The following is a 57671-nucleotide window of genomic DNA, read 5'->3' on the forward strand; positions in this document are numbered from 1 at the left end:
GGGCAGACCAGCAAAACACTCACGCCCCGACGCACCAGGCCACACCCAGAGCCGAATCAGACGCACCAGCACCTACCGCTCCACGGATCGAAGCTAAGAGGTCCGGAACTGCAGGGTCTGGCGGCCCGGAATTCGGCCTGTGAGGTAGACGCGCTGGCCGTCCGGGGTGAGGCTGCCGCCGAGGTAGGTGTAGCGCTCGCCCGGGTCCATGTTGACCCGGGTCGCGCCGTTGCCGGGGCCGAACTCGATGCGGTCGGAGCCGACCGTGTAGGAGCCGGTCCCGGAGACGAGTTGGTGGTTGCCCGCAGTCCCCAAGGACTCCACGCCGGCCAGCGTGCCGCCGTTCCGGAAACAGAGCTCGATCGCGTACGCCGTCTCGTCGCCGTCGAACTCGAACGACAGGTCCCAGCCGTTGCCGACCTCGACGATGGCGACCTCGGTCCGCAGCGTTCGGTACTGCTTCGGGCGGTGCGGGAAGTCCATCGACGCGTAGAACCGGCCGTCCAGCGTGAGCGCGTACAGCCCGTCCTCCCGGCGGTACCGCTTCGGCAGCGGCAGGTGGTACGGCACCTTCACCTCCTGCGCCAGCTTGTACGTTTGCGGTCCGGTACGGCGCATGCCGTCGCTGCGGAAGTGGCCGGTGCTGAAGAACTGTGGCGAGAGCCGGACTGAGTCCAGGATCGCGGCGCCGCTGCGCAGCTTGAAGAACGTCGGGTTGGTGGACAACCCGGACGCGATCACCGGGATGTCGTGGAAGTCGGTGCCACCGAAGACGCTCGCGGTCTTGGTCCCGCGCCGGATCCGGGCCGACGCCTGGGACGGGAAGTGCTGGGCGAAGTCCGTCGGCACCGGCTTCGGAGTGGGCAGCACCGCCGCGATCTCGGGGCGTTCCAGCACCTCGGCCAGGAAGTCGCCGAGTTCACCGGTCCCGCGCTGCTCGATGCTCTTGGCAACAGTCGAGAACCGGCCGTCGCCGGTGTGCAGGGCGAGCTCGCGGAACTGGGTCAGGTACCACCAGAGCTCGCGGATCCGGGTCTGGTCCTGCCGCCGGGACGCGATCGTGTCGACCTCGCCGTTCGGCTCGATGAAGTAGAGCGTCGCCTCCAGGTTGCGCCGCACGTACTCGAGCAGCTCGGGCTTGTTCCGCGTCCAGGCGATGCCGAGCAGGCAGTGGTTCGTGACCTCGGAGGCGTACGTCGAGCTGCGTTCGCTGTAGATGCCGTCCGGGGTGGCGTCGATCCCCTCGTCGAGCCAGTCGTCGATGCGGGCGGCGTACCGGCGGTCGGGGAACAGGTGGTGCGTGCGTGCCAGTGCGGCCGCGACCTCCCAGCGGTGGTTGGGCGTGTGCACCCCGCCGGCCGCGATCGCCGGCCCGGCCTTCCGCAGTACCTGCTCGAGAATCGCCCGGTGCGGCTTCGTCGCCGCCTGGTCGTCTTCGGCGAGCAGGCCGTAGACCATGCAGACGTCCTGAATCGCGAACGAGCTGTCCGGCGGCGAGTGCAGGTTGCCGACGTCGTACAGACCGTCCTCGTGCTGCCGCGCCGCCAGTTGCTCGCACAGCCAGAGCAGCGGGGCAAGCATCGAGTCGTCGTGGTGGTACGACGACTTGCCCCAGACGTACCCGGAGACGAGCCGGCGGGCCTTGCGGGCCACGGCGCGGACGCTGTCGGACGGGTTCTGGAGATTGCCGAGCACCAGTGGGATCTGGGCCTGGTTGGCGTTGGTCAGTACGGCGAGGAAGTCTTCGTCCACGGCTGCTACTCCAGCATCGGTCGCCCCGGCCGCGGTAGCCGGGTAGAGGGCACCGACCGCCAGCGTGGTCAGTGAGCCGGCGAGGAACGTACGACGCTGCATCGATGCCTCCAAAGGGGATACCGCCTTACCCAACGAGCTTGGTAAGCGGTTGCCAAATGTTCAGTACTGTGTCCCCGCGACTTTGTCCTGTCAATACTTCGCAGCTGTCCGCATCTGGTCACTGCATGTCGATCCCAGGTCTTGTGTGAACCGGTTTCCTGGGCTAACTTGACCGGCCAAGGCAAACGCTTTCCGCCCCGCCTAGAGGTTTCCGGAGGTAAGAAAGTATGAGTGCGCTGGGCGAGCTCGGCTCGCTCCGGCAGAAGAAACCCGCAGGGCAGAAGAAAGACAATCTCGCTGCGTACCTGTTTCTCGCGCCGTGGCTGCTCGGGCTGTTCCTCATCACCATCGGGCCGATGCTGGCCTCGCTCTACCTGTCGTTCACCGACTACAACCTGATCCAGGCGCCCCAGTGGATCGGGTTCGAGAACTTCACCCGGATGCTGTCCGACGAGCGGCTGCACAACTCGCTGCGCGTCACGTTCACCTACGTCTTCGTCTCGGTCCCGCTGCAGCTGGCCGTCGCGCTGCTGCTCGCCGTCGTCCTGGACCGCGGCGTCCGTGGAATGGCGTTCTACCGCTCGGTCTTCTACCTGCCGTCGCTGCTCGGCTCGAGTGTCGCGATCGCGATCCTGTGGCGCCAGGTGTTCGGCACCGAGGGCCTGCTGAACCAGGTGCTCGCCCTGATCGGCGTGGAGGGCAAAGGCTGGATCTCCGACCCGAGTACGGCGCTCGGCACGCTGGTGGTGCTGAACGTGTGGACGTTCGGGTCGCCGATGGTGATCTTCCTGGCCGGGCTGCGGCAGATCCCGTCGATGTACTACGAGGCCGCGTCCGTGGACGGCGCCGGCACGCTGCGCCGGTTCTTCAGCATCACGCTGCCGCTGCTCACCCCGATCATCTTCTTCAACCTGGTGCTGCAGATCATCCACGCGTTCCAGTCGTTCACCCAGGCGTTCGTCGTCTCCGGGGGCAGCGGCGGTCCGTCGGACTCGACGATGTTCTTCACGCTGTACCTCTACGACCGGGGCTTCGGCAATTTCGACATGGGCTACGCGTCCGCGATGGCGTGGTTCCTGCTCGTGATCATCGGGGTCTTCACCGCGGCGAACTTCTTCGCCTCGAAGTACTGGGTGTTCTATGACGACTGAGACGATGCGCGGCGCCGTCGCCGCCCGGCGGGCCGCCCCGATCAGCTGGGTCCGGATCCGGCCGGTGCTGATCCACCTCGGGCTGGCCGTCGCCGCCCTGGTGATGCTCTACCCGGTGATCTGGATGGTGGTCAGCTCGCTGCGGCCCGGCAACGAGATCTTCCGCGACCCGAGCATCCTGGCCAAGGACCTGCGGATCGAGAACTACCGGGTCGGCTGGAACGCGCTCACCGAGCCGTTCACCCGCTACCTGCTGAACTCCGCGGCGGTGGTGCTCGGCAGCGTGCTGGGCAACCTGGTGTCGTGCTCGATGGCGGCGTACGCGTTCGCCCGGCTGGAGTTCGTCGGCAAGAAGTTCTGGTTCGCGATCATGCTGCTCAGCATCATGCTGCCGATCCACGTGGTGATCGTGCCGCAGTACATCCTGTTCTCGCAGGCGGGCTGGATCAACACGTTCCTGCCGCTCGTCATCCCGAAGCTGCTGGCCACCGACGCCTTCTTCGTCTTCCTGATGGTGCAGTTCATCCGGGGCATCCCGCGCGAACTGGACGAGGCGGCCCGGATCGACGGCTGCGGCCGGGGCGGGATCTTCCTGCGGGTGATCCTGCCGCTGATGGTGCCGGCCCTGGCCACCACCGCGATCTTCACGTTCATCTGGACCTGGAACGACTTCTTCAGCCAGCTGATCTACCTGACCGACCCGAAGATGTACACCGTCCCGGTGGCACTGCGGTCGTTCGTCGACTCGACGGCGGAGTCGTCCTGGGGGTCGATGTTCGCGATGTCGGTCGTCTCGCTCATTCCGATCTTCCTCGCCTTCCTGCTCGGCCAGCGGTTCCTGATCAAGGGCATCGCGACCACCGGCATCAAGTAACTCCGAAAGGTGCACCTCATGAGGCAGCTCATCCCACCCACCAGGCACCTGCGCGCGCTGGCCGCTGTCGCGATCGCCACCACCCTGCTGGCGGCCAGTGCCTGCGGCGGTGACTCCGGTGGCAACAGCGGCGGATCCGCGGACGGCGGCAAGGTCACGCTCCGGTTCACCTGGTGGGGTGGCGACACCCGCACCAAGCTGACCCAGGCGGCGATCGACGCCTACCAGAAGGACCACCCGAACGTGACCATCAAGGGTGAGTTCGGCGAGTGGTCCGGCTACTGGGACAAGCTCGCCACCACGGTCGCCGCGAACGACGCCCCGGACATCATCCAGATGGACGAGAAGTACCTGCGCGAGTACGCCGACCGCGGCGCGCTGCAGGACCTGAAGAAGTCCGAGGGCCTGGACACCGGCAAGTTCGAGGAGGACACCCTCAAGGCCGGTGAGTTCGACGGCGGCCTGTACGGCCTGAACGCCGGCATCAACTCGTTCGCGATCGTGGCCAACCCGGCGATCTTCAAGGCCGCCGGCGTCGCGCTGCCGGACGACACCAAGTGGACCTGGGACGAGTACACGCAGCTCGCCGCCGAGCTCACCACCAAGTTGAAGGGCAAGGGTTGGGGGACCGGCGCGCCCGGCACCAACGAGGCCGCGCTGAACCTGTGGGCCCGCCAGCACGGCGAGTCGCTGTGGACCCAGGACGGCAAGCTCGGCGTCTCCGCCGGCCAGGTGACGGCCTTCTACCAGCAGGTGCTGAAGCTGAAGGACGCGAAGGCGATTCCGTCGGCCGAGTTCATCTCGCAGGACATGAACGCCGCGCTCGACCAGTCCGCGATGGCGACCGGCAAGGTCGCGATGAGCTGGATGTGGAGCAACCAGCTGAACGCGATGAGCAAGGCGGCCGGCACCGAGCTCAAGCTGCTCCGGGTGCCGAGTGTCGAGGGCAAGTCCAGCACGAACGGCTCCTACTACAAGGGCTCGATGTTCTGGTCGATCTCGTCGCGGTCCAAGCACCAGAAGGAAGCGGCCGAGTTCGTGAACTACCTGGCCAACAGCACCACCGCCGGCAACATCCTGCTGGCCGAGCGGGGCGTGCCGCCGAACACCGAGATCCGCTCCGCGGTGACGCCGAAGCTGCAGCCGGCCGACGCCGCGTCGGCGAAGTTCATCCAGGACATCGGCCAGGAGCTCGGCGACCCGTCGCCGGCGCCGCCGGTGGGTGGCGGCCAGGTGGAGAAGATCATCCAGCGCTACACCACCGAGGTGCTGTTCGGCCGGCAGACGCCGGAGAAGGCGGCCCAGGGGTTCATCGACGAGGTCAACGGGGAGCTCAAGTAAGTGTTGCTAATGGCAACTGATTGCCGATGACCGCGCCTCGGGTGGCCGTGGCAGGTGTCCACGGCCACGGGGCGTCGCACGTCCGGAACGTGGCGCGGCTGGCCGAGGCCGGCCGCGCCCGGCTGGTGGCCGTCGCCGACCCGCAACCGGCCTCCGACCTCCCCGCAGGCGTCCAGGTGTACGGCGGCCTGGACGAGCTGCTCGCGTCGATCGGGGTCGACGTGGTCATCATCAGCACGCCGATCCAGACCCACCTGCCGTTGGCGGAGCTGGCGATGCGGGCGGGTGCCGACGTACTGCTGGAGAAGCCGCCGACCGCGTCGCTGGCCGAGTTCGAGCAGCTGTCCGCGGTGGTCGCCGAGACCGGCCGGGCCTGCCAGGTCGGCTTTCAGGCACAGGCCTCGGCGGCGACGCTGACGCTCGCGGAGATGGTCGCCGAGGGTCGGCTCGGTGAGCTCCGGGGGATCAGTGCGGTCGGCAAGTGGGTGCGGAAGGCTCAGTACTTCCAACGGGCGCGCTGGGCTGGTCGCCGTACTCTCGATGGCGTCGCGGTGGTGGACGGCGCGGTGACGAACCCGCTCGCGCACTCGACCGCGGCCGCGTTGCTGCTCGACGGGTCGCCGGGCGCGGACGACGTACGGTCGGTGGAGACCGAGCTGTTCCGGGCCAACCCGATCGAGTCCGACGACACCTCCACGGTCCGGGTCGTCACCGGTCGCGGCACGAGGATCCTGATCGCGGTGACGTTGTGCGCTCCGGAACACCTCGAGCCCTCGGTGATCGTGCACGGCTCCGAGGGTCGCGCCGTACTGCGGTACGCGTCCGACACGCTCGAGCTGCCGGACGGGACCGTGACGAAGTACGCGCGGGAAGACCTGTTGGAGAACCTGCTCGCCCATCGCGCCGATCCCGCCGTACCGCTGTACTGCCCGTTGTCCGCGACCGGTGGTTTCACCAAGGTCGTCGAGGCGGTCCGGGTGGCCGAGGCGCCGGCCGAGATCCCGGATGCGTTGGTGCGGTGGGAAGGCGAAGGACTCGAACGCCGGCCGATCGTTCTCGACGTGGAGAAGTGGGTCGACCGGGCCTCGGACGAGCTTGCCCTGTTCAGTGAGCTCGGGGCGCCATGGAGTATCGGACAATCACGGGAGAGTTGATGTCTCAGAACCTCGGCTGCAACCACGCCGTCGGCCGGTCGATCCAGGTCACGGCGGGAGACAGCGAGCTGTTCACCTATGTCTACCAGGCGACCGATCGGCAGCTGGAGTCGCCGCGGCCCTACCTGCACCCGATCCGGACGCTGGGCGGCGACCTAGTCAGCGTGTTCCGGCCGCACGACCACGTCTGGCACAAGGGGCTGACCTGGTCGCTGCCGCACTTCGGACACGAGAACTTCTGGGGCGGGCCGACGTACTCCAAGGAAGCCGGCTACCAGCAGCTGGACAACAACGGCTCGATGGACCACGACCGGATCGACGCGCTCGACGTGTCCGACGACCTGGTCCGGTTCGCCCACCACCTGTCCTGGCGCACCCAGGCCGGCGACCACGTCGTCGACGAGTCGCGGTTGCTGACCACCCGGTTCTCCGACGACGGCTGGGTGCTGGTCTACGAGACCGCGATGACGAACGTCTCCGGCGAGACGATCCAGATCGGCAGCCCGACCACGGCCGGCCGCGAGAACGCCGGGTACGGCGGCCTGTTCTGGCGCGGACCGCGGTCGTTCACCAACGGCACGGTGCTCGCCCAGCAGGGCAAGGGCGGCGACGAGCTGCGCGGCCAGAAGGCGGCCTGGATGGGCTTCAGCGGTAAGCACGACAACAACGACCGCGCCTCCACGATCATCATCGCCGACGCCACCGACAACGTCCGCCACCCACCCCAGTGGTTCGTCCGCTCCCAGGACTTCGCCGCCGTCTGCCCCGCCCCCTTCTTCTCCGAAGAACTCCCCTTCGACCCCGACACCACCCTCAACCTCCGCTACGCCGTCCTCGTCGCCGACGGCCCCTCCGACAACGACCGCGCCACAGCCCTAGCCGCCCAGGCCCAAAAGGCCCTCGCCGCCGGGTAGCCATGGACGTCTGGGCGATCGTGGTCTATGACCGATCACAACCGCCCAGACTTCTCTACGAGATCGTCAGATTGGCGCCGTCGACGGTGCAGCGACCCTCGGTCTCGGGCTGGTCTACGTTGCAACTAGCTCGTCGTGATCAAGCCCAACGGCCTTGCACATACCGACGAAGTGATCCGAGTCGCATGTGTGCATGAAGCGCAGCACATGCCCGAGCTCATCCGGTACAGAAGCTGAGTCGAAGCTCGCCGACGGGTTGGGGTCGCCGCGATGCGAGGAGGCATGGACGAACCGGACGATCCGCTGTACGAGGGAACTAGGAACGTCGCCTGATCTCCCGGCTGCTTCGATAGCACCGGCAAAGTCGCTTTGGTTCGGTGCCTTGAAGGAGATGAAGCCTTCAAGGAGCCGCCGCGCTGCATTGCCGAGCAATGGAAGGTCATCTTCGTCCTCGGAGATCAATGCGTCACCGATGCGATAGAAGAGGAAGTGATACTCGGTCGGGTGATCAAGCAGCCGTGGGGAGAGCGGCCTCAAGGAGATCGACCTCTCCCCGGACGGTTTACTGCGGGCAACGGTTTCGAGGAACTGCACAGCGGGGTAGGCCTTCTCCTGTGAATCGCCGTTCTTGATGATGCCGATCGACTTGCGGCGGATCTTCGAGTACTTCATCAGATTGAGCTTGAAGTAATCGAAGTCATGGGTCAGCTGAACGACTTGACCGAAGTCTTCCGTGCGCTCTAGCACGAGGCCGAAGGTGGCGAACAGGGCATCCTTGTCGAGACTCGTGACCGGATCGTCGATCACGACCAGATCGTCAGCCGGCGTGATGCCGTCTGCCTCGAGACTGCGTAGAAAGTACAGGATTGCAATGGCGTTGCGCTCTCCTTCACTGAGGTTTGTGGCTGCTTCGCCGTTGCGCAGTACCCGGTAGCCGCGTCCCTCGTCAGTGACAGCGAGGCGAAGGTGCACATGGCCGAAATAATCGACGAGGTCCTGATTGATCAGCTGAGCCATAGGACCGACGTCCTGCTGCCCATCGCGGTAACCCTGCGCGGCTTCAGAGAGACGCCGAAGCTGCGCGTCTAGGCGAACCAAAGCACGGTTCGCCCTCGGCTGTAGCTTCCTGATCTGACGGCGGTCGGGGCGTACGGGTGCCGCCGCGTGGTCCATGAGAGCCTGCAAGGCACGATTACGGGCAACAGCCTGCTCCGCTGCCGCTCGATCATTCAGTTCCGCCAGGACCACGAGTTCCTCGAAGGCCAGCTCTGGCGGTTGCTCGATCGCAACGCCAGTCAGCGGACTGTGGATATCGGCTTCACGAGCCTTGAGGAGCGCGGCCAACGAGTCCAGGTATGCGATCACGGCTCGGATGGCCGAGTCCGCCTTCCCTGACGCTGCTTGCCAACTTGCGGTGAACGCCGGCAGCACCATCCCCGCAGACGGCAGGTTCGATAGCCAGAGCTCCAGGCTGGCTGTAGCGGCAGTGAGCTCTTGCTGCAATCGCGAGAGGTCCTCGCGAAGCCGACTCTGCGAGTCATCGAAGTGCGCGGCATACGAGTCGCGTAGTTCCTGGCTCAAGACACCGGCGTGGCAGAACCTGCATTCCGCATCAGCATCGTGCAGGGACAACCCAGCTTCGATCCAGCGTGCCAGCACCGGCTCGGCTTGTAACTCCGCCAGTACGACGCTGGCCAGACTGCGACCTACGGCCTCCAAGACCGCGTCGCGCAGAGCCGGTGCGTCGACATCAGGCGGTGAGACGCTGCCCAACGGCGGCAGGTCGTCGCTCCTGAGAATGTCACGGCACAACTGGACTTCTTCGGCCGGTAGCAGACCGTCCGAGTCGAGGCTGGCGGCTGGAGTCGACTCCAACAAGTGCCGCGCTTCACGGACCGTGTACGAGCGCGGGTTGAACCTGGCAGGATCTACAGGACGCAGCTCACCGATGACCAGGTCCTTGACATCCTTCTCCTGTTTCTCCTCGCTGCGTCTGAGTTCCTTCTGCCGGGCTTCCACCGCCTGCACCCTCGACTTGCAGATCTCGATCCTCTGCTCGGTCTCGCGCAGCAACTTCTCCGCCTCGACGTTCTCGCGTCCCAGTTTCAGGATGCCGACAGACTCTCCCCGCCCGTCGAGGAAGAACTGCAACGCCTCACCCACGTAGAAGCGGTTGTAGACGTGGATGCGCTCGACAACGGATGCCGGCAGCGCGCCGCTGGCCCACTTCCCGCTGTCCCAGTAAGTCGCCTGAACGGCTGTACGCGCGAGCTGCCCGGTACCGAGCTGCCGCAGTACCTCCGAGAAGGTCGATTTTCCCGTCCCGTTTCGCCCGTAGACGAACGTTCGTTTCCCGAGAGAGCACGTCGTCGACGTTCGCCCATCGCCGAAGAAGTTTGTTGTCATCCCCCGAAATGGCCGCTTCGGCGCGAACTTCCGCAACATTCCTGTCATATTCTCGCGACTCACATCCCCCTGCGCCCCCAACGGGCGCACCGACCTGATCGAGCCGAAACTTCCGGCCACTAGCCGCGACGCGGCCACGACCAGCCCGCAGCATCCCCCCGCGAGATCAAGATTCGGGCATTCAGGATTTGTGATACCTGCTTTTCCGCCGACAACTATGCCCGCGTATCAGCACCGTGCCAAGGGGCGATCGCAGATCGTGACCAGGAGCAGCACGCTGCGCCGAAGGCGAACGACGGCTACCTGGGGAGCGCCAAGGTGAAGCAGGTGTTGCCTGGGTGGGAGGTTACGGCGATCGCGCCGCCGTGGGCTTCGGTGATGGACTGGGCCAGGGAGAGGCCGAGGCCGGAGCCGCCGGAGTCTCGGGTGCGGGAGGTGTCGGCCCGGGTGAATCGCTTGAAGACGTTGGGTTGCAGGTCGGCCGGGATGCCGGGACCGTTGTCGTGGATGGTGAGTACGGCGGACTGCCGTTCGTCGTCCGTCCGCAGGCCGACGGTCACGGTCGTCCCGGCCGGCGTGTGCCGGCGGGCGTTGCTGAGCAGGTTGGTGACGACCTGGTGCAGCCGCTGCTCGTCGGCCGTGACGACGATGGGTTCGGCCGGCAGGTTCAGCGACCAGTGGTGGTCGGGGCTGACGATGCGCGCGTCGGTGACCGAGTCCAACGCGAGGCGGCTGAGGTCGACCGGCCTGAGGCCGAGTGGCCGGCCCGCGTCGAGTCGGGCCAGCAAGAGCAGGTCCTCGACGAGCGCTGCCATCCGCGTGGCTTCCACCATCACCTTGCCCATGGCGAGCGGGAGTTGCTCCGGGCTGCGGAGGCTGAGCTGGGCATAGCCGTGGATCGTGGTCAGCGGCGTCCGCAACTCATGCGACGCATCGGCGACGAATTGGCGGACTTGTTGCTCGCTCCGATGCCGGGCGTCCAACGCGCCCTCCATGTGACCAAGCAAGGTGTTCAGCGCGACCGCGACCTGACCGACCTCGGTCCGCTCGTCGGTGAGCGCGTCCGGCACGCGAGCTGTCACGCCGATCTCGCCCGTCGCCAGTGGCAGACCCGCCACCTCACGCGCGGTCTGTGCGACCCGGCGCAGTGGCCGGAGTTGACGCCGTACGACGATGATCGCGACACCTCCCGCGGTGAGCACGCCGAGGCCGCCGAACAGCGCCTCCCACCCGATCAGGCTGTTCACCGTGTTGTCGATGTCCTGGGTGGACAAGCCGGTGATGACCGTTGTGCCGTCGATGAGCGAGGCGTGCACGCGGTAGTGCCCGAGCCCGGGTACGTCGACGGTCTCGTTCGCGGCGTTGACCGGTACGGACGTGAGTGCGTCGACTGCCTGCGTGGACAGTCCGGCGGAGTCGCCGTTCGCGGTGATGACGGTGCCAGTCGAGGCCGAGCCGGTCCGGTAGAGGGTGATCGTGCCCGCGTCCTGGTGCGGGCCGCCGCTGTCCAGGGGCGGCTTGGGCCCACCGTTGTTGTTCAGCACCCCGATCGCGCGGCCGTGCGACGCGGCCACCTTGTCGTCGAGCTGCCGGGTCAGGTACGAGCTGATTGCGGCGGTCGTCAGCACGCTGATCACCACACTGACCGTTGCCATCAACAACACGACCGCAGCAGTAACCCGCGCAGTCAGCGACTTCGGCCTCATCCCCCCAGCGTGACCCCCCAACCCTCGCACTCCCTGGACAAACCCTGTGGACTCCCTGGCAACCTCCCTGACGCGTCAGAGAAATCGCTCAGCCGCCTGTTCCAACGCAGTCAGTTCACGATCGGCCCATCCCTCACCACGGGACTCGGCGCCCCGGATCAGCGGCTTGTCGACGAGGTGGAAGTGCAGGTTGGAGATCCGCTCGACGACATCGAGGTAGGGAATGGCCGCCTCGTCGTCGCCGCTGATCGGGCGGCGTGTGCTGTAGCCGGCCCTGAAAGCAGGCCAGTACGGCGTGGACGCGACGCCGGTGAAATCGGCGGCGCGGTAGTCGACGGCGGCGAGGTCGAAGTCGTACAGGATGAGGTCGTTGCCCACGACCATCAGGTTGTCCAGCGTCACGTCGCCGTGGCGGATGGCGGTGGTGAGACTGTACTGCGCGACGTTGTTCCGTACAGTCGCGGTGAGGTCCCGGAGCAGGTTTTCCTGCGCGGGTGCAAGGTGTGGCCCGAGTTCGTCGAGCTGATGTGACAGGTCGGGCGGCCGCCGGGGAAATGGGGACACATAGGAATCGGCGATTTCGTGGAACCGAGCGACCAGTACGCCGAACTCCCGGTACAGCTCCTCCTGGTACGGCGGCTTGGTCCCCGCGACGAGTTCCTGCAGCACGAACGGGCGCGGTCCCTCGGGTGCCTCGAGCAACCCTACCGGGTCGCCGTCGGGCAGTGGATGGACAGCCGGCGTCGGCAAGCCGTTGGTGGCCAGATGTGCCGAAAGCCCTGTCTCCCAACGGATTTCGTCCGGCTGCCGGCCGCCGTACCGGTAGAGTTTGAGGACGTAGCGAGAGTCCGCGGTGGTCAGCTCGTAGACGTCGTTCACCAGGGAGCGGAGCAGCGTGCAGCCGGTGAACTCGACGCCGTACCGGTCGCTCAAGTACGGGGTCAGAGCGGTTGGGTGAGGGAGGGAGCGGAGGGTGGGGAACACAAAGGGGAGGTTAAAACTCGTAGGTGTGAAGTGGCGGTGGAGCGGGGAGGTTCGTTACGTTTCCGGATTCGCCTCCCCGTTCGGGGCCGGAAACCGGTAGCCTCTTGCAGCGCCCTATGGGGGAGGCTGCCGTACCACCGACCGACGAACTGCCGGAGAGCCCAAACCCGGTCAGGAGACCACGTCTTGCAGGAGAACACCAGCAACACCAGTACTGGCGAACTGGCGAACGTACCTCTTACCGGTGCGGACAAGGTCGCCTATGCCTTCTACGCCACGGCGGCTGCGGCTGCCCTTGTCGGTCAGGTCTGGGCCGGCGTCACCCACATCCCCTGGCCGGAGACCGGCTTCTCGACGTTCCTGAAGATCCTCCTCGTCACGCCCGCGGTGGCCGTGCTCGAGCTCGGTGGTGTCGCCACCGCCGCTCTGGCCGACCTGCGCCGGCGCAAGGGTGAGCAGGCCTACGCCTACCGCGCGATGTCGTTCTTCGCGGCGCTGGTCGCGGTCGTCTTCAACGTGGTCGGCCACTGGCGGCCGGAGGAGCGGTTCCTCGCCTTCGGCTTCGGCGGTCTGTCCGCGTTCGCCTATGTGCTGTGGCTGATCCACAGCTCGGCCCGCCGCCGCGACGCGCTGCGTCGTGCCGGGCAGATGCGCGAGACCGGCCCGGTGTACGGCGTCATCCAGTGGGTCCGCGAGCCGAAGACCACCTGGCTGGCCCGGTCGCTGGCGATCGAGCACGGCTACGGCCTGTACGAGAGCTTGCGCGCGGCCCAGCACCAGATCCGGAACCGAAGCCGCCGAGAGGCGATCGCCGGAACTGTTGCCGAGTACATCCGGTCCGAGCATCAGGACGAGCGGCTGGCGAAGATCGCCGAGACGACGTACGACCCGGACCGGCTGGCCGGGATGCTCGAGGAGCGGATCAACTACGAGGTCATCACCAACAAGCTGACCAAGGCGATCTCGCCACCGCCGGAGGTCGAGGAGCGTCCGGTGCCGGCGGCGGTCTGGGTGCTCGAGGGCGGGCAGCCGCGGCGGGCCGACGGCACCGGAGTGTCGCTGCGCGACGAGGACGCCTGGACCGGCGAGTTGATGGCGATCGTGGACCAGGCCGACAGCGACGAGTCGGTCGCCGAGGCGGTCGTCGTCGAGGACGAGAGCGAGCGGCAGCACGTCGTCCAGAGCGGTACGGCGTCCGCGCCGAACGGATCGGTCAACGGGTCGGTGAACGGCAAGCTCAAGCCGCTGGCGCCGCAGCCGAAGGCCGAGCCGGTCGTGCAGAAGCCGCAGCCGCCGTCGCCGTTCGCGGACACCACCGACACCCAGCCGCCGGCGCTGATCACCACCGCGCCGGCCGTCCAGCCGGTGCTGCCGGACCCGGCGCCGGTCGTGATTCAGAAGGTCGAGAAGGTCGAGGAGCCGGCCGACGACCAGCCGGAGCCGACCGCGCTGGAGAAGAAGCGGATGCGTGCGTACGCGCTGCTCTCGGACTGGCCGGCCGGTCGTGAGCGCACCGCGAAGACGCTGGCCGACGCGATCGCGTCGAGCGAGCCGATGGCCGCCCGGTTCATCGAGCAGTACGAGACCGAGCACGGGGTCGTGTTCGCATCGCAGAACTGATCGACCGGCTGCCGGTGAACCTCAGCCTTCGAGGCCGAGGTTCACCGGCAGCTCGGCGAGACCGCTGACGAGCACGCGCCGCCATTCGAGATCCTCGGCGGGCTTGGCCAGGCTCATCCGGGGGAAGCGCCGTACCAGAGCCAGCAGTGACTCCTGCAGCTCGATGCGGGCCAGTTGGGCGCCGAGGCAGAAGTGCGGGCCGAAGCCGAAGGACAGGTGCTTGTTGTCCTTCCGGTCCAGCCGCAGCTCGTCGGGTTCGTCGTACGCGCGGGGATCCCGGTTGGCCGAGTTCAGCGCGGCCATCACGCCGTCGCCGGCCTTGATCCGGACGCCGTGCAGCTCGACGTCCTCGACCGCGACCCGCAACTGCCCGACCTCGCTGAAGCGGTTGAACCGCAGCAGCTCCTCGATTGCCGACGGCACCAGGTCGGGGTTCGCGACCAGCTTGGCCCAGTTCTCCGGCCAGCGCAGCAGGGTCGCGACACAGCTCGAGATCTGGTTCGCCGAGGTCTCGTGGCCGGCCACCAGCAGGTTCACGCCGAACGCGATCAGCTCGTCCTGGCTGAGCCGATCGCCTTCCTCGCGGGCCCGGACCAATTCGTCGAGCAGGTCCTCGGCCGGCTGGTCGGTGTTCGCCAGCTTCTTGGTGACCAGGTCCTCGATGTACGCGGTCAGGTTCGTCATCGCGTCCTCGACGAGATCCTTCTCCGCCATCCGCATGCTGTAGCCGAGCTCGGTCCACTCCCGGAACTGTTCGCGATCGTCGTACGGTACGCCGAGCAGCTGGCAGATCACCTGGATCGGCAGCGGCAACGCGACCAGCTGCCGGATGTCGGCGCCGTCGCCGGCTTGTGCCACGTCCTCGGCGAGCTGCGCGGACAACTCCGCGACCCACGGCCGGGTGTGCTCGATCCGGCGGTGCGCGAACGTCGACGACACCAGCTTGCGCAACCGGGTGTGCTCCGGCGGGTCGGTCGTGGTCAGGCTGTTCGGCATCGGCTTGGCCAGCGCGACCCGCGGCGCGCCCTGCTTGACCACCGCAGCCCGCGAGAACCGCGGATCCGCGAGCACCATCCGGACGTCGTCGTACCGGGTCACCAGCCACACCTCGGCCCCGGCCAACGTCCGCACCCGCGCCACCGGCCGGTGCTCCCGCAACTCCGCGAACGTGGGCGACGGATCGAACCGAAACGCATCCTCGAACGGAATCTCCAGCACCGGCTCCGACATGTCCCCGACCCTAAGCGCCTTAGGCAACCCTTCGCTCAGGCTGCTGCGCGTCGCAGGAGTTAAATCAGCGTCTCGACCAGGGACCGTGCATGCCCGGCGGGCCCTTCGACGCCGAGCGCCTGGACGGACGCATAGGCACCTTCGAAGATCAGCGTCAGTTGGGTGGCCAGTCGGTCTGGGTCCTCGGCGGTCAACTCGGACGCGAGGACGACGAACTGATCGCGGACCCATTCCTTGAGCCGGACCGCCTGCTGGTGACTCGCCAACTCCCGGTCCGGGAACTCCGTCAAGAGCATCAGGAACGGGCAGCCGCGACAGATGTCCGGCTGAAGCATCGCGTTCTGCTCGTCGAAGAGCGCCAGCACGCGATCTCGCGGGTGCTCACCACCACTGTCGAGCGAGGTCCGGAACCAGTCCCGGTACGCCTCGTACGCCCGCGTGATGTAGGCCGTGATCAGGTCGTCCTTGGACGCGAACAGCCGGTAGAGCGTCGTCGGCGCGATCCCGGCCTCGGCCGCGATCCGGTCCACCCCGATCGCCCGGATGCCTTCCCAGTAGAAGAGGTCGTGCGCGATGGCGAGCACGTGCGCGCGCGTCTCCTCCGAGCTGCGGCGAGTCTTCACGGGACAACGATAGCAATGTTAGGGATCGTTCCCTATCGTTGTCAGGGATCGTTCCACCTCGAGGAGGACCACAGATATGAGCTTGACCGGAAAGACGGCATTGGTGACCGGTGCGTCGCGTGGGATCGGCAGGGCGGTGGCCGAGCGGCTGGCCGCGGACGGTGCGCGGGTCGCGGTGCACTACGGCACGAACGAGACGGCGGCCAAGGAGACGGTCGAGGTGATCGCCGCGGCCGGCGGCGACGCGTTCGCCGTACCCGCGGAGTTCGGGACCGACGGCGCCATCGACGCGCTGTACGACGGTCTCGTCGCCGGGCTGGACGGCGCCGGCCTCGACATCCTGGTGAACAACGCCGCGATCTTCGACTCCGCCGACGGCATCCACGACGTCACGCCCGAGCAGTTCGATCGCCTGATCGAGGTCAATGTGAAGGCGCCGCTGTTCCTGACCCAGCGGGTGCTGCCGCTGATCCCGGACGGTGGCCGAATCGTGAATGTGTCGTCCGGCGTCACCTGGTTCGCCACCAGGGACATCGCCTACGGCATGACCAAGGGCGCGTTGAACGTCTTCACCCGCTCGCTGGCGCGCACTTTGGGGCCGCGTGGAATCACCGTGAACACCGTGTCGCCCGGCATCACCGAAACCGACATGAACACCTGGCTGCAGGAGCCGGGCGGCGCGGCGCGGGTCGCAGCCATGGTCGCTCTCGGCCGGCACGGCCAGTCCGCCGACATCGCGGACGTGATCGCGTTCTTCGCCTCGGACGAGGCCCGCTGGGTCACCGGCGAGGCCCTCGAAACCAACGGCGGCCTCTGGCTCGGACCGAACGACGACTGAGTCCGTCGTGGTGATGGACCGCCAGGCCATCACAACTGGCGGTCCACCACCGGCGTCGCTCAGCTCGGCGGAGTGGTGGTCGTTGTGATGGCCTGGCGGTTCGCAGGCGCGGTCAGCGCGTCGTGGCGGGGAGGCCGACGAGTTGGGCCGAGTGCTCCCAGAGGGCGTCGCAGCGGGACTGGTCGGTGGTGTGGGGGGCGGTGGGGACGGGGCGGCGTTTGACGTAGAACTTGCCGGTTGTGGTGGCGACGTCGGGGGAGGTGGCGAGCCAGGCTGGGGTGTCGGCGCCGGCTTCCGGGCCGGGGCAGAAGCGGTCGAGGATGCGGGCGCTGAGGCGGAGCAGGCCATGGGTGTCGCGGCCGAGGCCGGTGTCGCGAATGATGCCGGGATGGGCGCCGTTCACGGTGATGGCGGTGCCGGCCAGCCGGCGGGCCAGCGCGTAGACGAACATCGCGTTCATGTTCTTCGTCCGCCCGTACGCCGCGAACGGGCGGAAGCTCGGGATCGGTGCGAGACCGTCGCGGCTGTCCAGGTGGTCGACGTCGACCGGGACGCGGCGGAGCGCGGTCGGGGAGGCGCCGACCACGATGAAGCGGGCGGGCCGGTCGCCGAGGGCTTCCGCGAGTGACCGCAGCAGCAGGTACGGCGCCAGGTGGTTGGTCGCGAGCACGCGCTGAATGCCCTCCGAGGTGACCTCGTCGATCGGCGCGACCACGGCCGCATTGCTGATCACGACGTCCGGCGGCTCATCACCGAGCCGCTCGGCCAACCGCCGTACGTCGGCCATCAGCGACAGGTCGGTCACGTCCGGACGAAGATCAGCATCCGGTACGGCGGCCTCGATCCGCCGGGCCGCGTCGCTCAACCGGCCCTCGTCGCGGCCGACCATGACGACCGACATCCCTTCCCCGGCAAGCCGTTCCGCGATCGCCGCCCCGATCCCGCCACTGGCTCCCGTGATCACCGCACGCATCTGCAAGACTCCTCTCAGGTTGACGTTGTCAACCGTAGGCACGCGAGGTTGACAACGTCAACCATATGGTCGAGCGAAGCGAGGCCATCATCAGGCACTACGATCAGCCGAATGGGGACGCGGGACGACTTGATCGAGGTGGCCACCGGGCTGCTCGATCGTGGTGGGGTCGCGGCGGTGACCCTGCGGGAGGTCGGGCGACTCGCCGGCGTGTCGCACAACGCGCCGTACAAGCACTTCGCCGACAAGCAGGCCCTCCTGGCCGCGGTCGCCGCCCGCGATCTGGCGCGGCACGGCGCAGCGATCGAGCAAGCGGTACGGCGGAAGCGGTCCGCACGTGCCGCCTTGAGTGAGGCGATGGGCCGCTACATCGCCTGGGCGCTCGAGTATCCGGAGCGCTTCCGTCTCGTCTTCGGTCGGTGGACCGTCGAATCGCCCGAGCTCACCGCGGCGGCGGAGTCAGCTCAGGCCGGCCTGATCGGCCTGGTCGAAGCCGCGCAGGCCGACGGTGTGCTGCCGGCGGGTGATCCGGTCCGCCTCGCGTCGCTGGTGCGCGCGGTCGCTCACGGCGCGGCCGATCTGGCAGCCACCGGCCACCTCTCCGAAACCGGCAAGGGGCATGCGAGCCCACAGCAACTGGTGGACGATCTCCTCGTCTACCTGCAAGCGGCGTCCTGATCAGAGCTGCGTGTTCGGGTTGCCGACGCCGCGGAGCAGGGTGTCGACGATCTGGGTCGCCCGCGCGTCGGTGTCGGCGTCGGCACCGCGTTTGCTCAGGTCCTGGCAGACCTCGTGGAGCAATGCGTAGTAGACCCGGCGGGCCCAGATCGGGTCCACGTCGGCGCGTAGCGCTCCGGTCTGCTGGAGTCGGGCGAACAGCTGGTCGCAGCGCTCCACGACGCCGGCCTGGATCCGGTCCGCCTCGTTGCCCGGGGCAAGGGCGGCGTTCATCGCGAAGCCCCAGGACAGCTTGACGCGCAGCACGTTCGCGGTCGCCTGGTAGAGCGCGACCAGGGGTGGCGTGGTCTCCGGCCGGGCCTGCTCGACCGCGTCCGCGAGTTGCTGGGAGGCCCAGGTCGCCATGGCGGTGATCAGCGCCTCCCGGGTGGCGAACCGCCGGTGCACGGTCGTCCGGGCCACCCCAGCCGCGGCCGCGATCTCCTCCATGGTGGCGTTCGGTTTCCGGTTCAGGGTCCGCTCGGCCGCCTCCAGAACCGTCCGCACGGTGCGCTCGGCGTCAGCACGCAGTGGACGGATCACGACCTCGTTCATGCGCTCAAGTCTACCTATCGGACGCGACTCCACGGCTACTTGCATCATCTGTGTTGCAAGTAGTACGTTTTCAGGGTCAAGCAAGATGCTATTGAGGAGTCCTGATGGACCTGCAGCTGAAGCACAAGACAGCCCTCGTCACCGGAGCCAGCCGCGGAATCGGGCTGGCCGTGGTGGAGGGGCTCGTGGCGGAAGGGGTGCGCGTGGTCGCAGTCGCCAGGACCGTCACCCCGGAACTCCGTGCCACCGGCGCCTACGTCGTACAGGCGGATCTCGCCGTACCGGACGGGCCGGAGCGTGCGGTCGCCGCGGCGCTGGCGGAGGTCGGCGAGCTGGACCTGCTGGTGAACAACGTCGGTGGCGGCGACGGTGAGGCGGCCGGTGGATTCCTGGAGTTTGGCGACGAGGCGTGGCAGCAGTTCTTCGAGCTCAACTACTTCGCGGCGGTGCGGACGACGCGAGCAGCGCTGCCGAGCCTGATCCGCCAGGGCGGCGCGATCGTGAACGTCTCCTCGAACGGCGCGCGGATCCCGTCCGCCGGCCCGATTCCGTACACGACCGCCAAGGCGGCGCTGACCGCGTTGGGCAAGGCGCTCGCCGAGGAGTTCGGTCCGCAAGGCGTGCGGGTGAACACGGTCTCGCCGGGCCCGGTGCGGACGGCGTTGTGGGTCGGCCCGGACCAATACGGCGGTCAACTCGCCAAGAAGCTCGGAGTGTCACAGGACGACCTGCTCGCCGGACTCCCGGAGCAGACTGGGATGCTGACCGGCCGGCTGATCGAGCCCGCCGAAGTCGCCGCGTTGGTCGTGCAGCTGTGCTCGCCGCTGACCGCGAGCATCGTCGGCGCCGACTACCTGATCGACGGCGGCATCATCAAGACCGCGTGAGCGTCCGCCGATAGGCCGTCGGGGTGGTGGCGAACGCCTTCGTGAAGTGCTGGCGGAGCAACAACGGCGTAGTGAAACCGGCCTCGGTCGCGATCTGGCCGACCGGGAGCGTCGTGGCCTCGAGGAGTTCCTGAGCGCGGGCGAGGCGTTGCCGGATGAGCCACTGCAGCGGAGTCGTCCCGGTCTGAGCACGGAACCGCCGCGACAGTGTGCGCGGGCTCATCGCGGCCTGCGCGGCGACGGTGGTGAGGGTGAGCGGCTCGGCCAGGTGGTCCCGCATCCACCGCATCACCGGTTCGAGCGAATCGTTGCCTGAGACAACGGGCATCGTGACGAACTGCGCTTGCCCGCCGTCCCGGTGCGGCGCCATCACCATCCGCCGCGCGACCGCCGCCGCGACGGCCGAACCGTGGTCGCGCCGGACCAGGTGCAAGCACAGGTCCAGCCCGGCCGTGACCCCCGCAGAGGTCAGTACGTCGCCCTCGTCGAGATAGAGCGCATCGGCGACCACCTCGACCTTCGGGAAGCGGCGGGCGAACTCGTCCGCGAACGCCCAGTGCGTCGTGGCGCGTCGTCCATCGAGTACGCCGGCTGCCGCGAGCGCGAACGCACCCGTGCAGATGGATGCGATCCGCACCCCGCGCCGATGTGCCTCCCGGATCAGCTCCACCACCTCGTCCGACGCGTCGAAGGCGGCGGGCACGATCAGCGTGTGCGCGTCGAGGGCCTGGGACAACGGGTACGGCGCTTCGACCTTGAGGATCGGGCTGTCGTGAGCCATCAGCGTCGTACCGGGTGCGCCGCAGACGCGGACGTCGTACAGGCCCTTGGCGGTTGCGAAGACCTGGCAGGCGCCGGCCAACTCGAGCCCGATCGCTCCCTCGGCGGCAAGGACGGCGACGGTGATCATGGCGCGAATCTAGCTCATGATGTCTTTCCAGCCACTCTCACTCGTGGAGCGGCTGACCGCAGGGTGGAGGTCATGCGGATCGACGTACTGATGTTCGAAGGTGTGGCCGAGGTCGACGCGCTGTCGACGTACGCGGTGTTCGCCAACGCCAAGCGGCGTGGGCTGGCGGTGGATCCCCGGCTGGTGACCGCCGACGGGGCGACCGAGGTGACGGGGTGCTACGGAACGACGTTCGCCGGTCTGGAGTGGTGGTCGCCGGACACCGCGCGGGTGCTGGCGGTGTCCGGCGGCTGGATCTTGGAGGAGATCGAGCGCGGGGTGATTCCGAAGCAGTTGGCTGAGGCGAAGCGGATCGGAGGCAACGACCTGATCCTGGCCGGGATCGACTCGGGTTCGTTGCTGCTCGGCGCGGCAGGTCTGATCAACGGTCGTCCGGCGACCACCCATCGCGCCGACTACGAGCGCCTGGGTCAGTGGGCCGAGGTCGTCGACGCCCGGATCGTCGACGACGGCGATCTGGTCACCTGCGGCTCCGGCTGGTTCGCCGGCGTCGATCTCGCGTGCTGGCTTCTCGAACGCGAGTTGGGCGCCAACGCCGAGGTGGTCGCCCTCGAGCAGTGGATCGGCCGCGATCGCCAGGGGTCGGTCTGGATGAGGTAGGTGCGGACCGCCAGGCCATCACAATCGCAGGTGCAGTGCGCCGGCAGGCGGGGGTGCTGCCGGCGGCGGCGATTGTGATGGCCTGGGCGTCCGGCTACTTCGTGCCGAAGGTGTACGTCGTCGTGGAGGTGTAGGTCTCGCCGGGGCGGAGGACCGTGGACGGGAAGTTGGGGTGGTTGGGGGAGTCCGGGAAGTGCTGCGTCTCGAACGCGAAGGCGTCGCCCTGGCGGTACGACTTGTTGCCGATGCCCTGGAAGGTGCCGTCCAGGAAGTTGCCGCTGTAGAACTGCGCGCCCGGCTCGGTGGTGTGGACGGTGACGGTCCGGCCCTCCTCGGGCTCCCAGAAGCGGGCCGCGAAGCGCAGGCCGTCCTTGCCGGCGTCGGCGCCGAGGACGAAGTTGTGGTCGTACCCGCGCCCGATCACCAGCTGCGGGTGGTCGTCGCGGATCCGCTTGCCGATCGCGGTCGGCTTGCTGAAGTCGAACGGCGTACCCGCCGTCGGCGCGATCTCGCCGGTCGGGATCAGCCCGGCGTCGACCGGCGTGTACGACGGCGCGTCCATCTGCAGCACGTGGCCGTCGATGGAGCCGCTGCCCTCGCCGGCGAGGTTGAAGTACACGTGGTTGGTCAGGTTCACCACGGTCGCCTTACCGGAGACGGTCGCGTGGTAGTCGATCCGCAGGGTGTCGCGGCGGTCGAGCGTGTAGGTCACCGTGGTGGTCAGCTCACCCGGGAAGCCCATCTCGCCGTCCGGGCTGACGTAGCTGAACGCGACCCCGACAGCCTTGTCGCTGCGGACGACCTTGGCCTTCCACACCTTCTTGTCGAAGCCGATGGTGCCGCCGTGCAACGCGTTCTCGCCGTTGTTGACCGGGATCTGGCACGTCGTCCCGTCCAGAGTGAACCGGCCTTTGGCGATCCGGTTGCCGTACCGCCCGATGGTGGAGCCGAAGTACGGGCTGAGCGTCGCGTAGTCCGGCAGGTTGTCGAAGCCGAGGCTGATGTTCTCCGTGCGGCCACGCCGGTCCGGGGTCTCGACCCGCTGGATGGTGGCGCCCCAGGTCAGCATCGAGATGGTGACCCGGCCGTTGGTGAACATGTAGACGTCGACCTGCTGCCCGTCCGGGGTGGTGCCGAACGGGTCCTTGCGGATCTCGAACCTGCCGTGGTGTTCGCCCATGGCGGTCAACCTATCCGTCGTACCAGCGGTCGAACTGGCCTGGGCCACCCCACTGAGACCGCCCGCGGCAGCTGCACCCAGGCCGATGGCCCCGGCCGTCCGCAGGACCTGGCGGCGAGGTAACTGGTCAGACATCGCAATCCCCTCACTGAGTCGTCGAATGTCGGCGAGAGCGTTCTCACAGCGCCGACCCGGGCACGATAAGCACGACTGTCCAGTGTTTGGAATAGTTCGTAACGGTTTGAATTCGTCCGATGACTGCACGACGCTGGAAAGGTCCGGCGCGCCCTGACCGGATCGGTCCGGCGCCGGGCCCGATCAGGTCTTCAGCGGTACGGCGTCCCGCCGCCAGGATGATCGTCATGAGCCGAACCGCACTGATCGTGATCGACGTCCAGGAATCCTTCCGGGTCCGCCCGAACTGGCAGGCCGTGAACCACCCCGACATCGCCGACCGGGTCGACCGCCTGGTCCGCGCCGCCCGGGACAAGGGCGACCTGGTGGTCTGGGTGCTGCACACCGAGCCGGGCACCGGCGGTGCGTTCGACCCGGCCAACGGCCACGTCCGGCTGATCGACGGCCTGGCGCCGCTGCCCACCGAACCGATGATCACGAAGACGTCGCACAACGCCTTCACCACAACGAATCTGCAGCAGACGCTGACCCAGCACGGTGTCACCGAGCTGGTGATCAGCGGCATCCGGACCGAGCAGTGCTGCGAGACGACGGCGCGCGTCGCCTCCGACCTCGGGTACGACGTCGTGTTCGTCACCGAGGCGACCGCGACCACCCCGTTGCCGCACTGGACGATGCCCGCCGACGCGACCCTCGAGGAGATCCTGGCCGACCCGCGGACGCTCAGCCCGGACGTCGTCACCGAGCGGACCGAGTACGCGCTGGCCGGCCGGTTCGCCACCATTCGGACGCTCGACGACCTCACCGCCGTACCCGTGCCATCCTGACCAGATGAGCCCCACCCAGGTCGCGTTCCTCTTGGTGCCGAAGCTGCACCTGCTGGATCTGGCCGGGCCGGCGCAGGTCTTCTCGACCGCGAACGACCTCGGCTACGGCTACCGGCTGAGCTACGTGGCCGAGACCGACGAGATCGTCACCGCGCAGGGCGTCCCGGTGAAGGCCCGGGTGGACTGGCCCGATCTGGGGCCTGGCGACCTGATCGTCGTACCGGGGTGGCGGTCGCCGCGGTTGTCGCCGGTGCCGCCGATCGGGCCGGAGACGAGGCAGCGGTTGCGCAGTCATCACGCCGGTGGCGGCTCGGTGGCGAGTGTGTGCTCGGGAGCCGATGCGCTGGGAGCGGCCGGGTTGCTCGACGGACGGCGGTACACCACGCACCACGATCTGACCGACGAGCTGGCGGCCCGGTATCCGCGGGCAACGATCGTCCGCGACGTCCTGTACGTCGTGGACGACCGCGTGATCACCTCGGCCGGGATCGCGAGCGGGATCGACCTCGCGTTGCACCTGGTCGCGGGGCGGCACGGCGCCGAGGCGGCCGCGCGGGTCGCCCGCGAGATGGTCGTCTACGCGCGGCGGAACGGCGACGAATTGCAGGAGAGCGCGATGCTGCGGCATCGCGGTCACCTCAGCGATCTCGCCCACCGGGTGCAGGACGTGATCGACGCCCGGTACGCCGACCGGCTGCTGCTGACAGAGCTCGCCCGGCAGGTCGGCGTGAGCGAGCGGACCCTGACCCGGATCTTCACCGCCGCGACCGGCCTGACCCCGTTGCGCTACCAGCAGTTGCTGCGGCTGGAGCGCGCGGAGCACCTGATCGGCCACGGTACGACGGTCGAGGCCGCCGCCCGCGCGGTCGGCTTCGAGGACGCCCGGATGCTACGCCGTCTCCGCTCCCGCACCGCCGAACCGGTCGCGGGGTAGGCCTAGCTCCACCCCGCCGGGGGGCTCAAGACTCCTGAGTTCCGCCCGCGTTCCGGACAGGCTCGTCCTGACCGGAACAAGGAAGAGGTGGGCAAGGTGAGCAGGGGTTCAGTGACTGTGCGCATCGCGCGCTGGAGTGCTATCCATCCATGGCGGGCGATCGGCCTCTGGCTGCTGCTCGTCGTCGTCGCGGTCGGGATGTCGGTGGTCATCCCGAAGCAGCAGGCGGAAGACAAGGACACCTGGGTCGGCCAGTCCGGCCAGGCCGCGGAACTGATCGAGAAGGCGAACCTGGGCGACCGCCCAACCGAAACGGTCCTGCTGACCGACCAGGACGGCCCGCTGGACAAGGCAGCCGCCAGTACGGCGATCGCCCAGCTGCAGCAGAAACTCGGAGCACTCGACTCGGTCCAGGCGGTCGGCCAGCCGGTGTGGTCCCAGAACGGCAAGGCCGCGCTGCTGCCGATGGAGCTGAAGGGCACCGACGACGACGCCGCGGACAACATCGAGAAGATCGTCGCCACCACCGCCGAGGTGCAGCAGGCGAACCCGGACCTGACCATCGCGCAGGCCGGCAGTGCATCGGTCGACGCCGGGATCTGGAAGCAGGTCGGCACCGACCTGGTGAAGGCGGAGAAGCTCAGCCTGCCGATCACCTTCGCGCTCATGCTGCTGGCCTTCGGCGCGCTGATCGCGGCCGGGATCCCGGTGCTGCTGGCGTTCTCGGCGGTCGGCGCAGCCCTCGGCTTCTACGCGCCACTGTCCTACCTGTTCCCGGACGGCGGCTCGGTGGCGAACGTCGTGATGCTGATCGGGATGGCGGTCGGCGTCGACTATTCACTCTTCTACCTGAAGCGTGAGCGCGAAGAACGGCGCAAGGGACGCAACACCCTGGACGCGGTCGAGATCGCCGCGGCGACCTCCGGGCACTCCGTGGTCGTCTCCGGGTTCGCCGTGATCGTCTCGATGGCCGGCCTGTACGTCGCTCAGGACGCCACCTTCGCCTCGATGGCGACGGCAACGATCGTGGTCGTCGCGGTTGCGGTGCTCGGCTCGCTGACCGTTCTGCCCGCGTTGCTCGCGAAACTGGGGCACCGCGTCGACCGGCCGCGCATTCCGCTGCTGTGGCGGCTCAACCGGCGCATCGGGCCGGGTGGCATCAGCCGGCGCGTCCTGGCTCCCATACTGCGGCATCCGCGAGCCGCACTGTCGCTGTCCGCGGTCGCTGTGGTGGCCCTCGCCGTACCGGCGCTGGGAATGAAGACCGAGTCGGCGGATCTGAACACGCTGCCGCAGAGCATCCCCGAGGTGCGCACGCTCAAGGAACTGCAGGCCAACTTCCCGTCCCAGGGCGGTCTGTCGTACGACGTCGTCGCGCAGGGCGCAGGTGCGGTCGCGGGGTTGACCGGGCTGCAGGAGTCCGCCGTACAGAGCGGCAAGTTCGTCGTCGCGCCGGGGGAGGCGATCCGGCAGGGCAACGGGACCGCCGTACTGACCTTGGTGTCGGTGTTGCCGGAGAACAGCGAGAACGCGGCGGCCGCGCTCGGGCAGTTGCGCACCGAGCTGGCGCCGGCGCTGGGGTCGGTGACCTGGGCGATCGGCGGCGAGTCGGCGGAGTCCGTTGACTACGGCAACAATCAGCGGGACAAGCTGCCGTACGTGATCGCGTTCGTGCTGGCTTTGACACTGGTGATGATGGCGATCACCTTCCGCAGTGTGGCGATCGCGCTGGTGACGACGTTGCTGAACCTGGCCTCGGTCGCCGCGTGCTTCGGCGTCCTGTCGCTGGTGTTCCAGCACACCTGGGCCGAAGGGTTGCTCGGGTTCACCTCGGCCGGGTTCGTGGTGTCGTGGATCCCGCTGTTCCTGTTCGTGATCCTGGTCGGGCTGTCGATGGACTACCACGTGTTCGTGCTCGGCCGGATCCGGGAAGGTGTCGCGGACGGGCTGTCGCCGCGGGAGGCGGTCCGTAAGGGCGTCACCGAGTCGGCGGGTGTGGTGACGAGCGCGGCGGCCGTGATGGTCTCGGTGTTCGCGGTCTTCGCCACCCTGGGCATGCTCGAGATGAAGCAGATGGGTGTCGGCCTGGCCGTCGCCGTACTGATCGACGCCACCCTGGTCCGGATCGTGATGCTGCCGTCGATCATGGTCCTGCTCGGCCGCAAGGCCTGGTGGCCGAACAAGCTCGCCCGTGCCGCCGCCCCTGCGGTCCGGGAGCGCGAGCTCGCGTCGGTCTAGACCGAATTCCAACCTTTTCGCCGGCGCCTGCGTCTACCAGGTGCCGGGGAGGAGCAACTGCCGGGGACGTGACGGCCGGGATGGGAGAGGGGCCCGTCCCGGCCGTCGCACGCCCTAGCTCCTGAAGGCGGTCGTCAGTCTGCTGACGGCCGCGTTCAGCTGTCCGGTCAGGAGCAGGTGCTCGGCGTCCGACGTCAGCTTGGACGTCGGCTCGTCCAGGTTCTGCCCGATCCGGTTCTGGGCGATCCAGCGCGCGGCGCTGACCACCGCGTCGCCCTCGGCGTACGAGTCGGCCGAGGTCCGCTCCAGGTACTTCGCCGACTGGGCCAGAGCCGCCAGCGCAATGGTTGCCTGCGGCCCGGACCAGTCCTTGACCTGCAGCGCGACCCCGGCGGCGACACCCGCGGCCACGGCATACGGGTCGTCCTTTCGCAGCAGGACGTTGCGGGCCTCGGTGAGCTTCTGCCGGGCCGTCGCCTGCGTGGTCAGACCCCAGCCATAGGGGTACTGCGGGTCATACGACGCGTCTCCCACATTCAACGGCTGCTGGTCCTCGGCCCGCGGCCAGCTGACCGGGAGGCGACCGGTGAACGGCCGCTTGCCGAACAGCACGTCCGCGACCCCAGCACCCTCGGTGCCCGGCAACCACGATGCGACCAGCGCGTCGATCTCGCCGAGCTGATCCGCGATCACCTGCGGCCGTCCGGACACGATCAGCACGACACACTGCATCGCGCCGCAGACCTTGTCGACCGCGGTCTTGTCCGCGTCCGACAGCAGCAGGTCGTGACCGTTGCCCACGTCACCGATTCCCTCGGCGTACGGGCGTTCGCCGACCACGACCACGCCGACGTCATGACCCTCCAGCGGTGCCGAGGCATCCGCGCTGAAGGTCGCGGTCGGCGTCACCTGCTTGATCCCGTCCAGGATCGTCGTGCCGGTGGTCGTCGTACCCGAACCGCCCTGCCAGCTGATACTCCAGCCGCCCATCTGGTTGCCGAGATCGTTGGCGTTGCTGCCGGCGACGTACACCTTGTTCGTCGACGCCAGCGGCAGCAGGTTGCCGTCGTTCTTCAGCAGCACCTGGGACTTCGCCGCCGCCTCACGTCCGACAGCGCGGTGCTCTGCGGACCCGATCGAGCTGATCCGCGAGGTGTCGGCGTACGGCTTCTCGAACAGGCCGAGCTTGAACTTCTCGGTCAGGATCCGGCCGACCGCGTCGTCGATCCGGGCCATCGGGACCCGGCCGGCGGTCACCTCGTCGGTGAGGCCCTGGGTGAAGCCCTGGTAGTTCGTCGGCACCATGATCATGTCGAGGCCGGCGTTGACCGACGTCCGGATGTCACTCGGGTAGTCGCCCGGCAGTTGGTCGATCGCCTGCCAGTCGCTGATCACGAACCCGCCGAAGCCCATCCGGTCCTTCAGCACGCCGTTGATCAGCTCGCCGTTGCCGTGCATCTTGACCGGCGCCTGGCCGTCGATCGCGACACTCGAGTACGACGGCATCACCGTGCCGACTCCGAGATCGACAGAGGTCTTGAACGGCGCGAGGTGCAGGGTCTCCAGCTGCTGTCGGGTGACCTCGGTGACGCCCTGGTCGATCTTGTAGGAGCCGGTCGTCGACGAACCGTACGTCGTACCGCCGTCGCCGACGAAGTGCTTCGCGGTCGCCAGCACCCGGTTGTTCTGCTTGAGCTGGCTGCCGTCGGCCTTGCCCTGCAGGCCCGTGATCACGGTCGCCATCGACTGCACGAGCGCCGGGTCCTCGCCGTACCCCTCGTAGGTCCGGCCCCAGCGGTCGTCGCGGACGACGCACACGCACGGCGCGAAGTCCCACGGGATGCCGGTGGCGCGGACCTCGGTCGCGGTCACCTCACCGGTACGGAGGGCCAGGTCCGGATCGCGGGTGGCGCCGATGCCGATGTTGTGCGGCAGGATCGTCGCGCCGACCACGTTGTTGTGTCCGTGCACGGCGTCGACACCGTAGATCAACGGGATCTGCAGCCGGGTCGCCTGCGCGTTCAGCTGGAAGGTGTCGATCATCGCGGCCCAGGCGGCCGGGGTGTTCGGGGTCGGCACCGAGCCGCCGCCGGACAGCAGCGAGCCGAGCGCGTACGTCGCGATGTCGGTGCGGGACCGGAGTGCGTTGCGCTCGGCCTGGGTCATCTGGCCGACCTTCTCGGCCAGTTTCATCCGGGCGAGCAGGTCGGCGACGCGCTGCTTGATCGGGAGCTTGCTGTTCAGGTATGGCAGGTCGTGGGCGTTGATCACCACGGTCGGCTGGGCGGACGGCGGCTTCGCGCCGGTGACCGTGAGCTCCAGCGGGATCGTCTCGGCGACCTCGGCGGTGCGGTCCTTCTTCGTCGTGACGGAGACGGTCTGCGATGCGCCGGACGCCGTACCTGCTGGGAAGGTGATGGTGCCGGAGGTGGGGGTGTAGTCGTCGGCGCCCGCGCTGCCGGCGCCGGTCTGGTAGGCGACCGTGACCGGCTCCTCGAGCGGCGTGCTGCCGGTGGTCGCGACGGAGATCTTGACCTGGGCGGTGCCGCCTTCCTTGACCGGGTAGACGCCGGCGTCGGTGACCACGCTCGCCTTGAGCGCCGGGTCGGCCTTGCCGAACACCTCGACCTGGTCGATCGCGAACTCACCCGGCGACCCGACGGGCATGGTGAACGCGTACCCCCACATGTGGGTCAGGTTGAGGATCTGGTCGATGCCGCCGACCGGCTGGTAGTCGCCGCGGTAGACCAGGTCGGTGAACGGGATCTCGACCAGGTGCCAGCCCTGCCAGTCGTCGGTGAAGCTGGTGTTCCACAGTTCGGAGGCCTCGGCGTTGGCGCCGCCGTCCTTGATCTCGAAGAAGATCCGCTTGCCCGACCCGGGCGGCAGCGGCGCGGTGTTCTGGCCGTACCACCAGAACCGGATGCCCTTGTGCGCCGACCAGTCACCAGGGTTCTGGTCGAAAGTCACGTCGTGGCTGAACCCACCCCACCCGCTGATGTTGTAGGTCCCGTGCAGCACCTTCTCGCCGCTCGGCGCGTCCGCCCGCGCCTGCAACTCCATCGTCGGCGGGTCGTCCCCGTCACTACCCCACCCGAAGATCCCCGGATTCGGCGGCGACGCGAACGGCTCACCCCCTTCGAACGCCGCCAGCACGATCGGCGCCGGATCATCCGCCGCCGCGGGCGCGGCCGACAGGATCCCGGCGATCAGCGCGGTCGCTACGACGAGCGCCGTCCGACGTTTCGGACGGCGCGGAACTGGCCACCTGGGCATGGGCGACTCCTAGGCTCGGGCGCGGGCCGCGCCCGCGTCTCGGGCCCGACTCTCAGCCTTCGGCTGGGCGGAGGCAAGACCTCGCCGGTTCCGGAACTGGAGCGCTCTCACGGAACCGGGATTAAGAAGCTGCAGTGGTCCGATTGAGTGCAAATTCAGTAGCCGGAGTGATGGACCCCGGTAGGTGCGGTTGGAAAGGATGGCGCTATGACACGTTTCGGCATTTTCGTTCCGCAGGGGTGGAAGATGGATCTGGCGCAGATCGCCGATCCGATCGAGCAGTGGGAAGCGATGACGGCGGTCGCCAAGCGGGCAGACGCGCAGTCGTGGGACTCGATCTGGCTGTTCGACCACTTCCACACGGTGCCGGAGCCCAGTGACAACACCACCTTCGAGTGCTGGTCCGCGACCGCGGCGCTGGCCCGGGACACCCAGCGGGTGAACATCGGCCAGATGGTCGGCTGCAACGGGTACCGCAACCCCGCGCTCTACGCGAAGATCGCGTCCACCGTCGACGTCGCCAGCCACGGCCGGCTGTACGCCGGGATCGGCGCCGGCTGGTACGAGCACGAGTGGAAGGCCTACGGCTACGAGTGGACCGACACCAAGCCGCGGATGGCCGCCTTCCGGGAGGCGACCGAGATCATCTACAAGATGTGGACCGAGGACAAGCCGGTCTACAACGGCAAGTACTACTCGATCGACGCGCCGATCAACGAGCCGAAGGGTGTCCGCAAGCCGCACCCGAGCTTCTGGATCGGCGGCGGCGGTCCGCAGGTCACGCTGAAGCTGGTCGCGCAGTACGGCGACGCCGCGAACATCGGCGGCGGCAACCCGGACGTGATCAAGGAGAAGTGCGACATCCTGCGGCAGCACTGCGAGAAGGTCGGCCGGAACTACGACGACATCATCAAGTCGACCAACTTCAACGTGTTCCCGATCGACAAGGGTGACGACCCGCAGAAGGCGACCGAGAAGGCGCTCGGCCCGATGAACCGGGAGAAGTTCGACCGGGACAACTTCATCGCCACCGAGGTCGAGATCGCCGACAAGGTCGAGGCCGCCCTCGAAGCCGGCGCCGACTACGTCAACTTCTACGTCCCCGGTGTGGCGTACGACGTGGACCTGGTCGACCGCGTGGAGCAGGTGGCCAAGCGGTTCTCGTGATGGCTGGTACCGGTCATGGCGGATGTATGTCACCAGGACCGGTGGACCGGGGATCGGGGCAACTGTAAGGCTCCCGAGGATGGCCTCGCGTGGGTCGGGGCATCGGGAGGTATCCCCCTGTGACTACCCGATCGTCACGGCTCGCGAAGAGCCTGTTCGCGACGGTGGTCGCCAGCTCCCTGCTGCTGGCGACCACCTCCGCAGAAGCCGCCGACACCCCAACTGCGACCACTGATCGCCCGACGCCGGGTGCGAGCACCCAGCGGATCACCCTGATCACCGGCGACGTCGCAGAGCTGACCACCAGCTCGAACGGCCAGGTCTCCGCCCGGCTGACCAACGACGAGCCCTACTACTTCGGCACCTTCGACGGCGACCTCACCCTGGTCCCGGCCGAGGCGTACCCGCTGCTCACCGAAGGCCGCCTCGACCAGCGGCTCTTCAACCTCACCGGCCTGGTCGCCCAGGGGTACGACGACGCACGCAGCGACCGCCTGCCCCTGCTACTGACCGCGCCAAAGACCCTGCGCAGCACCCCAAGCGCACCACAGGCCGCGACAATGCGCCGTACCCTTCCCAGCGTCGGCAGCACCGCGGTCAGTGTGCAGAAGGCGGACGCCAAGACCTTCTGGGACGGCGTCAGCGGCCCGACCACCTTCAAGACCAGCCAGGTCAGCAAGATCTGGCTCGACGGCCGCACTCACGCGACCCTCGACCAGTCCACGAAACAGATCGGTGCCCCGACTGCGTGGCAGGCCGGGTACGACGGCCGCGGCGTCAAGGTCGCCGTCCTCGACACCGGGTACGACTCCGGCCACCCCGACCTCGCCAAGCAGGTCGTCGCGTCGGAGAGCTTCGTCCCGGACCAGCCGGTCCAGGACCTGCACGGCCACGGCACCCACACCGCATCCATCGTCGCCGGTCTCGGTACGGCGTCCGACGGCAAGCGCAAGGGAGTCGCGCCGGGCGCGGACCTGCTGATCGGCAAGGTGCTCGACAACAGCGGCAGCGGCCTGGACTCCGAGGCGATCGCCGGAATGGAGTGGGCGGTCCAGCAGGGTGCGAAGGTGGTCAGCATGAGCCTCGGCGGCTGGCCGAGCGACGGCTCCGACCCGATGAGCCAGGCTGTCGACCAGCTCTCGAAGTCCAGCGGCGCGCTGTTCGTGATCGCCGCCGGCAACTCCGGCGCGGAGGAAACCGTCGCGTCTCCCGGTACGGCGGCCGAGGCGCTCACCGTCGGCGCGATCGACCGCGACGACCAACTGGCGTACTTCTCCAGCCGCGGCCCACGACTCGGTGACGGCGCCCTGAAGCCCGAGGTGACCGCGCCCGGTGTCGAGATCGCGGCCGCCCGTGCGGCCGGGACCGAGCAGGGCCACGTGCTCAGCGAGTACTACACCGCGATGAGCGGCACCTCGATGGCGACTCCGCACGTCGCCGGCGCGGCCGCGATCCTGGCCCAGCGCCACCCGGACTGGACCGGGCCGCAACTCAAGGCTGCCCTTGCCGCGACCGCTGTCCCGTCGGCCGCGGCGAGGGCCGATCAGCAGGGCCTCGGCCGGATCGACATCCCGAAGGCCCTCGACCCGAAGGTCCTGCCCGACACCGCGAACCTGTTCTTCGGCGACCTGTCCTGGAGCGGACCGACCGCCCCGGAGCCGGTCACCCGCACGGTTGCCTACCGCAACAACTCGACGAGGCCGGTCACCCTCGACCTGACCGTCGGCGCCGAGTCGCCCTCGAAGATCAAGGCCGCGCTCACGGTCAGCCCGACGCGCCTCACGATCCCAGCCGGCGGTACGGCGTCCGCCACCGTCACGCTCGACCTGGCAACGACCCGGCCGGCCAAGTACTCCGGCGTCCTCACGGCCCGCTCCGGCGGGACGTCGTACCGGACAGGGCTCGGGTTTGCGGCCGGGGGACGGCTGAACCAGGTGACCGTGAAGGGCATCGGTCGCGACGGTCAGCCGGCCACGACGAAGACGGGCGCCAGCGGGGTCCAGCTGTGGAATCAGGACACCGGTGAGGTGCAGGCGATCGCGTTCGACCAGGCCGGCAGCCGGACGCTCGAGGTGCCGACCGGCCGGTACAGCGTGATGGCGTATGCGATGGGTGGCGACGAGGCCAACTGGACCAACTCGGTCACGCTGATGGGCGACCCGGACGAGTGGATCGACCGCGACCGCACGTTCACCTTCGACGCCCGGACCGCGAACAAGGTCACCGTGAAGACCCCGCTGCGGGCCGACGCGCAGAGCATCGGCATCGCCTGGCACCGCAAGGTCGGCGACCGGGACGCGGTCTCCGGCTGGGCCTTCAATGAGCGGGTCGCCAACGGCGTCTACGTGCAGGACTTCGGGAAGGTTGCCAATGGCACCTTCCAGGTCGTGCAACGGTGGGACCTCGCGCAGCCCAAGCTGACCGTCGACGTCAGCGGCACGGGCGGCAGCTTCCGCCTTCCGACACCGGACGAAGCGTCGTACCGGACTGTCTTCGTGGGGAACGAGACGGTGCCGCTCTTCAACGGCGGTGACGGTACGGCGGGCGAGCTCGCCGGCGCCAAGGACAAGGTGGCTCTGATCCGGTGGAAGTCGTTGAACGAGGTGACGAAGCAGGTCAAGGCGGCGAAGGACGCCGGCGCCAAGGCCGTGTTCATGTACAACGAGCAGCCCGGCTACTGGTCGACCGGCTCTGAGCAGGGCATCCCGTTCTACCTGCTGCGCGCCGAGCAGGGGAAGCAGTTGCTCGACCTGCTGGCCAAGGGCCCGGTGACGTTCCAGCTCAACGGTCTGCTCGACAGCACTTACCGCTACGACCTGGCCGTCGGGCCGTCGACAGTGAGTGGTCCGTTGACCTACGACATCGGCAAGCTGCGCCCGGCTGCGGTGACCACGGACTACGGTCGCAACGACGCGTGGTACCTGCACACCGACCAGCGGACCGCTTACCTACCGGGGATCTCGACCGGTCTCTCCTCGACCCGTCAGGTCACTGGCCCGGTCACGCGGACGGACTACCTCGCCACCGACCTCAAGAGCGTCACGTGGGGCGAGAGGACGGCGGCAGGGGAGTGGAACGAGTCCGGGTTCGAGTACACGATCGCCCGCGGCTATCGCCCGAACGAGAAGGTCGCCCGCGGTTGGTGGGAGTCGCTGATGCGTCCGGCGACCCCCTACAACGCGACGGGCAGCGAGTCCGAAGGGCTGCCCGCGGCTCGCTTCGAGAACGCGCTGCGGATCGCGATCCCGCAGTACGTGAGCGGCGACGGCGACACCTACGGCTGGGGCGATCGTGGTGACGTGACGAGCCTGAAGCTCAGCAGCAACGGTGTGGAGCTCGGCAGTAAGAACTGGTCCGTCGCACAGTTCGCCGTACCGGCGAAGGCGGCCTGGTACGACCTGACCCTGGACCAGAAGCGCGGCCCGAAGAGCTGGGCGACCACCTCGACCGCGACCCACACGGAGTGGCACTTCTTCTCCAAGCCGTCGCGCGACCGAGCTGTGCTGCCGCTCGTCCAGGTCGACTACAAGGTCGGCGATGGCCGACTCGAGCTGACACCCGGGTACCAGCCTGGTGTGCGCGGTCCGGGCATCTTCCGGACCACCGCCGAGATCTCGTACGACGGGAAGACCTGGCAACAACTGCGGCTGCGGGGACTGGGTCGCACGGTGGGCGCCGAGCTTCCTGAGGCGCCGGGCGAGGCGTCGTACGCGAACCTCCGGGTGACCGCGACCGACCTGATCGGCAACCGGATCAGCCAGACCATCGAGAAGGCTTGGCGAATCGATCGTTAAAAAGGGGCGACGCCACGAAGCGGGGGAGGTGCTTCGTGGCGTCGCCAAGGGCGCGCCCAGGGAGGGGTGGGGGCAGGCGCGCCGGTCCAGTGACGTCAGCTACCGCCGATGCCTCCACCGAGGACGCCCAGCAGTCCGAGCAGGGAGAGCAGGTTGCGGATGACCTGGTCGACGGCCTTGGTGCCGCCGGTCTGGTAGGCGGTCACGCACTTCTGCAGCTGTTCCTGAGTCGGCTTGGTGATGGTCACCTTCGCCAGCTCCGCCTGGCAGTACTGCGTGGCCTTGGTCAGCTCGGTGAGCGTGCTGCCGACCGTGCCGACGATCAGACCGGCGGCAGTCTGCAGCTTCGCCAGCCCCGGTGCGCTCGGCGTCGTGGTCTGCGGCGTCGGGGTGGTCGGGTCGCTCGTCGGCGGCTTGGTGGTCGGCTTCGTCGTCGGATCCGTGGTCGATGGCGGCTTCTTGGTCGGCTCGGTGCTCGGCTTGCCGCTCTGCTCCACCGTCCCCGGCTTCGGCTTGGCCGTCGCCGGGTACGTCGGCAGATCCACCGCCTGCGGCAGGTTCGCGTCCGCCGGGGCGTCGATGGTCGGGTCGCCGATCTGCTCGCCGGCCCGGTCGATGCCCTGGTCGCCGCTCTCGGTCCCGTTGCCGACCGCGATCCAGCTGCCACCGGCGTACGCCTTGGCGATGCTGATCACCAGGTCGGCGTACTGCTGGGAGTGGTTGTAGCGCAGGACGGCCGAGTTCAGATCGCTCGCCTTGGACAGGTCGGTCTTGCCGGAGCACAGGTACACCGCGGTCGACATCGCCGCGTCGTCGATGTCCTGCGGGTTCCGGACGCCGTCGCCGTCTCCGTCCACGCCCATCGAGCGCCAGGTCCCGGGGATGAACTGCATCGGGCCGACCGCGCGGTCGAAGGCGCCGTCACCGTCGAACGCACCCGCGTCCGTGTCGGTGATCCGCGCCGTACTCGCGCCGTCCAGCCGCGGGCCGAAGATGCCCGGTACGGCGACGCCCTTGGAGTTCAGCGAGTTGCCGCCGAAGCGGCCGTGATTCGACTCCACCCGGCCGATCGCGGCCACCAGCGTCCACGGCAGGTTGCAGGCCGGATCGACCTGGGCCATCACCTGCTGGGCCCGCGAGTACGCCTTCAGGGCCAGAGTCGGGATCCCGTTCCGGGACAGGCCGGAGACCACCTGGGTCGGCTGCTCACCTGGGTCGACACCGTGGCCGACCACTCCCGGGACCGGCACGTTGGCCGGCTCCGCGATCGGCTTGGCCGGGACCACGACCGGGTCGTTGCCAGCCAGTCCCTGCTCCAGCGAGGCCGTGGCAACTGCCGGATCGTCCGTGGCGCTGACGGTGAACGCGCTCGCGAACAAGGCCAGTGGAACCAACGGCGCCACCTGACGCCATCCGCTCCCGGTGGCGCGGCGCTTGCCCTTCGCCATCGATGATCCCTCCGTGACTCATCGACCTGTCCGGCCCCACGCCGCGGACGGTCATTTCGTCGTGTCGGTTGCCGCGTCTGGTGGTGCGGGCTGGTCTAACGCCCGCCCCGTGCGTGGGTTACGCGCCGGGCCAGACCGTGTACGCGCGGTCACCGGATACCCATACTGGTGCGTAACAACGCATCTGTGAACCCCCTGGTGCCGTTTATCGGGGGCGGTCCACCCTGCCCGCCCGTCTCTCCGGCTGGTCCGTCGGGGAGAATGGCGGCCGTGCCCGACCACACAGAACAGTCCGCCGCGCTCTTCGAGAGGGCCTCCGCAGTCACGCCGGGCGGGGTCAACTCTCCCGTACGTGCCTTCCGCGCCGTCGGCGGCGTGCCGCGTTTCATGGCATCGGGTGACCGATGTCACATCACCGATGTCGACGGCAACCGCTACCTCGATCTCGTCTGCTCCTGGGGGCCGATGCTGCTCGGCCACGCGCACCCGGAGGTGACCGCCGCCGTCAAGGCCGCGGTCTCCCGGGGGACGTCGTACGGGACGCCGACCGAGACCGAGGTGCTGCTCGGCGAGGAGATCGTCGCCCGCACCCCGGTGGACAAGGTCCGGCTGGTGTCGTCCGGCACCGAGGCGACCATGTCCGCTCTCCGGCTGGCCCGCGGGTTCACCGGTCGCGCCAAGATCATCAAGTTCGCCGGCTGCTACCACGGTCACGTGGACGCGCTGCTGGCCCAGGCCGGCTCCGGCGTGATCACCCTCGGCATCCCCGGCACTCCGGGCGTCACCGAAGCGACCACCGCCGACACGATCGTGCTGCCGTACAACGACCAGGCCGCCGTCACCGCCGCCTTCGCCGAGTACGGCGACCAGATCGCGGCCGTGATCACCGAGGCGTCCCCGGGCAACATGGGCGTGGTCCCGCCCCGCGACAACTTCAACGCCTTCCTGGCGCGCACCTGCACCGAGAACGGCGCGCTGTTCATCTCCGACGAGGTGATGACCGGCTTCCGGATCACCCGCTCCGGTTGGTACGGCGTGGACGGCGTCCAGCCGGACCTGATGACGTTCGGCAAGGTGATGGGCGGCGGCTTCCCGGCTGCCGCGTTCGGCGGCCGGGCCGACGTGATGGCCCATCTCGCGCCGGAAGGCTCGGTCTACCAGGCGGGCACGCTGTCCGGGAACCCGGTGGCCACCGCAGCCGGCCTGACCACGTTGCGGCTGGCAACCGACGAGGTCTACGCCCGGCTCGACGAGACCTCCGCCACCATCCAGCGCCTGGTCGGCACCGCGCTGGAGAAGGAAGGTGTGCCGCACGTCATTCAGGCCGCCGGGAACCTCTTCAGTGTCTTCTTCGTGGAGTCGATGGAGGGATCTGCCGAGATCAGGGACTTCGCGGGTGCGAACGCCCAGGTGCTGCCCCGGTTCGCGGCGTTCTTCCATGCCATGCTGGACGCGGGCGTCTACCTGCCGCCGAGTGCGTTCGAGGCCTGGTTCGTCAGCAGCGCCATCGACGACGACGCGCTGGCCGAACTGGAGTCCGCCCTCGCCCCGGCGGCCCGTGCGGCCGCCGCAGTACGGAACTGAGAAGAGCTGTGTCGAATTTGATTGAGGGGCAGCGGTGACCGAAACGACGGTCGTGCACCTGATGCGTCACGGCGAGGTGCACAACCCGACCGGCGTGCTCTACGGCCGGATCCCCGACTTCCACCTGTCCGAGCTCGGCCGCGCCATGGCCGAGCGCGTGGCCGAGCACGTCAAGGGCCGCGACATCGTGCACCTGGTCAGCTCGCCGCTGGAGCGGGCCCAGGAGACGATGGAGCCGATCGCCAAGGTGTTCGGCCTCACGCCGGACATCGACGAGCGGGTGATCGAGGCGGCGAACCTGTTCGAGGGCAAGAAGTTCGGCGTCGGCGACGGCGCGCTGCGTCAGCCGAGTGCCTGGTGGCTGCTGCGGAACCCGTGGAAGCCGTCCTGGGGTGAGCCCTACAGCCAGCTGGTCCGGCGGATGCGGGACGCGATCGAGACCGCCCGGCAGAAGGCCGCGGGGCACGAGGCGCTGATCGTGTCGCACCAGCTGCCGATCTGGATCGTCAGGTCCGCGATCGAGAACCGGCGGATGCTGCACGACCCGCGCAAGCGCCAGTGCAGTCTGGCCAGCCTGACCTCCTTCACCTTCCACGGCGACTCGATCGTCTCGGTCGGGTACGCCGAACCCGCCAAGGACTTGGTGCCGGTGAAAAACCCGAAGAAGTTCGTGGGTGGCGCCTGATGTTCCGCCGTACGGCGTTTGCCGTCGCCGCAGTGCTCCTGGTCGCGGGGTGTAGCTCCGGCCAGGACGCGACGGAGAACCGGCAGGGCCAGACCGGGTTCGTCAGTGGGAACGGCCGGGTGGCGTCGTTCCCGCCGGGCGAGCGGGTGGCCGCGCCGGACTTCGGCGGCACCACGCTGGAGGGGGAGCCGTGGCAACTCGCCGACGCCAAGGGCAAGGTCGTCGTACTGAACGTGTGGGGTTCGTGGTGCGGGCCGTGCCGGGAGGAAGCGCCCGCCTTCGGTGAGGCCGCGACCGAGCTCGGCGAGTCGGTGCAGTTCATCGGGCTGAACACCCGGGACCTGGACAAGGCGGCGCCGAAGAGGTTCGTCGACGTGTTCAAGGTGCCGTACCCGAGCATCTACGACCCGCAGGGCAAGCTGCTGCTGAAGTTCCGCGGCCAGAAGATCTCCGCCAGCTCGATCCCGTCCACACTGGTGATCGACAAGGAGGGCAAGGTGGCGTCCCGGGTGCTCGGGCCGGTCACGAAGCAGACCCTTCTCGGAATGGTGAAAGACGCAGGCTGATGGGTGAGTGGTTCGCCGACTCGATGACGGGGTCGATGCTGCTGGCACTGCCGATCGCGGTGCTGGCCGGTGCGATCTCGTTCTTCTCGCCGTGCGTCGTCCCGTTGCTGCCCGGCTACCTGTCCTACGTGACCGGGCTGTCCGCGGCCGAGCTCGGGTCGAAGGCCCGCGGGCGGATGCTGGCCGGGACCGCCTTGTTCGTGGCCGGGTTCTCGGCCGTGTTCATCCTGACCGGGGTGGTGTTCGGGGCAGCCGGTGACGTGCTGATCGAGCACCAGACCGTGATCACGCGGGTGCTCGGCGCGGCGACCGTCGTACTGGGTCTGGTGTTTCTCGGCGGGTTCGGGTTCCTGCAGAAGGACCTGCGGGTGCACCGGGTGCCGGCGGTCGGGATCGCGGCGGCGCCGCTGCTCGGCGTACTGTTCGGGTTCGGCTGGACGCCGTGTATCGGGCCGACGCTCGGCACCGTGATGACGCTGGCCGCGACCGAGGGCAGCGCCGGGCGAGGTGCGGCGCTGGCGGTCGTGTTCAGCCTCGGGCTGGGGATTCCGTTCATCGTGGCGGCGCTGGCGTTCCGGCGGATGCTCGGCGCGGTGGCGTGGGTCCGGGCCCACCAGGTGCTGGTGATCCGGATCGGCGGGGTGCTGATGATCGCTGTGGGACTGCTGCTGCTGACGGGAGTGTGGGATTCGATGACCGCCGATCTGCGGCAGTGGGTCAGCAACTTCGGGTCGGCGGTGTGACATGACCGACGTCAAGGACCGGGTCACCGCGCCGCCGGAGCCCCCGCCTGCCTTGGGTTTCGTGGGCTGGCTGCGGTGGACCTGGCGGCAGCTCACGTCCATGAAGACGGCGCTGGTGCTGCTCTTCCTGCTCGCGCTCGGCGCCGTCCCGGGATCGCTCATCCCGCAGACGCCGATCGACCCGATCAAGGTGGCGGACTTCCTCGAGGCGAACCCGAAGCTCGGGCCGCTCTACGACAAGCTCGGGCTGTTCGACGTCTACAAGTCGGCCTGGTTCTCGGCCATCTACCTGCTGCTGTTCATCTCGCTGATCGGGTGCGTGGTGCCCCGGCTCGGCGTCTACCTGACGGCCCTACGGGCTCGTCCGCCCAAGCCGCCGCGCAACCTCAATCGGCTGGCCGGCTACCAGAGCTTCACCGTCGACGAGCCCGGCGACGTACTGGCGGTCGCCACCCGTGAGCTGCGCAAGCGGCGGTTCCGGGTGCAGGCGTACGACGGCGCCGTCGGAGCCGAGCGTGGTTACCTGCGCGAGGCCGGCAACCTGCTCTTCCACTTCTCCTTGATCCTGGCCCTGATCGGGGTCGCCTGGGGCTCGCTGTTCGGCTACCGCGGCACCGTGCTGGTTGTCGTCGGCAACGGTTTCTCCAACTCCCTGGCGCAGTACGACGACTTCGTGCCGGGCCGCGTGTTCAGCGAGGACGACCTGCCGCCGTTCTCGCTGACCGTGAAGGACTTCACCGTGAAGTTCCAGGCGGACGGGCCGCAGCGGGGCGCGGCGCGCGAGTTCAACGCGCAGCTGGCCTACCAGGAGACGCCGGACGCGGCGGAGAAGTCGTACGACCTGAAGGTCAACCACCCGCTGAAGCTCGACGGCAGCAGCGTCTACCTGCTCGGCCACGGCTACGCGCCGAAGGTGACGGTGAAGGACGGGAACGGGCAGGTCGCGTTCTCCGGGCCGGCGCCGTTCCTGCCGCAGGACGGCAACTTCTCGTCGTTCGGCGTGATCAAGGCGCCGGACGCCCGGCCGGCCCAGCTCGGGTTCGAAGGGTTCTTCCTGCCGACCGCGGTGATCGACCAGCGCGGGCCGGTCTCGGTGTTCCCCGACGACCTCAACCCCCAGCTGGTGATGACGGCGTACTACGGCCGGCCGCAGCCGGAGACCGGGAAGCCGGAGTCGGTGTACCAGCTGGACAAGACGAAGTTGACCCAGTTCGAGAAGGACGGCGACAAGCTGCGGTTCCAGATGGCGCCGGGGCAGACCACCGTGTTGCCGGACAAGATGGGCTCGATCACCTTCGACGGTTACAGCCGCTGGGTGAAGCTGCAGGTCAGCCACACTCCCGGCACCGACCTCGCGCTGGCGGGCATCCTGCTGGCGATCCTCGGGCTGATGGGGTCGCTGTTCGTGCACCCACGCCGTACCTGGGTGCGGGTCCGGACCGAGGACGGGCGTACCGTGGTCGAGGTCGCCGGTCTGGACCGGGGACCCGAGCGCGGCCTCGGTGACGAGCTCCAGGCCATCAGCAAGGCACTACAACCAGACCGTTCGAGCACGCAGGAGAAACCATGAGCCCGGAGGCCTACGCGCAAGTCTCCAACCTGCTGATCCCGACCGCCACGGTCATCTACGCCCTGGCCATGCTCTCCCACACCCTCGAATGGGCCATGGGCCGAGCCTCGGTGGCCAAGACTGCTGTGGTCGAGCAGGAGGTTCTGGTCGCCTCCGACGGTGAACCTGTCCCGGGCGGATCCTCCAGCGACACCACGGTGACCGAAAGCCCCGAGCGTAGTGAGCGGATGGCGGCTGCCAGTCGGGTTGGGGTGTTGCTGACCTGGTTGGCGTTCGTCCTGCACCTGGGTGGTGTGGTGACGCGTGGTCTGGCGGCTGAGCGGGTGCCGTGGGGCAACATGTACGAGTTCTCGATCACGGCGTCCCTCGCGGTCGCCGCGGTCTACCTGATCTTCCTGCACCGCTACAAGCTGCAGTGGCTCGGCCTCGGCGTGACGCTCGTCGTGGCCGCCGTACTGGGTCTGGCGACGCTCGCGCTCTACACGCCGGCCGGTCCGCTGGTGCCGGCGCTGCACTCGTACTGGCTCGTCATCCACGTGTCCGCGGCTGCGATCTCCGGGGGCGCGTTCACCGTCGGTGGCCTGGTCTCGGTGCTCTACCTGGTCAAGGCGCGCGCCGAGCGACGCGTGCTGGCCGGCGGGACCATGTCGGCCTCGCTGCGCCGCCTGCCGAGTGCCGAGGCGATGGACGGTACGGCGTACAAGGTGCTCGCGTTCGCCTTCCCACTGTGGACATTCGGCGTACTCGTGGCCGGTCCGATCTGGGCGGAGTACGCCTGGGGCCGGTACTGGGGCTGGGACCCGAAGGAGGTCTGGTCACTGGTCACCTGGGTCGTGTACGCCGCCTACCTGCACGCCCGCGCGACGGCGGGCTGGCGTGGCCGCCGGGCCGCGGTGATCGCGATCGTCGGCTGGTTCGTCTTCCTTTTCAACTTCGTCGGAGTGAACCTGTTGGTGTCCGGCCTGCACTCCTACGCTGGGGTGTGAGATGAAGGAGTTCGCCATCTACACCGGCCTGCGGGCGGCCCTGTTCGCCGTCTGCCTGGCCGTGCTGTGGTTCGCCTTCCGGGGCTGGCTGACGATCTGGCCGATCGCCCTGGTCGCGCTGATCGTCTCCTCGATCCTCTCGATCTTCGTCCTCCGCGCCGCCCGCGACCGGCTGGCCGGCAAGATCGAGCAGCGCGCCGAGAAGATCTCGCACCGCATCGAGCAGGCCCGCACCGCCGAAGACGACGACTGAGCCTCCGACCCGCGCTGGACGGGGACACCATCCGGGGACCTCGGACATCTGACCAGATGTCCGAGGTCCCGTTTGCTTGTCCGGGCTCCGGCTGTGCGACCGCCGTACCACTGGGCTACTGGTACGGAGAGTGACGCAGGCCACTTCAGGAATCTGCGGAAAATTGTTTGTGCGTCCCTTCACATGAGTCGTAGAGTGATGGATGAAACGAAACCGTTTCGTTCTATCGGTGACAAGTCGTTTACGCAGGGTGATGCATCGTGGAGTCAGCAAGTGTCCGGCAGCGTCCTCGGGTCGAGGGCGGTCGCGAGGAGGAGATCCTCGACGCGACCGTGGCCGTGGTGGCCGAGCTCGGGTACGACCGGCTGACCATGGACGCGGTGGCGACGGCCGCCAAGGCCAGCAAGGCGACGCTGTACCGGCGCTGGTCCACCAAGGCCGACCTGGTCGTCGACGCGATCAGCCGGGCGAAGGGCTGCCCGGTGCCCGAGGACGTCGACACCGGCAGCCTGCGGGGTGACCTGATCTCGATGTCGTGCGGCGACGGCGGGTTCACCGACGAGCTTCCGATGTCGGTGATCGCCGGTCTGCTGACCGCGCTGCACCGCGACGACGACCTGCAGCGGGCGTTCCAGGAGCGGTTCCTGGCGCCTCGGCTCGACATCACCCGCGGGGTCTACCAGCGGGCGGTGGAGCGCGGTGAGATCGCCGCGGACGTGGACGTGCAGTTGCTGTCGACCACGCTGCCGGCGGTGATCATCCACCACGCCTACATCCTCGGCGTCGAGCCGACCGACGACCTGATCCTCCGAGTGATCGACAACGTGATCCTGCCTGCGGCGCGGGGGTCGCAGGCGAGCTGACCGGTTGAGGGGCCGGTCCGCCACCGAACTACGCAACTACGCCCAAGAGGGGAACTTTCATGTCCGAAGACGTCGTCAAGGCCGATCCGCCGGACCGGCGGCCGGCCGACACGGTGCCGGGCCAGGCTGCCGCGGAGGCAGGCAACGGCCACGGTCACCGCAACCTCGGGATCGCGCTCGCGCTGATCAGCATGGCGCAGCTGATGGTGGTGCTGGACGGCACCATCGTCAACATCGCGCTCCCGCACATCCAGACCGAGCTCGGCTTCAGCAACGCGAACCTGCCGTGGGTGGTGAACGCCTACGCGCTGGCCTTCGGTGGTCTGCTGCTGCTCGGCGGCCGCATCGGTGACATCATCGGCCGCCGCAAGGTGTTCGTCTTCGGTGTCGTGCTGTTCGGCCTGGCATCGTTCGTCGGCGGTATCGCCCAGAGCGAGAGCGTGCTGCTCGCCAGCCGGATCCTGCAAGGTGTCGCGGCCGCGGCGGCCTCGCCGAACGCGCTGGCACTCATCACCACCACCTTCCCGGCCGGCAAGGAGCGCAACCGGGCGATGGGCGTGTACGCCGCGATGTCCGGCGCCGGTGCGGCCGTCGGCCTGATCCTGGGCGGCGCGCTGACCGAGGCGGACTGGCGGTGGACCTTCTTCATCAACACGCCGATCGGCCTGATCGTCGCCGTACTGGCGTTCCGGTTCCTGGGCGAGTCGCCGCGGCAGACCGGCAAGTTCGACCTGCCCGGTGCGATCACCGGCACGGCCGGTCTGACCTCATTGGTCTACGGTCTGACCCACGCGGCCACCGAGGGCTGGGGCGACACGCTGACGCTGACCTACATCCTCGGCGGTCTGGCGCTGATCGCGATCTTCCTCGGCATCGAGGCCCGGTCGCGGCACGCGTTGATGCCCTTCCGGATCCTGGCCAACCGGACCCGCGGGGTCAGCTTCTTCGTGATGCTGGTCGTCGGCGCGGCGATGTTCTCGATGTTCTACTTCCTGGGCATCTACGTGCAGAACATCATGGGCTACAGCGCGATCAAGACCGGCTTCGCGTTCCTGCCGTTCAGCTTGGGCATCGTGGTCGCGGCGCAGGTCGCTTCGACGCTGGTGGCGCGGATGGACCCGCGGTGGATCTCCGGCGCCGGTGGTGTGCTCGCGGCCGGCGGGATGCTCGGCTTCAGTCAGCTCGAGGTGGACTCGACGTACTGGACGCACCTGCTGCCGTTCATCCTGCTGCTGTCGTTCGGCATGGGCCTGATCTTCGTGCCGCTCACGCTGACCGCGGTCAGCGGGGTCGCGAACGAGGACTCCGGTGTCGGTTCCGCCGTACTGAACACGGTCCAGCAGATCGGTGGTGCGGTCGGCCTGGCGCTGCTCGGCACGATCTCCACCAGCGCGATCAAGGACCGGTTCACCGAGCTGGCCCCGGGGCTGCAGAAGGCGGCGGAGTCCGGCTCGACGCCGGAGCAGCTGAAGCAGCTGGAGGGACAGTTCACCGCGGTGGCGACCACGCACGGGTTCACCCGCGCGTTCCTGTGGTCGACGTTCCTGATGCTCGGCGCGGCCGTGGTCACCATCGTCGGCCTGTCGATCAAGCACAAGGACCTGGCCACCGACGGCCAGTCCGGCCCGGTCCACATGGGCTGAGTCCGAAAGCCCGAACGGCCCGCTTCCCGGGAGGGGGGAAGCGGGCCGTTCGTCTGTTCGGTGTCAGCGGGGCGGGAACCTGGACCAGACCCAGTCGCGGACGCCGCCGAGGCCGTCGCCGAGGTCGCGGAGCAGCTTGGCCAGCGGGTCCTGGGAGCGGGCGAAGGCGTCGGAGTAGGACTTGGCCGCGTTCTTCGCCTCCTGCGACATCGAGGCGGTGGCGTCGTCCTGGCGCTTCGGGTAGTTGCCGGAGACGATCGCGGTGTAATCGCCCTCGTCCACCCAGCGCCGCAGCTCGTGCGCCCGTACGACGGCCAGCGGGTGCGACTGGGCTTCGAGCAGCAGCAGCTTGAGCAGGCTGTCGCGCAGGTCTCCGGCGCTCTCGTACTCGGTGCCCTGCGCAAGGAAGGCCGTGGTGTCGAGCTCGCCGAGCTGACCGCCGCTGGCCAGCTTCATCTGCACCCGCAGCGCGACCGCCGGGTCCTGTGCCGCGAGCAGACCGGCCCGGTCGCCGGAGAGCTCGGCCTTGCGGGACCACTCGTGCAGGGCGGCGATGATCGCGCGGATGCCGAGCGCACCGATCGGCATCCAGTTCACCGCGCCGGTGAGCCGGATCAGCCAGAACAGCAACGACTGGTAAAGCGCGTGCCCGCTCTGCGCGTGGCCGAGCTCGTGGCCGAGGATGAACCGGGTCTCCTCCTCGTCCAGACCCTGCAGGAGGGCGCTGTTGACCACGATGAACGGCTTGTCCATGCCGATCGTGACGGCGTTCCAGATCGGGCTGTTGGTCACGTACAGCTCGGGCAGCTGCCGGACGTCGAGGGTCATGCCCGCCTCGGTGTAGAGCCGGTGCACGGTGGGGAACTGCCGCTCGTCGACCCGGATCGCCGCGCCGAGGAACTGCAGCCGGAAGGCCCGCTCGTTGATCAGCCCGGACAGCTTCCGCAGCAGGAAGTCGAACCCCTTCAGCTGCCGCAGCGCCACCAGCGCACCGCGGTCCGCCGGGTGCTCCCACGCCCGCGAACTGATATCCGTCAGCGTCGTCCGCTGCCGGGTCGGCCGCTCATCGTGCACGCTCATCACTCCCCCTGCCAGTCGACACCATCTCCCCACAACCTAGCTCGCCCCCAGGGTCGCCCACCCGAACCCGAGCATTCGGCGCCTGGTGACCGAGCGTAGGAATACTCAAATGCGGGCCTAGCATCTAGCCTGGCCCGCATGAGTGAGGTTGAAGGGGTGTGTCGCGAGGTCGACCGGCGCGACGAGAAGGCTCGGGCCTGGGTGTCCGAGGCGATCCGGATCGTGGACGCGGACGCGAACCGGAGCGCGGACACGCACCTGCACGTGTTCCCGATGCCTGACCTCCTGGGGGTCGACCTGTACCTGAAGGACGAGTCCGTGCACCCGACCGGCTCGCTCAAGCACCGGCTGGCCCGGTCGCTGTTCCTGTACGCGCTCTGCAACGGCTGGATCCGCGAGGGCACGACGGTGATCGAGGCCTCCAGCGGCTCGACCGCGGTCAGCGAGGCGTACTTCGCGCGCCTGCTCGGCCTGCCGTTCATCGCGGTGATGCCGCGCTCGACCAGCCCGGAGAAGGTCGAGCTGATCGAGTTCTACGGCGGACGCTGCCACTTCGTCGAGCGGTCCGGCCAGATCTACGGCGAGGCGAAGCGGCTGGCCGAGGAGACCGGCGGCCACTACATGGACCAGTTCACATACGCCGAGCGCGCCACCGACTGGCGGGGCAACAACAACATCGCCGAGTCGATCTTCGGCCAGCTGAAGCTCGAGCAGCACCCGATCCCCACCTGGGTCGTGGTCGGCGCCGGCACCGGCGGTACGTCGGCCACCATCGGCCGCTACGTCCGCTACCAGCGCTACGACACCTCGGTCTGCGTGGTCGACCCGGAGAACTCGGCCTTCTTCCCAGGCTACGAGGCCGCTGACGACGACTTTTCCACCGGTCGCCCGTCCCGCATCGAGGGCATCGGCCGCCCGCGGGTCGAGCCGTCGTTCGTCCTCGGCGTGGTCGACCGGATGATCGCGGTCCCCGACGCCGCCTCGATCGCCGCGATGCGTTTCTGCTCCCGTGTCACCGGCCGCCTGGTCGGAGGCTCCACGGGCACCAACCTCTGGGGCGCACTCCGGCTGGCCGAGGAGATGCGCCGTACCGGAACCCGCGGCAGCATCGTCACCCTCCTGTGCGACAGCGGCGAACGCTACGGCAACACCTACTACGACGACGCCTGGCTCCGCACCAACGGCATCGACATCACCCCCTACCTGGCCACCCTGGAAGCCTTCGCAACCACCGGCCGCTGGCGCGAGCCCAGCGCGTAGATCTTCCCGGCCGACGCTGATTGTCGGATCGGCTGTTTATGCTGCGCCGGTGGGGATCACTGTGAAGATCATCGATGTGTCGGGGGCCGGCCGGGTCGGCGCGACGACAACGCTGGCAGGGGTTTCGAGCCGGATCACGCTGCGCGATCTGGTCCGGACCCGGTTTCGGGACGAGGTGGCGCGCTTCAACGCTGCGCCGCAGCCGGTGTTCACGGGTTTGGTCATGCCCGAGGGAGGACTGCCGACCGAGGCCGGGTTCCGATTGCCGGAGCAGCGGCGGCTCGATTGGGAACAGCAGGCTGATCGGGCGATCGAGGCGTTCGAGCGCAACGGCTTCTTCGTGCTTCTCGACGACCGGCAGGTGACCGAACTCGACGCGGAGCTCGAGTTGACTGCGGACTCCGACATCCGTTTCGTCCGCCTTGTTCAGCTGGTCGGTGGCTGAGCATGACTCGGGCAAGTGATGGTGTGCCTGACCTGAGCGATGGAGCGGCCGCCACGCTGGTGGCGGCTGCGCTGCAATCCGTTCGTGGCAGGTACTGGAGGGCCGAGTCGGACGCGCGGGCGCTGCCCGAGGTTCAAGCGATCCTGCAGGGCTCCGAGGTGCTTCGGCGAGAGTCCATTCTGAGTGTCTCTGAACAGGTGGACGGCTATCACTGCGTTCAACTGTTGTCGGTGATCGCGCGGAAGCGTGTCGAGCTCTCGGCAGCGCACATCGAGCGATTGCTGGCCGCGCGACTCGGGCACCTCGAGCGGCCGGAGTCATGGTGGAGCAGCGAGTGCCTCCGTGTGCTGAGCCGCCAGATCGAACATGCCTACACCGCGCTGGCCGACGCGGAGAAGGAACGGTTGAAACCACTGATCGGGCGGGCCGCCGAGGAGGCCGAAGACGCAGCCACGGCGACCAGACTGCGGAAGCTCGTAGGCCCCGGCGACGGGATCCGCGTTGACTTGATCGACGCGGGTGACGACATCGGCCCTCGGCTGCGAACCGCCTTCGAGACGGCTGACGAACCGATCGGGGCGCGTGCGACGGTGCTAGATCTGCTGGCGGCGTTCCCGTCCAGTGGCCGGCCTTCGAAGAAGTGGCTCGCCGAGGCCGAGCGCGTGCGCGGCTTGATGTCCCAGCCCGTGGCTCTGGTCGAGGCGCTCCTTGATGCTGCCCTCGACGCGTCCGAAACGGACACGGAGCACACGTACGACGCTCGGGTCTACACCGTGACGCGGTACGTGACCCCGGGCAACGAGTCCTTCCTGTGTGGAGTTGCCATGCTCGCGGGAGTGCTGGCAGACCCGGCGCTGTTACCGCGGCTACGGCGCCTTGCCGTCAAGACCGTGACGGTGATCGGAGGTCAGTTCGGCACTCCACGGAGTCTTCGACTCGCCAACGCTTCAGCGCAGGCGATGGCCGATATCGGCGCCCCGGCGTCGATCACCGAGTTGCTCGCGCTCGAGCGCTCCGTTCGCCACGGGACGCTGCTGAAGCAAGTCCGCAAGGCCATCGACGCGCTGGCTGCCGTGCAGGGGATGACCCGCGAGCAGTTGCTGGAACGCGCCGTCGAAGCACATGACCTCGACCAGGACGGCCAACGCCACGTCGCGCTGTCGCGGGGCTCCGCCGTGATCGACGTGCACGGACGAACCGCCGTACTTGGGTACGTCGACGCGAACCAGACGCGACGCAAGTCGATTCCGGCGGATGTGAAGCAGTCCGACGCCGAAACGCTGGCCGCGATCCGCGACGACCTCAAATCGATCCGCAAGACGATCGCCGGCGAGCGCCTGCGGCTGGACGGTCTGATGGCCGTCGACCGCCGCTGGCCGCTCGACGAGTGGCGCACCTGGTATCTGGACCATCCGATCACCGGCCGGCTGACCCGCACCCTGGTCTGGGCGTTCAGCACGCAGCAAGGAGAAAGCGTCGTCGGAATCCCGCACGACAGCACGACTGCGGTGACGAGTTCGGGTCGGCAGGTCGCGATTCCGTCCGATGCGGAGGTGCGGCTCTGGCATCCGATCCAGGCGACCGCCGACGAGGTTCGCGCCTGGCGACAGTACCTGCTCGAGCAGCGGGTGGTTCAGCCGTTCAAGCAGGCATTCCGTGAGCTCTACGTGCTCACGCCCGCCGAGGAGCAGACCCGCCTCTACTCGAACCGTTTCGCCGGGCACATCTTCCGGCAGGTCCAGGCTCGCGCGTTGATGAAGGGGCGTGGGTGGACGCCGGTTGCCGTCGCGTGGTGGGACGACGGCATCGACCAGGGCGTGGCCCGGCGTACCTGGGACACGGCCGGGATCCGCGCCGAGTTCCACTTCGATCCGATCCCTGATCACGAACCGGTCCAGAGCGATCTCTACCCGTACTGCACCAGCGATCAGGTGCGGTTCGTCGACAGTCGAAGCGACGACTCGATCGCGCTTGCCGATGTGCCACCACTGGTCCTCACCGAAGCGATGCGCGACGTCGACCTGTTCGTCGGCGTGACCTCGATCGGCGCCGATCCGCAGTGGCTCGACCGGGGCGTGGAGCGTCGCTTCGAGACGTACTGGCACAACTACGGCTTCGGCGAGCTGTCCGCGGCCGGCGAGATCCGCCGCGACATCCTCGAGCACCTCGTACCGCGGCTGGCCATCGCCGACCGGTGTGAGCTCGAGGACCGGTACCTCACGGTCCGCGGCGACCTACGCACGTACCGGATCCACCTGGGAAGTGGCAACATCCTGATGTCACCGAACGACCAGTACCTCTGCATCGTCGCCGCCCGCGAGAGCCAGGCTCAGAAGCTGTTCCTTCCCTTCGACGACGACCCCGTTCTCAGTCTGGTGCTCAGCAAGGCGTTCCTGCTCGCGAACGACACCACGATCAAGGACACCACCATCACCGCGCAGATCAAGCGCGACTGACCGGACCGGCCGCGCCCGGTCAGCTGACCGTCAGTTCTCGCGTGCGACGTAGTCGTCGGCTTGGCGGCGGGAGCGGGCTCGGGCGAGGTAGGTGGCCAAGTCCGTTCCCTCGCGGGCGCCGCTGTCGTCGTTGCTTTCCAGATTGCCTTGCAGGTAGATGCGATTCGCCATGCCCTCGAGAACAGCTTCTCTGACCTCTTCGGGCTGATTGGCGATGAAGGCATGGACGGTGCGCAGCCGAAGATCGGCCCGTTTGGCTCTTCGTGACTCACGATGATTGATAGACCCGCGGGTGAAGCACAGCCAGGCGAGGGCTACTGCTGCCAGCGTGATCCCGAGCCCTGTCACGGTGATGGTTGTCGACGACAAGATATTCGAATCCGAGCTGAAGTACTGAGCCAGGAGCATGACCAGCGGAACTCCGCCGACGGCAAGTCCCAGCAAGTCCCAGGTCCATCCGGCGAACGCCTTGTTGCGCGCATTCTTTCCGTAGCCGTCGGCAACTACCTGTCGAGTAAGCGCAGTCAGGACGTTTTCACCTTGGCCGCGCATCTCTTCCAAGCTGGCCAAGTTTCGGCTGGCCCCGAGTACGGCCGTCAGGAGCGTTTCTTCAAGCTCGTCGAGGTTCGCTCGGTAATTGTCGGTGACCGCCGAGACCTGCAGCTCCAGCGAATCCTTGATCTCTTCCAGTTCTCTCGTGTACTCCGTCATCGTGGCCGACCCGGTTGCGCCGTTCGGGCTCAGCGGCGGCCAGATTCCCAACTGCTCGAGCACCGTGTCGATGCCGTCGGCAGCGGTCCGCAGGGAACGTGCGCAACCGTCGGGATCCCGTGCATATCGCGACAGATGGGGATGCACGTTTGCGGCGATATGGATGTGGACATTGTCCAGCATGTGCGTCGAGTATCGTCGCGGGTCTTCCTGGCGATGGGCGTCGATTGTCTCGACCAGCCACTGCAGGCGGGACAGTGAATCCGCCAAGTCCCCGTCATCCGGTAGTGCGATGCTCTTCAGTTCGCCAGTGATCTGATTTATCAGCGCCCAGAGCGGATGATTACTGAATCTGGTTTCCCAAATTGATCCCATAGGCCCCCACCAACTTGATGCAAGGATGCGCTCCGGACCCGAACACGTCAATCCCGGGATTCGACAAAGCGTATGCAATCGTTACCCACCGTAGAAGCGGAACCGGCCGGTCTCGAAACAGAGCGCGCCGGCCGGCGGGTGGGTTGGTCAGCCGCCGAGGGCGAGGCCGACGGCCAGGCCTACGGCGTACAGGAGTTCGGTCAGGCCGGTGTTCTTGAGGACGGGAATGAGGGCTGGGCCAACGGAATCGCCGAGAATTACTCGGGTGGACTTGATGGCCAGGGGGATCGCGATGAAGGCCAAGAGCGTCCACGGGGTGGCGATGACGGAGACCGCGGCCAGGATGAACGCGACGGCGATCAGTGCGGCGTAGAGGCGGCGGGAGCGCGCGGCGCCCAATACGACAGCCAGTGTGCGCTTTCCGGTGACTGTGTCGGTTGGGATGTCTCGCAGGTTGTTGGCTACCAGAAGGGCGCAAGCGATCGAGCCGATGGCTACAGCGCCGGCCAGGGCGGTCCAGCTCAAACGCTCCGCCTGCACATAGGTAGTTCCTAGTACGGCAACCAGTCCGAAGAACAGGAAGACGCTGACTTCACCAAGCGCGCGGTAGCCGTACGGCCGCTTGCCGCCCGTGTAGAACCACGCACCGACAAGCGAGGCGGCACCGGCGATCAGCAGCCACCAGTTGGATGTCGCGCACAGGATGATCCCGAGTACGGCGCCCACACCGAAGCAGGTGAACGCTGCGGTCTTCACCTGTCCCGGCGTGGCGACCTTGGAGCCGACCAAGCGCAGTGGGCCGACGCGGTTCTCGTCGGTGCCGCGAATGCCGTCGCTGTAGTCGTTGGCGTAGTTGACCCCGATCTGCAGGGCCAGAGCGACGCCGAGGGCGAGCAGTGCCTTCCACCAGACGAAGCCGTCCAGGTAGGCGGCTGCACCGGTTCCGACGAGGACGGGAGCGATCGCGGCGGGCAGCGTGCGTGGGCGCGCGCCTTCGATCCACTGGGCAGGTGTGGCCATGACTGCCGATTGTGTCAGCCGCAGGCGGGGCGGCCGCGAGCAGGGCGGTCGCGGCCGGGCCGTACGCTCGTTGCTGACATGTCTACGTTGCGCCTGGTCCCCGGTACGCCGGATGCCGTGTTGTCCGCGCTTGCCGCCGTACTGGAGGGCACGGGTACGGCGTTCGCGCCGGTCCCCTCTGATCCGGCGGCCGCGGCCCGGGTCCGGCAGGCGGCCGCACCGGACGAGCCGCTGGAGGACGGCTGTGCTGTGGTGCTCGCCACATCCGGGTCGTCCGGCGAGCCGAAGGGCGTACTGCTGTCCCGCGAGGCCCTGCTCGCGTCCGCGACCGCTACGCACGACCGGCTGGGCGGTCCCGGTCAGTGGCTGCTACCGATGAAGCCGTACTTCGTGGGCGGCCTGCAGATCCTCACCCGGTCCGTCGTAGCCGGCCTTTCTCCTGTGATTGCCAAAGAGAGCTTCAGCGAGGCGGCGGTCGCGATGACCGGTCCGCGGCGCTACACCGCGATGGTGCCGACGCAGCTGGCGCGCTACCTGGACAGCGATCTGGAGGCCCTGCGTTCGTTCGACGCGATCATCATCGGTGGTGCGGCGACACCGGCCCCACTGAAGGCCCGTGCGGCTGAGGCCGGTGTCACAGCGATCCCGGCGTACGGGATGACGGAGACCGGGAGCGGATGCGTCTATGCCGGTGAGCCGCTGGAGGGTACGGCGATCGCCTTCGACGCCGGCCGAATCCTGATCAACGGCCCGACACTGTTCTCCGGGTACCGGCGAAGGCCCGCGTTGACGGCCGAGGTGCTTCGGGACGGGTGGTTCCGCACGCAGGACCGTGGCGAGCTTGTCGACGGCAGACTGCGGGTGATCGGCCGGGTCGACGACGTGGTGATCTCGGGTGGCGTCAACATCACGCTGCCGACCGTCCAGGCCCGGCTGCTCGAGCATCCGCGGCTGAAGGACGCCGTTGTGCTGGGCGTCCCCGACGCGGAGTGGGGGACGCGGGTCGTGGCCTTCGTCGTGGGTGAACCGGGTCGGGACGAGCTGCGGGACTTCGTGGCCGAGGTGCTGCCGCGGACCTGGGCGCCGCGTGAAGTGGTTCAGCTGGCCGCGCTGCCGATGCTTGCCTCGGGCAAGGTTGATCGCCAGGCGCTGCTGGAGGGAGTGCGGTGATCACGTACTCGATCGGCCTGAAGAACAAGTTCCGCGGGATCACCGTGCGCGAGGGAATGCTCTTCGAGGGGCCGGCGGGCTGGGCGGAGTGGAGTCCGTTCCTCGACTACGACGACGCTACTTGCGTGTCCTGGCTGCGGGCGGCGCTGGAGGCGGCCGTCGAGGGGTGGCCGGCGCCGGTGCGGGACGCCGTACCCGTGAATTGCACTGTGCCTGCGGTCGGTCCGGAGCGAGCTGCTGAGATCGTGCGGGCGTCCGGATGCGGCACGGCCAAGGTGAAGGTGGCTGAGCCCGGGCAGTCGCTCAAAGACGACCTGGAGCGGGTGGAGGCAGTCCGGGACGCGATCGGCGACGGGCAGGTGCGTGTTGACGCGAACGGCTTGTGGTCGGTGGACGAGGCAGTGCGAGCACTGCGAGAGCTCGGACGGTTCGAGTTGGAGTACGTCGAGCAGCCCTGTGCGCGGGTGGAGGATCTCGCGGCCGTCAGGCGTCGTACTGAGGTCCCGGTGGCTGCTGACGAGTCGATCCGGCGGGCCGAGGATCCCTTGCTGGTGAAGAAGCTGGACGCGGCCGACATCGCCGTACTGAAGGTCCAGCCCATTGGTGGAGTGCGTGCGTGCTTGGACATTGCTGAGCAGATCGGTCTCCCTGTGGTGGTGTCGTCGGCGCTGGAAACGTCAGTGGGCATCGCTGCAGGCGTTGCGCTCGCTGCCGCGCTTCCGGAGCTGCCCTACGCGTGCGGGCTGGCCACGGTGTCCATGTTCACCAGTGAGGTCGTTGCAGAGCCGCTGCTGCCGGTGAACGGCTTCCTGCCGGTACGACGGGTGCAGCCGGACCCGGTGTTGTTAGACGCGGCTCGGGCAGATGCAGCCCGTACTGCGGTGTGGGAAGAGCGCATGAGCCGAGTGCAGATGAGGAGTTCCGGATGAACCCGTCCACGGCGTTTGCGACTGTGGTGGTCGACGAACTGATCCGCAACGGCGTACGGGAAGCCGTAGTGGCACCGGGCTCCCGCAGCGCGCCACTAGCGCTCGCACTCGCTGCCGCGGACCGCGACGGGCGACTGCGGCTGCACGTCCGGATCGACGAGCGTACGGCGGGCTTCCTGGCGATCGGGTTGATCCGGGGGACCGGACTACCGGTGCCTGTGGTGACCACGTCGGGTACGGCGGTGGCCAACCTGCACCCAGCCGTGTTGGAGGCCTCGCACAGCGGGCTGCCGTTGATCGTGCTGAGTGCGGACCGCCCGCCGGCGCTGCGGGGGAGCGGCGCCAACCAAACGACTGACCAGCTCAAGGTGTTCGGCTCTGCGGTGCGGCAGTTCCACGAGATGGGGACTCCGGTGCGTGAGGTCGGCCAGGTGGCGTACTGGCGGTCGCAGGTCGCGCGGGCCGTGGCCAACGCAGTCGGTGCCCGGTCGGCCGACCCGGGGCCGGTGCAGCTCAACTGCCCGCTGGCTGAGCCGCTGGTGCCTACCGACGGGCCGGAGTGGCCGGAGCCGCTCGACGGCCGCAGTAGTGGGCCTTGGACTGCAGTGCACGCCGCTGCCGGGCAGCCGTCGGCCGTCCAGCCTGGGCCGAAGACGGTCGTCGTCGCGGGTGATGGTGCCTCGCAGGCCGCGCGGTTGGCGGCGGAGGCGGGTCAGTGGCCGTTGTTCGCCGAGCCGTCCAGCCGGGCGCGGACCGGACCGTCGGTCATCTCGGCGTACCGGCTGTTGCTGCAGGCAAACTCTTTGGCGGCGGAGATCGAACGGGTCCTGGTGTACGGGCATCCGACGCTGTCCCGGCCGATCGCCAAGCTGCTCGCGCGGCCCGACGTCGAGGTGCTCGTGGTGTCACCGACCGGGCTGTGGCCGGACGCGGCTCGGCGTGCGTCGTCGGTCGTCACCGGGCTGGAGGTCGCCGGACCCGACACCACGGACTGGCTCGAGCGCTGGCAGCATGCGGACCAGCTGGCGCGCCCCGTCATCGACAAGGTGCTCGCCGACGGCCTGACCGGTCCGGGCATCGCCGCGATCGTAGGCGAGGCGGTCGGCGCCGACGGCATGCTCGTGGTCGCGTCCTCGAACCCGGTCCGCGACCTCGACCTCGCCCCGATCGTCCCGATCCGCACCATCGCCAACCGCGGCCTGGCCGGGATCGACGGCACCATCTCGACGGCTGTCGGCGCCGCGCTGGCCAATGCGGGGCCGACGTACGCGCTGATCGGCGATCTGGCCTTCCTGCACGACGCCAACGGCCTGATCATCGGCCCCGACGAGGCCCGTCCCGACCTGCGCATCATCGTGGTCAACGACAACGGCGGCGGCATCTTCTCCACCCTCGAACAGGGCGACCCCACCCACGCAACGCATTTCGAGCGAGTCTTCGGTACGCCGCACAACACGGACCTGGCAGCGCTGTGCGCAGCCACCAGCACCCGCTACACGCTGGCCGAGACGCCGGACGCCCTGCGTGCTGCGCTAACCCCCACCGTTGCCGGCTTGGACGTCGTGGAGGCGCGTGTCCCGCGCAGCAGCCATCGCCCGTTGACCGAGGCGCTGGTGTCCGCGCTCGGCAAGGTGTGACATCCCCCGCAGGTGACCCAGCAGCGGGACGATGGTCGCCAGGGCCAGCGCCGTGGTGGTGAGGATCGGGATGGTGGCACCACGCAACGACGAGTTGAGCGGTGCCGCGATCGTGAAGATCAGACTGACCGCGGTGATGGTGGTCGTGAGCTTCCGGCCCGGGCGCGCAACCGCCAGGAACGGCAGGCACCACAGGAAGTACCAGTCGTGCGCGCTGGGGCCGAGCAGCACCACAGCCAGCAGTGCGATGCCCACAGCGCGCGCCGCGTGATGGATGGACGACCGCAGACTCAGTACGGCGATCAGACCGATCGCCAGCAGCATCCCGGCCAGGCGCACCAGCTGTAGCGCCTGTTCAGCAGCCGTGTCCTCGCCCAGCCAGGCGAGTACGCCGGATGCCGCCATCCCGATCAGATTCGCGATGGAGAACGGCGAGCGCACCAGACCGGGTACGTCGAGCGCACTCAGCCACCCGGACCCCACTCCGGTGAGCTCTCCGATGGTCACCAGCGTGAGCACCGACACTGCGCCGGCGATCGCCAGACTGGCGAACCGCAGTGCTCGCCCAGCCCGCGGACTCATCACTGCGGCGATCGCAATCACCACCAGCCCGCCTGGCAACTTCACCGCAGCTGCAGCACCCGCTACGACTGCCGCCGTACCCCAATGACCTGTGAGAGCCAGGGCAAACGCACTGCAGGCCAGTCCGAGCATCAGTACGTCGTTATGCGCGGCGCCGATGCCGTGCATGATCAGCATCGGGTTGGCAACGACCAGCCAGGTGGCGACCACTGGGTCGACCCGGCATGCGGTCGCCAGTCGCGGCACAGCCCACGCGATCAGCAGCATGCCGACCACGGCCAGCAGTCGGTGCGCGAGCATCAGGACGTACGGGTCCAGGGTCAGGTGGGCGACCAGACCGCCGTACGCGAGGGGTAGTGGACCGTACGGCGCCGGCGTCTGCATCCACATCGGGTCGACTGCCTCAACGATGTGACCGGACAGCACTCCAGGGCCCACGTCGTACGGGTTGTAGCCCTCGGCCACGAGTGCACCCTGCGCGGCGTAGCTCCACGCGTCCCGGCTGAACAGCGGCGGGATCAGCAGCAGGGGAGCGGTCCAGTACGCCGTCATGCGCAGCAGTGGGAGTCGTTCGCCGGCCATCACACGGCGGCCGACGGACAGCCAGGCCCAGGCCATCAGCCCGAGCCCGGCCACCATGAACGACAGTCCGACCATCCGCCCGGGCAGAGAGGCCCGCAGCTCGCCGGTGATCGGGAACGACGCCACCCAGGAGGA

The 57671-nt window shown here is 68.3% G+C and carries 47 protein-coding genes (1 of these 47 running past the window's edge); 30 read left to right on the forward strand and 17 right to left on the reverse strand.

The window, feature by feature from the left end; genetic code table 11:
* Positions 1–93: 93 nt before the first annotated feature.
* On the reverse strand, positions 94–1854 hold the full coding sequence (locus tag ACIBL3_RS12330; RefSeq protein WP_396353371.1) for a hypothetical protein: 1761 nt from the start codon (positions 1852–1854) through the stop codon (positions 94–96).
* Positions 1855–2081: 227 nt separating this feature from the next.
* On the opposite strand from ACIBL3_RS12330, the gene ACIBL3_RS12335 reads away from it, so the two are divergent.
* The 5 genes from ACIBL3_RS12335 to ACIBL3_RS12355 are packed head-to-tail and all read left to right on the forward strand — an operon-like array spanning position 2082 to position 7288.
* The gene (locus ACIBL3_RS12335) at positions 2082–3005 is read left to right on the forward strand and encodes a carbohydrate ABC transporter permease (protein WP_396353372.1); all 924 of its coding nucleotides are present in this window, start codon (positions 2082–2084) and stop codon (positions 3003–3005) included.
* Positions 2995–3879 carry a carbohydrate ABC transporter permease gene (locus ACIBL3_RS12340; RefSeq protein WP_396353373.1) on the forward strand — a complete coding sequence of 295 codons (885 nt, stop codon included), beginning with the start codon at positions 2995–2997 and terminating at the stop codon, positions 3877–3879. The genes ACIBL3_RS12335 and ACIBL3_RS12340 overlap by 11 nt, the downstream gene beginning before the upstream one ends.
* 18 nt (positions 3880–3897) lie before the next feature.
* Positions 3898–5220: an ABC transporter substrate-binding protein gene (locus tag ACIBL3_RS12345; RefSeq protein WP_396353374.1), complete on the forward strand. Its 1323-nt coding sequence runs from the start codon at positions 3898–3900 to the stop codon at positions 5218–5220.
* 26 nt (positions 5221–5246) lie between these two features.
* The gene (locus ACIBL3_RS12350; protein ID WP_396353375.1) at positions 5247–6374 is read left to right on the forward strand and encodes a Gfo/Idh/MocA family protein; all 1128 of its coding nucleotides are present in this window, start codon (positions 5247–5249) and stop codon (positions 6372–6374) included.
* A complete protein-coding gene (locus ACIBL3_RS12355; RefSeq protein WP_396353376.1) occupies positions 6374–7288 on the forward strand; it encodes a PmoA family protein in 915 nt (304 codons plus the stop codon). The genes ACIBL3_RS12350 and ACIBL3_RS12355 overlap by 1 nt, the downstream gene beginning before the upstream one ends.
* 114 nt (positions 7289–7402) lie before the next feature.
* Here ACIBL3_RS12355 and ACIBL3_RS12360 read toward each other — a convergent pair whose 3' ends face one another.
* The 3 genes from ACIBL3_RS12360 to ACIBL3_RS12370 form a co-directional block, all read right to left on the reverse strand.
* Complete coding sequence (locus ACIBL3_RS12360; RefSeq protein WP_396353377.1) at positions 7403–9694, reverse strand: AAA family ATPase; 2292 nt, start codon at positions 9692–9694, stop codon at positions 7403–7405.
* A 299-nt stretch (positions 9695–9993) separates the two neighbouring features.
* Positions 9994–11400: a sensor histidine kinase gene (locus ACIBL3_RS12365; protein ID WP_396353378.1), complete on the reverse strand. Its 1407-nt coding sequence runs from the start codon at positions 11398–11400 to the stop codon at positions 9994–9996.
* 75 nt (positions 11401–11475) lie between these two features.
* Complete coding sequence (locus ACIBL3_RS12370; RefSeq protein WP_396353379.1) at positions 11476–12384, reverse strand: phosphotransferase enzyme family protein; 909 nt, start codon at positions 12382–12384, stop codon at positions 11476–11478.
* 186 nt (positions 12385–12570) lie between these two features.
* Between ACIBL3_RS12370 and ACIBL3_RS12375 the strand changes: the two genes are divergently transcribed.
* A complete protein-coding gene (locus tag ACIBL3_RS12375; RefSeq protein WP_396353380.1) occupies positions 12571–14004 on the forward strand; it encodes a hypothetical protein in 1434 nt (477 codons plus the stop codon).
* A 21-nt stretch (positions 14005–14025) separates the two neighbouring features.
* On the opposite strand, the gene ACIBL3_RS12380 is transcribed toward ACIBL3_RS12375, so the two are convergent.
* Together ACIBL3_RS12380 and ACIBL3_RS12385 are read right to left on the reverse strand one after the other, a co-directional pair.
* Positions 14026–15234: a cytochrome P450 gene (locus tag ACIBL3_RS12380; protein ID WP_396353381.1), complete on the reverse strand. Its 1209-nt coding sequence runs from the start codon at positions 15232–15234 to the stop codon at positions 14026–14028.
* A 59-nt stretch (positions 15235–15293) separates the two neighbouring features.
* Positions 15294–15857 carry a TetR/AcrR family transcriptional regulator gene (locus ACIBL3_RS12385; protein ID WP_396353382.1) on the reverse strand — a complete coding sequence of 188 codons (564 nt, stop codon included), beginning with the start codon at positions 15855–15857 and terminating at the stop codon, positions 15294–15296.
* A gap of 76 nt (positions 15858–15933) precedes the next feature.
* Here ACIBL3_RS12385 and ACIBL3_RS12390 point away from each other — a divergent pair, with 76 nt between their 5' ends.
* On the forward strand, positions 15934–16695 hold the full coding sequence (locus ACIBL3_RS12390) for an SDR family NAD(P)-dependent oxidoreductase (RefSeq protein WP_396353383.1): 762 nt from the start codon (positions 15934–15936) through the stop codon (positions 16693–16695).
* Between the two features lie 112 nt (positions 16696–16807).
* On the opposite strand, the gene ACIBL3_RS12395 is transcribed toward ACIBL3_RS12390, so the two are convergent.
* Positions 16808–17668, reverse strand: a complete 861-nt coding sequence (locus ACIBL3_RS12395) for an SDR family NAD(P)-dependent oxidoreductase (protein WP_396353384.1) — start codon at positions 17666–17668, stop codon at positions 16808–16810.
* Positions 17669–17779: 111 nt separating this feature from the next.
* On the opposite strand from ACIBL3_RS12395, the gene ACIBL3_RS12400 reads away from it, so the two are divergent.
* Positions 17780–18346, forward strand: coding sequence for a TetR/AcrR family transcriptional regulator (locus ACIBL3_RS12400; protein ID WP_396353385.1), 567 nt, complete (start codon positions 17780–17782; stop codon positions 18344–18346).
* Here ACIBL3_RS12400 and ACIBL3_RS12405 read toward each other — a convergent pair whose 3' ends face one another.
* Positions 18347–18940: a TetR/AcrR family transcriptional regulator gene (locus ACIBL3_RS12405; protein WP_396353386.1), complete on the reverse strand. Its 594-nt coding sequence runs from the start codon at positions 18938–18940 to the stop codon at positions 18347–18349. It abuts the gene before it with no gap.
* Positions 18941–19044: 104 nt separating this feature from the next.
* Between ACIBL3_RS12405 and ACIBL3_RS12410 the strand changes: the two genes are divergently transcribed.
* The gene (locus ACIBL3_RS12410; protein ID WP_396353387.1) at positions 19045–19827 is read left to right on the forward strand and encodes an SDR family NAD(P)-dependent oxidoreductase; all 783 of its coding nucleotides are present in this window, start codon (positions 19045–19047) and stop codon (positions 19825–19827) included.
* Here the strand turns inward: ACIBL3_RS12410 and ACIBL3_RS12415 are convergent.
* Positions 19814–20737: a GlxA family transcriptional regulator gene (locus tag ACIBL3_RS12415; RefSeq protein ID WP_396353388.1), complete on the reverse strand. Its 924-nt coding sequence runs from the start codon at positions 20735–20737 to the stop codon at positions 19814–19816. The two genes, ACIBL3_RS12410 and ACIBL3_RS12415, sit on opposite strands and share 14 nt — an antisense overlap.
* Before the next feature lie 72 nt (positions 20738–20809).
* On the opposite strand from ACIBL3_RS12415, the gene ACIBL3_RS12420 reads away from it, so the two are divergent.
* Positions 20810–21397 carry a DJ-1/PfpI family protein gene (locus ACIBL3_RS12420; RefSeq protein ID WP_396353389.1) on the forward strand — a complete coding sequence of 196 codons (588 nt, stop codon included), beginning with the start codon at positions 20810–20812 and terminating at the stop codon, positions 21395–21397.
* A gap of 94 nt (positions 21398–21491) precedes the next feature.
* Here ACIBL3_RS12420 and ACIBL3_RS12425 read toward each other — a convergent pair whose 3' ends face one another.
* Together ACIBL3_RS12425 and ACIBL3_RS12430 are read right to left on the reverse strand one after the other, a co-directional pair.
* Positions 21492–22577: an aldose epimerase family protein gene (locus ACIBL3_RS12425; RefSeq protein ID WP_396353390.1), complete on the reverse strand. Its 1086-nt coding sequence runs from the start codon at positions 22575–22577 to the stop codon at positions 21492–21494.
* A 178-nt stretch (positions 22578–22755) separates the two neighbouring features.
* Positions 22756–22941: a hypothetical protein gene (locus tag ACIBL3_RS12430; RefSeq protein WP_396353391.1), complete on the reverse strand. Its 186-nt coding sequence runs from the start codon at positions 22939–22941 to the stop codon at positions 22756–22758.
* Here ACIBL3_RS12430 and ACIBL3_RS12435 point away from each other — a divergent pair.
* The 3 genes from ACIBL3_RS12435 (at position 22940) to ACIBL3_RS12445 (ending at position 26711) form a co-directional block, all read left to right on the forward strand.
* Positions 22940–23539 carry an isochorismatase family protein gene (locus ACIBL3_RS12435; RefSeq protein ID WP_396353392.1) on the forward strand — a complete coding sequence of 200 codons (600 nt, stop codon included), beginning with the start codon at positions 22940–22942 and terminating at the stop codon, positions 23537–23539. The two genes, ACIBL3_RS12430 and ACIBL3_RS12435, sit on opposite strands and share 2 nt — an antisense overlap.
* Positions 23540–23543: 4 nt before the next feature.
* A complete protein-coding gene (locus tag ACIBL3_RS12440; protein WP_396353393.1) occupies positions 23544–24473 on the forward strand; it encodes a GlxA family transcriptional regulator in 930 nt (309 codons plus the stop codon).
* 111 nt (positions 24474–24584) lie between these two features.
* Positions 24585–26711, forward strand: a complete 2127-nt coding sequence (locus ACIBL3_RS12445) for an MMPL family transporter (protein WP_396353394.1) — start codon at positions 24585–24587, stop codon at positions 26709–26711.
* 114 nt (positions 26712–26825) lie between these two features.
* On the opposite strand, the gene ACIBL3_RS12450 is transcribed toward ACIBL3_RS12445, so the two are convergent.
* Positions 26826–29987: a glycoside hydrolase family 3 N-terminal domain-containing protein gene (locus ACIBL3_RS12450; protein ID WP_396353395.1), complete on the reverse strand. Its 3162-nt coding sequence runs from the start codon at positions 29985–29987 to the stop codon at positions 26826–26828.
* A gap of 207 nt (positions 29988–30194) precedes the next feature.
* Between ACIBL3_RS12450 and ACIBL3_RS12455 the strand changes: the two genes are divergently transcribed.
* Positions 30195–31154 (forward strand): LLM class F420-dependent oxidoreductase, encoded by a 960-nt coding sequence (locus ACIBL3_RS12455; protein WP_396353396.1) that lies wholly within the window; start codon positions 30195–30197, stop codon positions 31152–31154.
* A gap of 119 nt (positions 31155–31273) precedes the next feature.
* The gene (locus tag ACIBL3_RS12460) at positions 31274–34948 is read left to right on the forward strand and encodes a S8 family peptidase (protein WP_396353397.1); all 3675 of its coding nucleotides are present in this window, start codon (positions 31274–31276) and stop codon (positions 34946–34948) included.
* Positions 34949–35043: 95 nt separating this feature from the next.
* Here the strand turns inward: ACIBL3_RS12460 and ACIBL3_RS12465 are convergent, their stop codons facing one another.
* Positions 35044–36396 (reverse strand): lytic transglycosylase domain-containing protein, encoded by a 1353-nt coding sequence (locus ACIBL3_RS12465; protein ID WP_396353398.1) that lies wholly within the window; start codon positions 36394–36396, stop codon positions 35044–35046.
* 261 nt (positions 36397–36657) lie between these two features.
* On the opposite strand from ACIBL3_RS12465, the gene hemL reads away from it, so the two are divergent.
* From hemL to ACIBL3_RS12510, 9 genes are all read left to right on the forward strand, one after another.
* Positions 36658–37980, forward strand: a complete 1323-nt coding sequence (hemL, locus tag ACIBL3_RS12470; protein WP_396353399.1) for a glutamate-1-semialdehyde 2,1-aminomutase — start codon at positions 36658–36660, stop codon at positions 37978–37980.
* Between the two features lie 61 nt (positions 37981–38041).
* Positions 38042–38665, forward strand: coding sequence for a histidine phosphatase family protein (locus ACIBL3_RS12475; RefSeq protein ID WP_396353804.1), 624 nt, complete (start codon positions 38042–38044; stop codon positions 38663–38665).
* Positions 38665–39231 (forward strand): TlpA family protein disulfide reductase, encoded by a 567-nt coding sequence (locus ACIBL3_RS12480; RefSeq protein WP_396353400.1) that lies wholly within the window; start codon positions 38665–38667, stop codon positions 39229–39231. Before ACIBL3_RS12475 ends, ACIBL3_RS12480 begins: the two co-directional genes overlap by 1 nt.
* On the forward strand, positions 39231–39974 hold the full coding sequence (locus tag ACIBL3_RS12485) for a cytochrome c biogenesis CcdA family protein (RefSeq protein ID WP_396353401.1): 744 nt from the start codon (positions 39231–39233) through the stop codon (positions 39972–39974). The genes ACIBL3_RS12480 and ACIBL3_RS12485 overlap by 1 nt, the downstream gene beginning before the upstream one ends.
* 1 nt (position 39975) lies before the next feature.
* Complete coding sequence (locus tag ACIBL3_RS12490) at positions 39976–41544, forward strand: cytochrome c biogenesis protein ResB (protein ID WP_396353402.1); 1569 nt, start codon at positions 39976–39978, stop codon at positions 41542–41544.
* Positions 41541–42530 (forward strand): c-type cytochrome biogenesis protein CcsB, encoded by a 990-nt coding sequence (ccsB, locus tag ACIBL3_RS12495; protein ID WP_396353403.1) that lies wholly within the window; start codon positions 41541–41543, stop codon positions 42528–42530. Before ACIBL3_RS12490 ends, ccsB begins: the two co-directional genes overlap by 4 nt.
* Before the next feature lies 1 nt (position 42531).
* On the forward strand, positions 42532–42783 hold the full coding sequence (locus tag ACIBL3_RS12500) for a DUF4229 domain-containing protein (RefSeq protein WP_396353404.1): 252 nt from the start codon (positions 42532–42534) through the stop codon (positions 42781–42783).
* Positions 42784–43043: 260 nt separating this feature from the next.
* Positions 43044–43646 (forward strand): TetR-like C-terminal domain-containing protein, encoded by a 603-nt coding sequence (locus tag ACIBL3_RS12505; protein WP_396353405.1) that lies wholly within the window; start codon positions 43044–43046, stop codon positions 43644–43646.
* Between the two features lie 59 nt (positions 43647–43705).
* The gene (locus ACIBL3_RS12510) at positions 43706–45289 is read left to right on the forward strand and encodes an MFS transporter (protein ID WP_396353406.1); all 1584 of its coding nucleotides are present in this window, start codon (positions 43706–43708) and stop codon (positions 45287–45289) included.
* Positions 45290–45352: 63 nt separating this feature from the next.
* Here the strand turns inward: ACIBL3_RS12510 and ACIBL3_RS12515 are convergent, their stop codons facing one another.
* On the reverse strand, positions 45353–46369 hold the full coding sequence (locus ACIBL3_RS12515) for a M48 family metallopeptidase (protein WP_396353407.1): 1017 nt from the start codon (positions 46367–46369) through the stop codon (positions 45353–45355).
* A gap of 138 nt (positions 46370–46507) precedes the next feature.
* On the opposite strand from ACIBL3_RS12515, the gene ACIBL3_RS12520 reads away from it, so the two are divergent.
* Genes ACIBL3_RS12520 through ACIBL3_RS12530 form a run of 3 tightly spaced genes read left to right on the forward strand, consistent with a single transcriptional unit; the run spans position 46508 to position 50530 of the window.
* Complete coding sequence (locus ACIBL3_RS12520; RefSeq protein WP_396353408.1) at positions 46508–47629, forward strand: PLP-dependent cysteine synthase family protein; 1122 nt, start codon at positions 46508–46510, stop codon at positions 47627–47629.
* A gap of 49 nt (positions 47630–47678) precedes the next feature.
* Positions 47679–48074: a hypothetical protein gene (locus ACIBL3_RS12525; RefSeq protein ID WP_396353409.1), complete on the forward strand. Its 396-nt coding sequence runs from the start codon at positions 47679–47681 to the stop codon at positions 48072–48074.
* A gap of 23 nt (positions 48075–48097) precedes the next feature.
* Positions 48098–50530, forward strand: a complete 2433-nt coding sequence (locus ACIBL3_RS12530) for a DUF4132 domain-containing protein (RefSeq protein WP_396353410.1) — start codon at positions 48098–48100, stop codon at positions 50528–50530.
* A gap of 30 nt (positions 50531–50560) precedes the next feature.
* On the opposite strand, the gene ACIBL3_RS12535 is transcribed toward ACIBL3_RS12530, so the two are convergent.
* Positions 50561–51616 carry a hypothetical protein gene (locus ACIBL3_RS12535; RefSeq protein ID WP_396353411.1) on the reverse strand — a complete coding sequence of 352 codons (1056 nt, stop codon included), beginning with the start codon at positions 51614–51616 and terminating at the stop codon, positions 50561–50563.
* Between the two features lie 147 nt (positions 51617–51763).
* Entirely contained in the window at positions 51764–52636 is an 873-nt protein-coding gene (locus ACIBL3_RS12540; protein ID WP_396353412.1) for a 1,4-dihydroxy-2-naphthoate polyprenyltransferase, read from the reverse strand.
* A 78-nt stretch (positions 52637–52714) separates the two neighbouring features.
* Here ACIBL3_RS12540 and menE point away from each other — a divergent pair, with 78 nt between their 5' ends.
* From menE to menD, 3 genes are read left to right on the forward strand one after another with little or no spacing between them, the layout of a single operon-like run.
* A complete protein-coding gene (gene menE, locus ACIBL3_RS12545; protein WP_396353413.1) occupies positions 52715–53806 on the forward strand; it encodes an o-succinylbenzoate--CoA ligase in 1092 nt (363 codons plus the stop codon).
* Positions 53803–54735, forward strand: coding sequence for an o-succinylbenzoate synthase (locus ACIBL3_RS12550; RefSeq protein WP_396353414.1), 933 nt, complete (start codon positions 53803–53805; stop codon positions 54733–54735). The genes menE and ACIBL3_RS12550 overlap by 4 nt, the downstream gene beginning before the upstream one ends.
* Positions 54732–56372: a 2-succinyl-5-enolpyruvyl-6-hydroxy-3-cyclohexene-1-carboxylic-acid synthase gene (gene menD, locus ACIBL3_RS12555; protein WP_396353415.1), complete on the forward strand. Its 1641-nt coding sequence runs from the start codon at positions 54732–54734 to the stop codon at positions 56370–56372. The genes ACIBL3_RS12550 and menD overlap by 4 nt, the downstream gene beginning before the upstream one ends.
* Here the strand turns inward: menD and mptB are convergent.
* On the reverse strand, positions 56268–57671 hold the 3' portion of the coding sequence (gene mptB, locus ACIBL3_RS12560; RefSeq protein WP_396353416.1) for a polyprenol phosphomannose-dependent alpha 1,6 mannosyltransferase MptB. The gene runs 81 nt beyond the window's last position; 1404 of the gene's 1485 nt are visible here — the last part of the coding sequence; the start codon falls outside the window, past its right edge; it ends in the stop codon at positions 56268–56270. The two genes, menD and mptB, sit on opposite strands and share 105 nt — an antisense overlap.

The organism is Kribbella sp. NPDC050124, assembly GCF_044460355.1.
Lineage (GTDB): Bacteria > Actinomycetota > Actinomycetes > Propionibacteriales > Kribbellaceae > Kribbella.

Excerpts from the sequence above, each read along its gene's own strand:
- ACIBL3_RS12330 (WP_396353371.1), bottom strand. The coding sequence starts at position 1,854 with ATGCAGCGTCGTACGTTCCTCGCCGGCTCACTGACCACGCTGGCGGTC.
- ACIBL3_RS12335 (WP_396353372.1), top strand. The coding sequence starts at position 2,082 with ATGAGTGCGCTGGGCGAGCTCGGCTCGCTCCGGCAGAAGAAACCCGCA.
- ACIBL3_RS12340 (WP_396353373.1), top strand. The coding sequence starts at position 2,995 with ATGACGACTGAGACGATGCGCGGCGCCGTCGCCGCCCGGCGGGCCGCC.
- ACIBL3_RS12345 (WP_396353374.1), top strand. The coding sequence starts at position 3,898 with ATGAGGCAGCTCATCCCACCCACCAGGCACCTGCGCGCGCTGGCCGCT.
- ACIBL3_RS12350 (WP_396353375.1), top strand. The coding sequence starts at position 5,247 with ATGACCGCGCCTCGGGTGGCCGTGGCAGGTGTCCACGGCCACGGGGCG.
- ACIBL3_RS12355 (WP_396353376.1), top strand. The coding sequence starts at position 6,374 with ATGTCTCAGAACCTCGGCTGCAACCACGCCGTCGGCCGGTCGATCCAG.
- ACIBL3_RS12360 (WP_396353377.1), bottom strand. The coding sequence starts at position 9,694 with ATGACAACAAACTTCTTCGGCGATGGGCGAACGTCGACGACGTGCTCT.
- ACIBL3_RS12365 (WP_396353378.1), bottom strand. The coding sequence starts at position 11,400 with ATGAGGCCGAAGTCGCTGACTGCGCGGGTTACTGCTGCGGTCGTGTTG.
- ACIBL3_RS12380 (WP_396353381.1), bottom strand. The coding sequence starts at position 15,234 with ATGTCGGAGCCGGTGCTGGAGATTCCGTTCGAGGATGCGTTTCGGTTC.
- ACIBL3_RS12390 (WP_396353383.1), top strand. The coding sequence starts at position 15,934 with ATGAGCTTGACCGGAAAGACGGCATTGGTGACCGGTGCGTCGCGTGGG.
- ACIBL3_RS12395 (WP_396353384.1), bottom strand. The coding sequence starts at position 17,668 with ATGCGTGCGGTGATCACGGGAGCCAGTGGCGGGATCGGGGCGGCGATC.
- ACIBL3_RS12400 (WP_396353385.1), top strand. The coding sequence starts at position 17,780 with ATGGGGACGCGGGACGACTTGATCGAGGTGGCCACCGGGCTGCTCGAT.
- ACIBL3_RS12405 (WP_396353386.1), bottom strand. The coding sequence starts at position 18,940 with ATGAACGAGGTCGTGATCCGTCCACTGCGTGCTGACGCCGAGCGCACC.
- ACIBL3_RS12410 (WP_396353387.1), top strand. The coding sequence starts at position 19,045 with ATGGACCTGCAGCTGAAGCACAAGACAGCCCTCGTCACCGGAGCCAGC.
- ACIBL3_RS12415 (WP_396353388.1), bottom strand. The coding sequence starts at position 20,737 with ATGATCACCGTCGCCGTCCTTGCCGCCGAGGGAGCGATCGGGCTCGAG.
- ACIBL3_RS12420 (WP_396353389.1), top strand. The coding sequence starts at position 20,810 with ATGCGGATCGACGTACTGATGTTCGAAGGTGTGGCCGAGGTCGACGCG.
- ACIBL3_RS12425 (WP_396353390.1), bottom strand. The coding sequence starts at position 22,577 with ATGGGCGAACACCACGGCAGGTTCGAGATCCGCAAGGACCCGTTCGGC.
- ACIBL3_RS12435 (WP_396353392.1), top strand. The coding sequence starts at position 22,940 with ATGAGCCGAACCGCACTGATCGTGATCGACGTCCAGGAATCCTTCCGG.
- ACIBL3_RS12430 (WP_396353391.1), bottom strand. The coding sequence starts at position 22,941 with ATGACGATCATCCTGGCGGCGGGACGCCGTACCGCTGAAGACCTGATC.
- ACIBL3_RS12440 (WP_396353393.1), top strand. The coding sequence starts at position 23,544 with ATGAGCCCCACCCAGGTCGCGTTCCTCTTGGTGCCGAAGCTGCACCTG.
- ACIBL3_RS12450 (WP_396353395.1), bottom strand. The coding sequence starts at position 29,987 with ATGCCCAGGTGGCCAGTTCCGCGCCGTCCGAAACGTCGGACGGCGCTC.
- ACIBL3_RS12455 (WP_396353396.1), top strand. The coding sequence starts at position 30,195 with ATGACACGTTTCGGCATTTTCGTTCCGCAGGGGTGGAAGATGGATCTG.
- ACIBL3_RS12465 (WP_396353398.1), bottom strand. The coding sequence starts at position 36,396 with ATGGCGAAGGGCAAGCGCCGCGCCACCGGGAGCGGATGGCGTCAGGTG.
- hemL (WP_396353399.1), top strand. The coding sequence starts at position 36,658 with ATGGCGGCCGTGCCCGACCACACAGAACAGTCCGCCGCGCTCTTCGAG.
- ACIBL3_RS12475 (WP_396353804.1), top strand. The coding sequence starts at position 38,042 with ATGCGTCACGGCGAGGTGCACAACCCGACCGGCGTGCTCTACGGCCGG.
- ACIBL3_RS12480 (WP_396353400.1), top strand. The coding sequence starts at position 38,665 with ATGTTCCGCCGTACGGCGTTTGCCGTCGCCGCAGTGCTCCTGGTCGCG.
- ACIBL3_RS12485 (WP_396353401.1), top strand. The coding sequence starts at position 39,231 with ATGGGTGAGTGGTTCGCCGACTCGATGACGGGGTCGATGCTGCTGGCA.
- ACIBL3_RS12490 (WP_396353402.1), top strand. The coding sequence starts at position 39,976 with ATGACCGACGTCAAGGACCGGGTCACCGCGCCGCCGGAGCCCCCGCCT.
- ccsB (WP_396353403.1), top strand. The coding sequence starts at position 41,541 with ATGAGCCCGGAGGCCTACGCGCAAGTCTCCAACCTGCTGATCCCGACC.
- ACIBL3_RS12500 (WP_396353404.1), top strand. The coding sequence starts at position 42,532 with ATGAAGGAGTTCGCCATCTACACCGGCCTGCGGGCGGCCCTGTTCGCC.
- ACIBL3_RS12510 (WP_396353406.1), top strand. The coding sequence starts at position 43,706 with ATGTCCGAAGACGTCGTCAAGGCCGATCCGCCGGACCGGCGGCCGGCC.
- ACIBL3_RS12515 (WP_396353407.1), bottom strand. The coding sequence starts at position 46,369 with ATGAGCGTGCACGATGAGCGGCCGACCCGGCAGCGGACGACGCTGACG.
- ACIBL3_RS12520 (WP_396353408.1), top strand. The coding sequence starts at position 46,508 with ATGAGTGAGGTTGAAGGGGTGTGTCGCGAGGTCGACCGGCGCGACGAG.
- ACIBL3_RS12535 (WP_396353411.1), bottom strand. The coding sequence starts at position 51,616 with ATGGGATCAATTTGGGAAACCAGATTCAGTAATCATCCGCTCTGGGCG.
- ACIBL3_RS12540 (WP_396353412.1), bottom strand. The coding sequence starts at position 52,636 with ATGGCCACACCTGCCCAGTGGATCGAAGGCGCGCGCCCACGCACGCTG.
- menE (WP_396353413.1), top strand. The coding sequence starts at position 52,715 with ATGTCTACGTTGCGCCTGGTCCCCGGTACGCCGGATGCCGTGTTGTCC.
- menD (WP_396353415.1), top strand. The coding sequence starts at position 54,732 with ATGAACCCGTCCACGGCGTTTGCGACTGTGGTGGTCGACGAACTGATC.